The 53,709-nt window shown below is 73.1% G+C and carries 61 protein-coding genes and 1 pseudogene (1 of these 62 only partly in view); 35 read left to right on the forward strand and 27 right to left on the reverse strand.

The window, feature by feature from the left end:
• A partial coding sequence (locus AB0I15_RS45555; protein WP_358111128.1) for an ABC transporter substrate-binding protein occupies positions 1–910 on the forward strand: 910 nt, incomplete at its 5' end.
• An 88-nt stretch (positions 911–998) separates the two neighbouring features.
• Here the strand turns inward: AB0I15_RS45555 and AB0I15_RS45560 are convergent.
• The 7 genes from AB0I15_RS45560 to AB0I15_RS45590 are packed head-to-tail and all read right to left on the reverse strand — an operon-like array spanning position 999 to position 5,037.
• Positions 999–1,481 carry a metallophosphoesterase family protein gene (locus AB0I15_RS45560; RefSeq protein WP_358111131.1) on the reverse strand — a complete coding sequence of 161 codons (483 nt, stop codon included), beginning with the start codon at positions 1,479–1,481 and terminating at the stop codon, positions 999–1,001.
• 33 nt (positions 1,482–1,514) lie between these two features.
• Positions 1,515–1,757, reverse strand: a complete 243-nt coding sequence (locus AB0I15_RS45565) for a hypothetical protein (RefSeq protein ID WP_358111134.1) — start codon at positions 1,755–1,757, stop codon at positions 1,515–1,517.
• 33 nt (positions 1,758–1,790) lie between these two features.
• On the reverse strand, positions 1,791–2,501 hold the full coding sequence (locus AB0I15_RS45570) for an SRPBCC domain-containing protein (RefSeq protein ID WP_358111137.1): 711 nt from the start codon (positions 2,499–2,501) through the stop codon (positions 1,791–1,793).
• Between the two features lies 1 nt (position 2,502).
• Positions 2,503–3,090, reverse strand: a complete 588-nt coding sequence (locus AB0I15_RS45575; RefSeq protein WP_358111140.1) for a helix-turn-helix domain-containing protein — start codon at positions 3,088–3,090, stop codon at positions 2,503–2,505.
• Positions 3,091–3,121: 31 nt separating this feature from the next.
• Complete coding sequence (locus tag AB0I15_RS45580; RefSeq protein ID WP_358111143.1) at positions 3,122–4,366, reverse strand: DUF6596 domain-containing protein; 1,245 nt, start codon at positions 4,364–4,366, stop codon at positions 3,122–3,124.
• A complete protein-coding gene (locus AB0I15_RS45585) occupies positions 4,363–4,539 on the reverse strand; it encodes a hypothetical protein (RefSeq protein WP_358111146.1) in 177 nt (58 codons plus the stop codon). The genes AB0I15_RS45580 and AB0I15_RS45585 overlap by 4 nt, the downstream gene beginning before the upstream one ends.
• A gap of 9 nt (positions 4,540–4,548) precedes the next feature.
• Entirely contained in the window at positions 4,549–5,037 is a 489-nt protein-coding gene (locus AB0I15_RS45590; protein ID WP_358111148.1) for a helix-turn-helix domain-containing protein, read from the reverse strand.
• A gap of 89 nt (positions 5,038–5,126) precedes the next feature.
• Here AB0I15_RS45590 and AB0I15_RS45595 point away from each other — a divergent pair, with 89 nt between their 5' ends.
• The 3 genes from AB0I15_RS45595 (at position 5,127) to AB0I15_RS45605 (ending at position 7,729) form a co-directional block, all read left to right on the forward strand.
• A complete protein-coding gene (locus AB0I15_RS45595) occupies positions 5,127–5,903 on the forward strand; it encodes a DUF899 domain-containing protein (protein WP_358111151.1) in 777 nt (258 codons plus the stop codon).
• Positions 5,904–5,945: 42 nt separating this feature from the next.
• Positions 5,946–6,824 (forward strand): nucleotidyltransferase domain-containing protein, encoded by an 879-nt coding sequence (locus AB0I15_RS45600; RefSeq protein ID WP_358111153.1) that lies wholly within the window; start codon positions 5,946–5,948, stop codon positions 6,822–6,824.
• Positions 6,825–6,898: 74 nt separating this feature from the next.
• Positions 6,899–7,729 (forward strand): ATP-binding cassette domain-containing protein, encoded by an 831-nt coding sequence (locus AB0I15_RS45605; RefSeq protein WP_358111156.1) that lies wholly within the window; start codon positions 6,899–6,901, stop codon positions 7,727–7,729.
• 149 nt (positions 7,730–7,878) lie between these two features.
• Here AB0I15_RS45605 and AB0I15_RS45610 read toward each other — a convergent pair whose 3' ends face one another.
• The 4 genes from AB0I15_RS45610 to AB0I15_RS45625 are packed head-to-tail and all read right to left on the reverse strand — an operon-like array spanning position 7,879 to position 11,859.
• Positions 7,879–8,796 (reverse strand): hypothetical protein, encoded by a 918-nt coding sequence (locus AB0I15_RS45610; RefSeq protein ID WP_358111159.1) that lies wholly within the window; start codon positions 8,794–8,796, stop codon positions 7,879–7,881.
• Positions 8,793–9,869 (reverse strand): hypothetical protein, encoded by a 1,077-nt coding sequence (locus tag AB0I15_RS45615; protein ID WP_358111161.1) that lies wholly within the window; start codon positions 9,867–9,869, stop codon positions 8,793–8,795. Before AB0I15_RS45615 ends, AB0I15_RS45610 begins: the two co-directional genes overlap by 4 nt.
• The gene (locus AB0I15_RS45620; RefSeq protein WP_358111164.1) at positions 9,866–10,324 is read right to left on the reverse strand and encodes a DUF4188 domain-containing protein; all 459 of its coding nucleotides are present in this window, start codon (positions 10,322–10,324) and stop codon (positions 9,866–9,868) included. The genes AB0I15_RS45615 and AB0I15_RS45620 overlap by 4 nt, the downstream gene beginning before the upstream one ends.
• Complete coding sequence (locus AB0I15_RS45625) at positions 10,321–11,859, reverse strand: phenylacetate--CoA ligase family protein (protein WP_358111166.1); 1,539 nt, start codon at positions 11,857–11,859, stop codon at positions 10,321–10,323. Before AB0I15_RS45625 ends, AB0I15_RS45620 begins: the two co-directional genes overlap by 4 nt.
• Before the next feature lie 122 nt (positions 11,860–11,981).
• Here AB0I15_RS45625 and AB0I15_RS45630 point away from each other — a divergent pair, with 122 nt between their 5' ends.
• The 4 genes from AB0I15_RS45630 to AB0I15_RS45645 are packed head-to-tail and all read left to right on the forward strand — an operon-like array spanning position 11,982 to position 14,354.
• Positions 11,982–13,106, forward strand: a complete 1,125-nt coding sequence (locus tag AB0I15_RS45630) for a winged helix DNA-binding domain-containing protein (RefSeq protein ID WP_358111168.1) — start codon at positions 11,982–11,984, stop codon at positions 13,104–13,106.
• Between the two features lie 51 nt (positions 13,107–13,157).
• Positions 13,158–13,559 carry a helix-turn-helix domain-containing protein gene (locus AB0I15_RS45635; RefSeq protein ID WP_358111171.1) on the forward strand — a complete coding sequence of 134 codons (402 nt, stop codon included), beginning with the start codon at positions 13,158–13,160 and terminating at the stop codon, positions 13,557–13,559.
• A complete protein-coding gene (locus AB0I15_RS45640; protein WP_358111174.1) occupies positions 13,556–14,008 on the forward strand; it encodes a hypothetical protein in 453 nt (150 codons plus the stop codon). The genes AB0I15_RS45635 and AB0I15_RS45640 overlap by 4 nt, the downstream gene beginning before the upstream one ends.
• Complete coding sequence (locus AB0I15_RS45645) at positions 14,001–14,354, forward strand: DUF4180 domain-containing protein (RefSeq protein WP_358111177.1); 354 nt, start codon at positions 14,001–14,003, stop codon at positions 14,352–14,354. Before AB0I15_RS45640 ends, AB0I15_RS45645 begins: the two co-directional genes overlap by 8 nt.
• 20 nt (positions 14,355–14,374) lie before the next feature.
• On the opposite strand, the gene AB0I15_RS45650 is transcribed toward AB0I15_RS45645, so the two are convergent.
• From AB0I15_RS45650 to AB0I15_RS45670, 5 genes are all read right to left on the reverse strand, one after another.
• On the reverse strand, positions 14,375–15,154 hold the full coding sequence (locus AB0I15_RS45650; protein ID WP_358111180.1) for a TetR/AcrR family transcriptional regulator: 780 nt from the start codon (positions 15,152–15,154) through the stop codon (positions 14,375–14,377).
• A gap of 55 nt (positions 15,155–15,209) precedes the next feature.
• On the reverse strand, positions 15,210–16,052 hold the full coding sequence (locus AB0I15_RS45655; protein ID WP_358111183.1) for a TIGR03619 family F420-dependent LLM class oxidoreductase: 843 nt from the start codon (positions 16,050–16,052) through the stop codon (positions 15,210–15,212).
• A 122-nt stretch (positions 16,053–16,174) separates the two neighbouring features.
• Positions 16,175–16,510 (reverse strand): hypothetical protein, encoded by a 336-nt coding sequence (locus tag AB0I15_RS45660; RefSeq protein ID WP_358111186.1) that lies wholly within the window; start codon positions 16,508–16,510, stop codon positions 16,175–16,177.
• 177 nt (positions 16,511–16,687) lie between these two features.
• On the reverse strand, positions 16,688–17,317 hold the full coding sequence (locus tag AB0I15_RS45665; protein WP_358111189.1) for a GNAT family N-acetyltransferase: 630 nt from the start codon (positions 17,315–17,317) through the stop codon (positions 16,688–16,690).
• Between the two features lie 21 nt (positions 17,318–17,338).
• On the reverse strand, positions 17,339–17,701 hold the full coding sequence (locus AB0I15_RS45670; protein WP_358111194.1) for a MerR family transcriptional regulator: 363 nt from the start codon (positions 17,699–17,701) through the stop codon (positions 17,339–17,341).
• A 56-nt stretch (positions 17,702–17,757) separates the two neighbouring features.
• On the opposite strand from AB0I15_RS45670, the gene AB0I15_RS45675 reads away from it, so the two are divergent.
• On the forward strand, positions 17,758–18,990 hold the full coding sequence (locus AB0I15_RS45675) for an MFS transporter (RefSeq protein WP_358111197.1): 1,233 nt from the start codon (positions 17,758–17,760) through the stop codon (positions 18,988–18,990).
• Here the strand turns inward: AB0I15_RS45675 and AB0I15_RS45680 are convergent.
• Positions 18,914–20,215, reverse strand: a complete 1,302-nt coding sequence (locus tag AB0I15_RS45680) for an LLM class flavin-dependent oxidoreductase (protein ID WP_358111201.1) — start codon at positions 20,213–20,215, stop codon at positions 18,914–18,916. The two genes, AB0I15_RS45675 and AB0I15_RS45680, sit on opposite strands and share 77 nt — an antisense overlap.
• 318 nt (positions 20,216–20,533) lie before the next feature.
• Between AB0I15_RS45680 and AB0I15_RS45685 the strand changes: the two genes are divergently transcribed.
• Positions 20,534–20,980 (forward strand): MarR family transcriptional regulator, encoded by a 447-nt coding sequence (locus tag AB0I15_RS45685; RefSeq protein ID WP_358111204.1) that lies wholly within the window; start codon positions 20,534–20,536, stop codon positions 20,978–20,980.
• A gap of 72 nt (positions 20,981–21,052) precedes the next feature.
• Positions 21,053–21,121 (forward strand): annotated as a pseudogene (locus AB0I15_RS45690) (hypothetical protein); the annotation flags it as partial.
• 26 nt (positions 21,122–21,147) lie between these two features.
• On the opposite strand, the gene AB0I15_RS45695 reads toward AB0I15_RS45690, so the two are convergent.
• Positions 21,148–21,771, reverse strand: a complete 624-nt coding sequence (locus AB0I15_RS45695) for an alpha/beta fold hydrolase (protein WP_358111207.1) — start codon at positions 21,769–21,771, stop codon at positions 21,148–21,150.
• 129 nt (positions 21,772–21,900) lie between these two features.
• Between AB0I15_RS45695 and AB0I15_RS45700 the strand changes: the two genes are divergently transcribed.
• Positions 21,901–22,335 (forward strand): hypothetical protein, encoded by a 435-nt coding sequence (locus AB0I15_RS45700; protein WP_358111210.1) that lies wholly within the window; start codon positions 21,901–21,903, stop codon positions 22,333–22,335.
• A 40-nt stretch (positions 22,336–22,375) separates the two neighbouring features.
• On the opposite strand, the gene AB0I15_RS45705 is transcribed toward AB0I15_RS45700, so the two are convergent.
• Positions 22,376–23,401: a DsbA family protein gene (locus AB0I15_RS45705; RefSeq protein WP_358111213.1), complete on the reverse strand. Its 1,026-nt coding sequence runs from the start codon at positions 23,399–23,401 to the stop codon at positions 22,376–22,378.
• A 74-nt stretch (positions 23,402–23,475) separates the two neighbouring features.
• On the opposite strand from AB0I15_RS45705, the gene AB0I15_RS45710 reads away from it, so the two are divergent.
• From AB0I15_RS45710 to AB0I15_RS45740, 7 genes are all read left to right on the forward strand, one after another.
• A complete protein-coding gene (locus AB0I15_RS45710) occupies positions 23,476–24,057 on the forward strand; it encodes a TetR/AcrR family transcriptional regulator (protein WP_358111216.1) in 582 nt (193 codons plus the stop codon).
• A 480-nt stretch (positions 24,058–24,537) separates the two neighbouring features.
• On the forward strand, positions 24,538–25,515 hold the full coding sequence (locus tag AB0I15_RS45715; protein WP_358111219.1) for a small ribosomal subunit Rsm22 family protein: 978 nt from the start codon (positions 24,538–24,540) through the stop codon (positions 25,513–25,515).
• Between the two features lie 60 nt (positions 25,516–25,575).
• Complete coding sequence (locus AB0I15_RS45720) at positions 25,576–26,187, forward strand: LysE family translocator (protein WP_358111222.1); 612 nt, start codon at positions 25,576–25,578, stop codon at positions 26,185–26,187.
• 58 nt (positions 26,188–26,245) lie between these two features.
• The gene (uppS, locus tag AB0I15_RS45725) at positions 26,246–27,022 is read left to right on the forward strand and encodes a polyprenyl diphosphate synthase (protein WP_358111225.1); all 777 of its coding nucleotides are present in this window, start codon (positions 26,246–26,248) and stop codon (positions 27,020–27,022) included.
• 52 nt (positions 27,023–27,074) lie between these two features.
• Positions 27,075–27,869, forward strand: a complete 795-nt coding sequence (locus tag AB0I15_RS45730; RefSeq protein WP_358111227.1) for a GNAT family N-acetyltransferase — start codon at positions 27,075–27,077, stop codon at positions 27,867–27,869.
• A 6-nt stretch (positions 27,870–27,875) separates the two neighbouring features.
• The gene (locus AB0I15_RS45735; protein ID WP_358111230.1) at positions 27,876–28,793 is read left to right on the forward strand and encodes a pentapeptide repeat-containing protein; all 918 of its coding nucleotides are present in this window, start codon (positions 27,876–27,878) and stop codon (positions 28,791–28,793) included.
• A gap of 143 nt (positions 28,794–28,936) precedes the next feature.
• Positions 28,937–30,169, forward strand: a complete 1,233-nt coding sequence (locus tag AB0I15_RS45740; RefSeq protein ID WP_358111233.1) for a cytochrome P450 — start codon at positions 28,937–28,939, stop codon at positions 30,167–30,169.
• Here the strand turns inward: AB0I15_RS45740 and AB0I15_RS45745 are convergent.
• Positions 30,166–30,666 carry a MarR family transcriptional regulator gene (locus AB0I15_RS45745; protein WP_358111236.1) on the reverse strand — a complete coding sequence of 167 codons (501 nt, stop codon included), beginning with the start codon at positions 30,664–30,666 and terminating at the stop codon, positions 30,166–30,168. The two genes, AB0I15_RS45740 and AB0I15_RS45745, sit on opposite strands and share 4 nt — an antisense overlap.
• Positions 30,667–30,742: 76 nt before the next feature.
• Between AB0I15_RS45745 and AB0I15_RS45750 the strand changes: the two genes are divergently transcribed.
• The 6 genes from AB0I15_RS45750 to AB0I15_RS45775 all read left to right on the forward strand — a co-directional run bounded on the left by AB0I15_RS45750 (position 30,743) and on the right by AB0I15_RS45775 (position 35,706).
• Positions 30,743–31,648 carry an EamA family transporter gene (locus AB0I15_RS45750; RefSeq protein ID WP_358111239.1) on the forward strand — a complete coding sequence of 302 codons (906 nt, stop codon included), beginning with the start codon at positions 30,743–30,745 and terminating at the stop codon, positions 31,646–31,648.
• Between the two features lie 5 nt (positions 31,649–31,653).
• Complete coding sequence (locus AB0I15_RS45755; protein ID WP_358111241.1) at positions 31,654–32,319, forward strand: NAD(P)H-binding protein; 666 nt, start codon at positions 31,654–31,656, stop codon at positions 32,317–32,319.
• A 33-nt stretch (positions 32,320–32,352) separates the two neighbouring features.
• On the forward strand, positions 32,353–33,216 hold the full coding sequence (locus tag AB0I15_RS45760; protein ID WP_358111244.1) for an SMP-30/gluconolactonase/LRE family protein: 864 nt from the start codon (positions 32,353–32,355) through the stop codon (positions 33,214–33,216).
• 399 nt (positions 33,217–33,615) lie between these two features.
• Entirely contained in the window at positions 33,616–34,203 is a 588-nt protein-coding gene (locus AB0I15_RS45765) for a WHG domain-containing protein (RefSeq protein ID WP_358111248.1), read from the forward strand.
• Positions 34,200–34,718 carry an FBP domain-containing protein gene (locus AB0I15_RS45770; RefSeq protein WP_358111251.1) on the forward strand — a complete coding sequence of 173 codons (519 nt, stop codon included), beginning with the start codon at positions 34,200–34,202 and terminating at the stop codon, positions 34,716–34,718. The genes AB0I15_RS45765 and AB0I15_RS45770 overlap by 4 nt, the downstream gene beginning before the upstream one ends.
• Positions 34,719–35,196: 478 nt before the next feature.
• Positions 35,197–35,706, forward strand: coding sequence for an OmpA family protein (locus tag AB0I15_RS45775; RefSeq protein WP_358111459.1), 510 nt, complete (start codon positions 35,197–35,199; stop codon positions 35,704–35,706).
• A 36-nt stretch (positions 35,707–35,742) separates the two neighbouring features.
• On the opposite strand, the gene AB0I15_RS45780 is transcribed toward AB0I15_RS45775, so the two are convergent.
• Positions 35,743–36,807 carry a TetR/AcrR family transcriptional regulator gene (locus AB0I15_RS45780; protein ID WP_358111254.1) on the reverse strand — a complete coding sequence of 355 codons (1,065 nt, stop codon included), beginning with the start codon at positions 36,805–36,807 and terminating at the stop codon, positions 35,743–35,745.
• An 87-nt stretch (positions 36,808–36,894) separates the two neighbouring features.
• Between AB0I15_RS45780 and AB0I15_RS45785 the strand changes: the two genes are divergently transcribed.
• The gene (locus tag AB0I15_RS45785; RefSeq protein ID WP_358111257.1) at positions 36,895–38,085 is read left to right on the forward strand and encodes a cytochrome P450; all 1,191 of its coding nucleotides are present in this window, start codon (positions 36,895–36,897) and stop codon (positions 38,083–38,085) included.
• A gap of 5 nt (positions 38,086–38,090) precedes the next feature.
• Complete coding sequence (gene clpX, locus AB0I15_RS45790; RefSeq protein WP_358111260.1) at positions 38,091–39,350, forward strand: ATP-dependent Clp protease ATP-binding subunit ClpX; 1,260 nt, start codon at positions 38,091–38,093, stop codon at positions 39,348–39,350.
• Here clpX and AB0I15_RS45795 read toward each other — a convergent pair.
• The 3 genes from AB0I15_RS45795 to AB0I15_RS45805 form a co-directional block, all read right to left on the reverse strand.
• Positions 39,342–40,106, reverse strand: coding sequence for an NAD(P)-dependent oxidoreductase (locus AB0I15_RS45795; protein WP_358111263.1), 765 nt, complete (start codon positions 40,104–40,106; stop codon positions 39,342–39,344). The two genes, clpX and AB0I15_RS45795, sit on opposite strands and share 9 nt — an antisense overlap.
• A 199-nt stretch (positions 40,107–40,305) precedes the next feature.
• Entirely contained in the window at positions 40,306–40,926 is a 621-nt protein-coding gene (locus AB0I15_RS45800) for a hypothetical protein (RefSeq protein ID WP_358111266.1), read from the reverse strand.
• 4 nt (positions 40,927–40,930) lie between these two features.
• Positions 40,931–41,185: a hypothetical protein gene (locus tag AB0I15_RS45805; RefSeq protein WP_358111269.1), complete on the reverse strand. Its 255-nt coding sequence runs from the start codon at positions 41,183–41,185 to the stop codon at positions 40,931–40,933.
• A 200-nt stretch (positions 41,186–41,385) separates the two neighbouring features.
• Between AB0I15_RS45805 and AB0I15_RS45810 the strand changes: the two genes are divergently transcribed.
• From AB0I15_RS45810 to AB0I15_RS45825, 4 genes are all read left to right on the forward strand, one after another.
• Positions 41,386–42,072 (forward strand): response regulator transcription factor, encoded by a 687-nt coding sequence (locus AB0I15_RS45810; RefSeq protein ID WP_358111272.1) that lies wholly within the window; start codon positions 41,386–41,388, stop codon positions 42,070–42,072.
• 50 nt (positions 42,073–42,122) lie between these two features.
• Positions 42,123–42,506 carry a response regulator transcription factor gene (locus AB0I15_RS45815; RefSeq protein WP_358111274.1) on the forward strand — a complete coding sequence of 128 codons (384 nt, stop codon included), beginning with the start codon at positions 42,123–42,125 and terminating at the stop codon, positions 42,504–42,506.
• Positions 42,476–44,995 carry a histidine kinase gene (locus AB0I15_RS45820; RefSeq protein ID WP_358111277.1) on the forward strand — a complete coding sequence of 840 codons (2,520 nt, stop codon included), beginning with the start codon at positions 42,476–42,478 and terminating at the stop codon, positions 44,993–44,995. The genes AB0I15_RS45815 and AB0I15_RS45820 overlap by 31 nt, the downstream gene beginning before the upstream one ends.
• Positions 44,996–45,152: 157 nt before the next feature.
• Complete coding sequence (locus tag AB0I15_RS45825; RefSeq protein ID WP_358111280.1) at positions 45,153–45,950, forward strand: putative protein N(5)-glutamine methyltransferase; 798 nt, start codon at positions 45,153–45,155, stop codon at positions 45,948–45,950.
• 231 nt (positions 45,951–46,181) lie between these two features.
• Here the strand turns inward: AB0I15_RS45825 and AB0I15_RS45830 are convergent, their stop codons facing one another.
• Positions 46,182–47,198, reverse strand: coding sequence for a helix-turn-helix domain-containing protein (locus AB0I15_RS45830; protein WP_358111283.1), 1,017 nt, complete (start codon positions 47,196–47,198; stop codon positions 46,182–46,184).
• A 92-nt stretch (positions 47,199–47,290) separates the two neighbouring features.
• Between AB0I15_RS45830 and AB0I15_RS45835 the strand changes: the two genes are divergently transcribed.
• The gene (locus AB0I15_RS45835; RefSeq protein WP_358111286.1) at positions 47,291–47,917 is read left to right on the forward strand and encodes a TetR/AcrR family transcriptional regulator C-terminal domain-containing protein; all 627 of its coding nucleotides are present in this window, start codon (positions 47,291–47,293) and stop codon (positions 47,915–47,917) included.
• Between the two features lie 45 nt (positions 47,918–47,962).
• A complete protein-coding gene (locus AB0I15_RS45840; protein ID WP_358111289.1) occupies positions 47,963–49,699 on the forward strand; it encodes a DUF6528 family protein in 1,737 nt (578 codons plus the stop codon).
• Between the two features lie 115 nt (positions 49,700–49,814).
• Here AB0I15_RS45840 and AB0I15_RS45845 read toward each other — a convergent pair whose 3' ends face one another.
• Positions 49,815–50,264, reverse strand: coding sequence for a MarR family transcriptional regulator (locus AB0I15_RS45845; RefSeq protein ID WP_358111292.1), 450 nt, complete (start codon positions 50,262–50,264; stop codon positions 49,815–49,817).
• Positions 50,265–50,414: 150 nt separating this feature from the next.
• Here AB0I15_RS45845 and AB0I15_RS45850 point away from each other — a divergent pair, with 150 nt between their 5' ends.
• Complete coding sequence (locus AB0I15_RS45850; RefSeq protein ID WP_358111295.1) at positions 50,415–51,797, forward strand: MFS transporter; 1,383 nt, start codon at positions 50,415–50,417, stop codon at positions 51,795–51,797.
• Between the two features lie 122 nt (positions 51,798–51,919).
• Positions 51,920–53,044: an esterase-like activity of phytase family protein gene (locus AB0I15_RS45855; protein WP_358111298.1), complete on the forward strand. Its 1,125-nt coding sequence runs from the start codon at positions 51,920–51,922 to the stop codon at positions 53,042–53,044.
• Positions 53,045–53,216: 172 nt separating this feature from the next.
• On the opposite strand, the gene AB0I15_RS45860 is transcribed toward AB0I15_RS45855, so the two are convergent.
• Positions 53,217–53,709 carry the 3' portion of a pyridoxamine 5'-phosphate oxidase family protein gene (locus tag AB0I15_RS45860; protein WP_358111301.1) on the reverse strand. 164 nt of this gene lie beyond the right edge of the window, so only the last 493 of its 657 coding nucleotides appear in the window; its start codon lies beyond the right edge, outside the window; it ends in the stop codon at positions 53,217–53,219.

Genomic DNA, 53,709 nt, shown 5'->3' on the forward strand with positions numbered 1-53,709 from the left:
GGTCGTCGTCGAAGTCGTCGTCGTCGCGCCCCGACTCGTAACCGCGGTCGAGCGGCAGGTAGGGGTTGCCGTCGTCGTCCTGCCGGGCTCCTCTCCCGCGCAGGCCGCCTGGACCTGGACCGACGACCGCGGCAGGAACATCTCCGCGCCGCACCGGCCGCGGCGCGTGGTCGCGCAGTCGGGAGCGGCGGCGGCACTGTGGGACTTCGGCGTCCGGCCCCTCGGCGTGTTCGGCCCGCACAAGCTCAAGGACGGCGGTCGTGACCCGGAGGTGGGCGAGGTCGACATCGCCAAGGTGGAGTCGATCGGGAACGTGTGGGGCGAGTTCAACGTCGAGAAGTACGCCTCGCTCCAGCCTGACCTGCTGGTGGCGGGGATGTACCAGAAGGACACGCTCTGGTACGTCCCCGAGCAGTCGATGGAGGCCGTCGAGGCCATCGCGCCGTCGGTCGGCGTACAGCTCAGCGGCAGGCCCCTGGTGGAGATCATCCAGAAGTACGGCGAACTCGCCGCGGCGCTCGGCGCCGACCCGAAGGCCGCGCCCGTGGTCGAGGCCAGGAGCCGCTTCGATGCCGCCGGCGCCGCCCTCAAGACCCTCGCCGCCGCCCGGCCCGACCTCAAGGTCATGATCGTCACCGGCACGCCCGAATCCCTGTACGTCGCCTACCTGCCGGACCACCCCGACATCAGGTACTGGGGCGAGCTCGGCCTGAACATCGTCTCCCCGGAGCGGCCGACGGAGAGCGAGGGCGGCTTCTGGGAGGTGCTGAGCTGGGAGAACGCCGACAAGTACCAGGCGGACGTGATCCTGGTGGACGCCCGCAGCCAGTCCATGAAGATCGACGAGATGGCCGGGAAGCCCACGTGGGCCAAGCTCCCCGCCGTCAAGGCCGGCCAGCTCTACCCGTGACACGCGGCCGAACGCTACAGCTATCTCGGCTACGCCCGGGTCATGGAGGAGCTGAAGGCCGACCTGGAGAGGTCACGCGACGACGTCGTCAGGTGACGGGCACGATCTCGGCCCGCGCCAGGACGCCGTGCTCGATGGTGAGCAGGCCGAGGGTGCCGTGCGGCTGACGGCGGCGGTCGGTGGGGGAGCCCGGGTTGAAGATCCTCAGCCCGCCGGCCGACTCGTCGAGCGGGACGTGTGAGTGACCGAAGACGACCAGGTCCGCTCGCGGGAACCGCCGCCGCATCCGGGCCAGCCGCCCCTTGGCCGGGCCACTGTCGTGGATCATGCCGATCCGCAGGCCGCCGAGGGTGAGTTCGAGGATCTCGGGCGCCTGCAGGTCGGGGCCGTCGTTGTTGCCCCTGACGACGTGGACGGGGGCGTACGCGGCCAGCTCGTCGATCACCGAGGGCACGCAGACGTCGCCGGCGTGCAGGATGAGGTCCGCGTCGCGAAGATGCTCGGCCACGCGGGGCGGGCAGGCCCGCCAGCGGCGGGGCGCGTGCGTATCGGACAGGGCGACGATTCTCACCCCGACACTGATGCCCCGCCTCCGGCCCGGGAATCACCAGCCGGCGCAGCGGGCGATCAGACCGGCCAGCCGCCGACGGCGTGCGGACCTCTCCTCGATCAGTGCCGGCCATTCCCGCGGCTCGGTCGCCACCCGGACGAGGAGGAGGGCCGCGTGCCCGGCGAAATACTCCGGCGACCGCGCATCGTCCAACACCTCGAACCGCTCCCGGTGGTCGATCGCCGGGGTGAGGTCGGGGCCGGAGGCGGCACCGCCCTCGTAGCCCACCGGCCTCATGCCGTCCTCATGCCGGCCTCCCGGGAACGGGGTTCAGGCGTACAGCTCCGCCAGCCACGCCCGCCAGAGCGGCCCCTGGTCGTCCCCGGCGTCGAACAGCAGATGCGAGGCGATCATGGAGCCGCCGAACCCCTGGAGGAAGCGGTAGATCCCGTCGCCGGTCCGGAGGCCGACCGTCTGCGCGTTGACGAAGTAGACGACCCCTTCGACCGGGCCCACCCGTACGCGGTCGCCGGGGGAGGGGCGGCCGCCGAGGGCCGCGTACAGGAGCTCCCAGGCGTGCGGCCAGTCGGTGATCGGCGGGCCGAACTCCGTGAGCGGCGTGGCCACGCGGCCGGCGAAGTGGGTGAGATATTCCGCCAGCGTCGCGAAGTACATCGCCAGGCCCTTGGACATGGCCTCGAACTCGTCCTGCCAGTCGTCGCCCGGCAGGAAGCCGCTGGTCACCATGCGGATCAGCGTGCTGCCGCGCTCCCGGCCCTCGATCATGAACTCGTAGGCCACGAAGCGCCCGTCGTCGCCCTTGTCGCTGGCGTGGGCGAAGTGTTCGAGCGGCTCGGCGGCCGTCACCGTGGACGGCGGCAGCTCGAACCGGCCGAACGCGGTGCGGACGACGCCGTCGGCCACCTCGCTCCGGCCCATGAACCACGAGTCGATGCCGGGCCCCGTCGAGATGGCCTCCCAGACCTCCTCCGGCGTGGCCGGGACCACGGCCTCCTGGGGAAGCTCGAACCCGTGCCCCACGTCAGCTCTCCTTCTTCACGGCGGGGTGGACGGCCACGATCAGCCGATGGTCGCGCCCGCCCTCGGCGGCTTCGTCATGATATTTGCTGACCAGTGAGGTCACGCAGTTCGCCAGCTCCTCCGCGAACGCCGCCCGGTCCGCCGCCGAGGCGAACCGGATCTCGCCGTCGATGGCGAACGTCGCCACCCGCTTCTGCGCCTTCGCCGCGCCCGTGAGCAGCGTGCCGACATCGCGTACGAGCTGCGCCGCGACCGCCAGCAGCCAGCGCGCCGACAGCCGGTCGGGCGACCTGGCGGGGTCGGGCTGCACGGAGGCCAGCGCGGTCGGGGAGATGACGAAGGAGGCGGCCGTGGCCTGCATCACGCGCTCGGTGACATTGCCCTTCCTGCGCTCCTCGACCAGCTCCACCAGGCCGTGCTTCTCCAGCGTGCGCAGATGGTAGTTGACCTTCTGCCTGGCCAGGCCGACCTTGGCCGCCAATGACGTGGCGGAGCCCGGCTCCACCAGCTCGGCCAGCAGTTTCGACCGCATGGGGTCGAGCGACGCCTCGGCCGCCGCCGGGTCCTCGATCACCGCCACTTCGTACATGGTCGAACGATGCCACCGAAAAAAATCATTGTCAAGACAGTCTCGCCGCTCGGTCCTCGAGGTAGCGCCGCTCGGGCAGGCTCGTCGTCAGCCGGGCCGCCTCCCGGTACGCCGCCAGCGCCGCGACCGGCTCGCCCGCCATCTCCAGCAGGTGCGCGCGCACGGCGGCCAGCCGGTGGTGGCCCGCCATGCGGTCGTCGGCCGCCAGGCGGTCGAGCAGGTCGAGCCCGGCGCGGGGCCCGCGCACCATGGCGACGGCCACCGCCTGGTTGAGGCGGACCACGGGGTTGTCGTCGATGCCGGCCAGCACCCCGTAGAGGGCCAGGACCTGCGGCCAGTCCGTCTCCTCCGCCGTCGGCGCCTCGTCGTGCACGGCCGCGATGGCCGCCTGCACCTGGTACGGCCCGATGGCCGTCGTGGACAGCGCCTTGGTGACCAGCTCGACGCCCTCCTCGATGAGCCGGCCGTCCCAGAGGGCGCGGTCCTGCTCGGCCAGCGGGATCAGCCGCCCGTCCGGCCCGGTGCGCGCCGGCCGCCGCGCCTCGGTGAGCAGCATGAGCGCCAGCAGGCCCGCGACCTCCCCGTCCTCCGGCAGCAGGCGGCGTACGGCCCTGGTGAGCCTGATCGCCTCGCTCGTCAGCTCGGCCCGGTGCAACTCGGGCCCCGACGTCGCCGTGTAACCCTCGTTGAAGATCAGGTAGAGCACGTGCAGCACCACCCGCAGCCGCTCGGCGCGCTCGCCCTCCGGCGGCATCCCGAACGGCGCCCCCGTCGTCTTGATGCGCTGCTTGGCGCGGCTGATGCGCTGCGCCATCGTCGCCTCCGGCACCAGGAACGCGCTGGCGATCTGCGCCGTCGTCAGGCCGCCCACGGCCCGCAGCGTGAGGGCGAGCTGCGAGGCCTGCGACAGCGCCGGATGGCAGCACAGGAACAGCAGCGTCAGCGTGTCGTCCTGGTCGCCGGAGCGCTCCTCGCCGGGCGCCGGGGCCACGAACGCGTCCGCCGGCTCACTGACCGCGACGCTCTCCTCCCTGCGCCGGCGCGCGTGCTCGCTGCGCATGTGGTCGATGACCCGCCGCGCGCCGACGGTGATCAGCCACGCCCGCGGGTTGTCGGGCAGCCCCTGCTCGGGCCACTGCACGGCGGCGTCGAGCAGCGCCTCCTGAACGGCGTCCTCGCAGGTGTCGAACTGCTCGTAACGCCGGACGAGCGCGCCCAGCACCTGCGGCGCCAGCTCGCGCAGCAGGTCGTCCACCTGGCCCGGCCGGTCGTTCACGCCGGCACCCCGCCGATGATCGGCCGCACCTTCACCGCGCACGGCCGCGCGTCCGGCCGGCGCGTGGCGCGCTCGCCCGGCTCCTTCATCAGCGCGTCGACCCCGGCCATCGGCTCGTCGGTCACGGCCTTCTGGGAGGCGGCGGTGGCGTAGCTCATCGGCATGTGCTTCACCCGGCCATCCTAGGGAGGACCGTCGAGCCGCAGCAGCGCCGCGACCGCGGGGCCGTCCGGGGTCGGGCGCCGGCGGGCTCCCGGGCCGAGGTGGGTTTCGCGTAGCTCGTCCATGAAGGTCTCCCAGAGCCGCGGTCCGCCGGCGGTGAGCACCTCCGCGCGGGCGGCGTACTCGCGCGTCGCGGGGAGGTGCCGGACGCCCCACGCGCTGAGCTGGGCGAGGACGGGGACCAGCTCGATGGCCGGCTCGGTGAGGCTGTAGGTGACCTTCTGCTTGTGCGAGGGGTCGCCGGACCGGGTGAGCAGGCCGTGCTCGACGAGCGTGGCCAGCCGGTCGGCCAGGATGTTCGACGAGATCCGTTCGGGGCCGCCGAGCAGCTCACGGAAGTGCCTGGCGCCGCCGAAGACGATGTCGCGCAGGACGAGCAGGGTCCAGCGGTCGCCGAAGAGCTCCAGCGACAGGTTGATCGGGCATCCCGACCGTAAGTCCTTACGCATCCCGCCTCCCTCGCGACCGGTTGCGTTCCCGCACCAGTATGTCTAGTTTTGAAACCAGTTGCGAAATGAGATCGGTAGGGGGATGTCTCATGGAGAACCTGCCCGAGGTGGTGTCGCGCGAGGAGTGGCTCGCCGCCCGCAAGGCGCTGCTGGTGAAGGAGAAGGCGCTCACCTGGGCGCGCGACCAGGTCAACGCCGAGCGCCGCCGGTTGCCGATGGTCCGCGTCGACCGGCCGTACGCGTTCGAGGGGCCGGACGGGCGGGCCGGGCTGCTCGACCTGTTCGAGGGGCGGCGGCAGCTCGTGATGCACCACTTCATGTGGACGTACGACGAGGCCGGGCGTCCCCGCGACACCGCCTGCTCCACCTGCTCCGCGATCGCCGACGGCATCGCCCGGCCGGCCCAGCTCCACCTCCGCGACACCACGCTCGTCGGGGTGTCCCGCGTGCCGTACGACAAGATCGCGGCGTTCCGCGAGCGGATGGGGTGGACGTTCCCCTGGTACTCCTCGGCCGGCGACTTCGCCTACGACTTCCACGCCACCGTGGACGACCGGGTCGCGCCGGTGATGCTCGGCTACCGCACCGAGGCCGAGCTGGCCGAGGCGGGGAAGCCCTGGTCGGCGGACCTGCGTGGCGACTGGCCGGGCCTCAGCGCGTTCCTGCGCGACGGCGACGCCGTCTACCACACCTACTCCACCTTCGGCCGGGGCCTCGAACCGTTCCTGGGGGCGAGCCCGTACCTCGACCTGACCGCGCTCGGCCGCCAGGAGGAGTGGGAGGAGCCCGCCGGCCGCGCCGTCCCCCTCGGCCTGCAGGCCGGCGGCCCCTCGCTCCGCCTCCCGGACGAGTACGGCACCCCCTGAGCGGATCCGCGCCCGCCGGGCACCCCGTCTAGGCTCGACCCCATGCAGAACCCGGATCTTGACGACCTCGCCGCGAAGCTGGCCGGGGTGCCCGGGGTGGTGGCGGTGGTCCTGGGCGGCAGCCGGGCCCGGGGCACCCACCGGCCGGACTCCGACATCGACCTCGGCCTCTACTATCGCGGCCCCCTCGCCGTCGAGGAGCTGCGCGCGCTCGCGCGGGAGGCGACGGGCGAGGACACCGACGTGACCGAGCCGGGCGGCTGGGGGCCGTGGGTGGACGGGGGCGGCTGGCTCACCGTGGACGGGTGGCGGGTGGACTGGATCTACCGCGACCTCGACCGCGTACGCCGGGTGTGGCGCGACTGCCAGGAGGGCCGCTACGAGATCGGCTTCCAGGTCGGGCACCCGCTGGGCTTCTACTCCCACGCCTACGCGGGCGAGGTCGCGTGGTGCCGGATCCTCGCCGACCCCACGGGCGAGCTGGCGGTGCTGCACGAGGAGACCGCCCACTACCCGCCGGCCCTGCGCGAGGCCATGATCGGCCGGCTGTGGGAGTGCGACTTCGCCCTCTCCACGGCCCGCTACGGCGCCGCCGGTCACGATCCCGCCTACGCGGCGGGGGCGCTGTTCCGCGCGATCGGCGTGGCCTGCCACGCGCTGCACGCGGCCGACGGCGTGTGGCTGATCAACGAGAAGGGCATGGTCGCCTCCGCCGGACGGCTGCCGTCGGCCCCGGCGGGGTTCGGCGAGCGGGCCCAGGGGCTGCTCGCGGCGGTCGGGCGCACGCCGGAGGAGATCGGCCACACCATCGACGCCGCGGCCGGCCTCGTCGCCGACGTCCGGGAGGCCTGCGCCCGGCCCCGAGGCGCAGGCCTCGCCCCGGATCCGCCGACCGGAAAAGATCAGACATCTGATGACTGATATCTTGGCGGGCACTGCGCGACAGGGAAGGAGAGCACGGTGCCCGGAACGACGATCAAGAGGGTGGTGGCCGGATGACGATCGTCTCGCGTCCCGCCGACACCGGCCCCGTGCTGCGGGCCGAGGGTGTGGAGATCGTCCGTGACGGCCGCCACCTCCTGCGGGAGATCTCGCTGACCGTCCATCCCGGCGAGCACTGGGCGCTGCTCGGCGCGAATGGCGCGGGCAAGAGCACCCTGCTCGGCATGCTGGGCGCCGTCACCCACCCCAGCCGCGGCACCGTCGAGGTGCTCGGGCGCAGGCTCGGCCGGGTCGACATGCGGGAGCTGCGCTCCTACCTGGGGCACGTCAACCCCCGCCACGCCCCCGACGGGCCGCTGCGGGTGCGGGACGTCGTGCTCACCGGGCTGACCAACACCGCCGCGCTCGTGCCCCGCTGGACGCCCGCCCCCGAGGAGGAGGAGCGGGCCGGCCAGTTGATCGCCATGCTCGGGATGGGCGCCAGGGCGGAGGCCAGGTGGCCCACGCTGTCCCAGGGCGAACGCGGCCGGGCGCTGATCGCCCGCGCCCTCATGCCCCGGCCCCGCCTCCTCCTGCTCGACGAGCCGGCCACCGGGCTCGACCTGGCCGCCCGCGAGCAGTTGCTGGCCAGCATCGACGCGCTGCGCGCCCGCCACCCGGCGCTGGCCACCGTCCTGGTCACCCACCACCTGGAAGAACTGCCGGCCACCACCACGCACGCGATGCTCCTGCGCGAAGGGCTCTGCCTGGCCCGGGGTCCGGTCGCGGACGTCCTGACCAGCGACCTGGTCAGCGCGTGCTTCGACCACCCGGTACGCCTCATCCGCAGCGACGACGGCCGCTGGGCCGCCCGCGCGCAACCGGTGCTGTCGCCAGCGGTCTGACCCGCGGCGGCCCGTGCTCGCCCACGGGATGAGCCGGCGGCCCGGGACGGTCGTCGCGGGCGCGCGCCGGAGCCGGACCCGGTGATGCGCGGGTCGGCCCTTCAGCCGGTCGGCCCCTCAGCCCTTTAGCCCGTCGGCCCGTCGGCCCGTCAGCCCGTCAGCCGGGCCGACGGCGCGGCCGGGGCCTTCGGGCGGCCGACCCGGGCCACGTGGAGCAGGGTGTGCGGGTCCTCGACCCCCAGGCGCTCCGCCAGCGCGCGCCGGGTCGGCTCGCAGTCGATGATCTGACTCAGGGGGTGCGTGGTGTACCCGAGGCCCGACAGCGTCAGCCAGTGCCGCAGCAGCGTCCGGCCCAGCTCCACCTCCTCCGACACCGGCCCGACGAGCACCAGCACGTCGCCGTCGTAGTCCAGCAGCCCGCGGGACGCGCCGGCCAGCACGCGGGGCAGGCCCAGCCGCCGCAGCGCCGGGTAGAGGGCCAGCGAGGCCCGCAGCCCGATCGCCTCGGCCCTGGTCAGCGCCAGCGCCCGGTCGCTGAGGCCGTCGAGCAGGTAGCGGCGGTGCCGCCGGGTCAGCCGCAACCAGGCGCGCAGCTCCCGCGTCACCTCACCGTCCCCGAACTGGTGCAGGTCCGCCGCGTGCAGCAGGTCCGCCAGGTCCCGGCAGGCCACCCGCCGCATGCCGGTCAGCCCGGCGGCCAGCTCCTCGGGCAGCCGGCCCGGGTGGTACTCGCCGCGGTTGGCGCCGCGCGCCCGTACGTCCGCCGTCGTGAACGGCGTCCGGTACGGCCGCGCGACCGGATGCAGGAACCCCACCCGGTGCGGCCCCGGGTCGGGCCGGAAGCCCACGGCGAACCCCGCGTCCGCGCACACGATGAGGCAGCACTCCACGAACGCCCCCAGGCTGAGCCGCAGGTCGCGCCCCGTGGGGTCGCTGATGGGCAGCGCCCGGCCCGGGTCCCAGCCGACGGTCACCTCGTCGCCGGTGTACGCGAGCGTCCACGGCTGGGTGTTGTGCGCGCTGGGCGCACGCCAGAAGTCGGGCTCCAGCGCCCGCAGCTCTCTCACGCGACGTCCTTGGCGTAGAAGGTGTAGCCGTGCAGGGGGCGGCCGCCCATCGCGACGTACTGGGCGGCCGAGCCCGGGTTGGTGCGCTCCACGTACGTGCTGCGCAGCGTGTGGTAGCCGCCCCGCCGCAGTCCCTCGTGCAACTCCCGCGACAGCAGCCGCATGTAGCCGTGGCCCTGCTCGTCCGGGACCGTGCCCTTGATGATGAGCACGGCCTCGCGGCGGTAGCGGGAGCGGGTGACCAGCAGGCGGAGCTGGTGCAGCAGGTGCAGGTCGCCGCGGATCCGGGCGACGAAACGCGAGATGTCGGGCAGGCACAACACGAACGCGATCGGCCGCCCCGCCTTCGTCAGGTACAGCAGCAGCGCCTCGTCCAGCAGGTACGCCAGCCCGTCCGTCTGCGCCGCGAGCTGCCCGGCCGAGATCTCCGTGTAGTAGCCGAGCCCGGCGAAGCTGGCGTTGAGCATCTCCCGCAGGATCGGCAACTGCTCCCCGATCCGCCGTCGGTCGCCCCGGTGCACCGTCAGCCCCTCGGCCTCGATCCGCGCGTCGTCGAAGGCGAACACCGGCCCGTCCGGCACCGGGCAGATCCAGGTGTCGGACTCGAAGCGGCGGGTGAAGCCGTGCGACTCGTAGGCGGCCGGGTAGTAGGCGTGGTTCCAGGCGCTGTCGATGAAGCCGCGCTCGGCGAAGCCGGAGGTGATGACGCCGCCGGCCTGGTTGGGCAGCAGCGAGACCGGCCCGAACACCGCCTTCCTGCCGCCGTCCAGCGCGGCCGCGCCGATCCCGTCGAACAGCTCCTCCGCCGCCTCCTCGGCGAACTCCGTCAGCCCGAAGAGCTGCGTGTCCCGGCCCAGCTTGGCGTCGAGGGCGGCGTCGGTGTGCAGGGTCGTCCTGGCGACCACCCGGCCGCGCCGCCGCAGCACGAACAGGGGCACGCCGTCGCGGTGCCAGGCGCGTACCGTGGCGTGCAGCGGCGGGACGAACCGCTCCTCGCCCGCGTAGAGGCGGTCGGTCAGCCCGAGGAAGTCGCGCAGGTCGCGGCGGCTCTCCACGCGCCGCAGGCCGCTCACTTCCGCCTCACCCGCGGGCCCTCGTCGTCCCCCGCCGACCGTTCCGTGGACAGTGGGGTGAACGTCTCGATGTGCGCCATCGGGCCGCCCTCCGCGCGCCAGTCGCCGTTGCTGTAGCCCTCGGGCTCGGCGTTGTAGAGCCGGATGTAGCCGGCGGTGGCGTTCCTGGTGCCGTCGGTCACCCACTGCATGAGCTTGCGATGGTGGCGGGACCTGGCGAAGCGCAGCAGGGCGTCCCTGTCCTCGAAGAAGGCCAGCGTGCCCAGCGTGAACGGGAACTCCCAGTAGATCGTGTGCCAGCGGTAGCCGCGCATCCGCTTCATGTCGCGGACCATCCGGAACCACGTCAGCGTGAGCGTGAGAATCGACAGCGGCCCCCGGTAACGGGTCGCGCCGACGAACATGGCCGTCGCCTGCCCCTGCGGCGGCGCCTTGCTGAAATCCGTGGTCCTCATGCGTCCTTCACCAGGTAGACGTTCTTCATCTTGGTCAGCCCCGCGAACGGCCCCTCGCCCTCGCCGAAGGTCTTGATCCGCAGGTCGGCGGCCGTCGGGTCCTCCTTGAGCGACTCGGCGAAGTCGCGCGAGACCGCGGTCAGGTGGGCCACGACGCCCTTGCGGCAGATGGCCGCCAGCTCCTCGCGGTCCACGTCGCCGCGTACCTCGAGGTTGATCACCGGGCGGTACTCCAGACCCGGCAGCTCCTCGAGCGACAGGCAGAACCTGCTGATCGCGGCGGCGTACGGGTTGCCCTGGTAGAGGCCGTACTCGACGTCCTGCGGGTAGAGGTTGGCCCCCATGTAGGAGATCGTCGAGTCCTTGCGCCCGAACAGGAACAGCAGCGGCAGGCTCATCCGCTCGTCGGTCCACATCCGCTCGTAGTCGTCGTCGCCGAGTGCCCGCCGGACCTCCGCCAGGGTGTGCAGCCGGGCCTCGTCGCCGACGTTGTAGCGCAGCTTCGGCTGCAGGCAGCTCTTGGTGTTGATCGTGCAGAGCAGCTCGCCGTCCGCGTTCACCTCCAGGAACGTCTCCAGCGGGTTGTAGTGGAAGATCATCGGCAGCCGCTGCTCGCCCGGCCCGAGCAGCGCGTCGCGCAGCCGCTGGTCGGTGGCCAGGCGCTTGCGCAGGCGCACGCTGAACCCGGTCTCCGCGCCCATCCCGATCGTCAGGTCGCTGGCGCCGTAGCCGGAGCGCACCTCCTCGAACCGCTCCTCCAGGTAGTCGCGCAGCGCCTCCGTCATGCCCTCGCCGCCGACCATGCCCCGGATGCGGTAGTCGCGCCACGGGAAGCCCGCCTCGTCGAGGCGGTCGCGCAGATGCTTGAGAAACGGCGGGTACGCGGCCACCACGTAGTCGTAGCCCGGCCCGAAGTGCTCCAGCGTGTCGGCGATCTTCTCCAGGTCGGGTCCGGTGTTCTTGACCATCGCGATGCGGGCCATGGCCGTGCCCGTGGTCGTCCCGGTGGCCCACGCGCCCATCGAGTAGGCGTTGATCACGAACAGCCGCTCGCCGGGGAAGACCAGCTCGATGTAGCCGGCGGCGTTGCGGTAGATGCCCTTGAGCTCGCGCGGGCCGCGCACCCAGTTGTACGGCTTGCCGCTCGACCCCGACGACTCGTCCACGATGACACCCGGCCGGTGCAGCCTGCCCTCCTGGCAGCGGCTCTCCTCGTCGTACGCGCCGGCGTAGCCGGACTTGGTGGTCTCGGGGAAGTCGGCCAGCCTCCGGGCGTGCTCGGCGCCGCGCCCGCGCAGGAAATGACGGTACGCGGGCACGTCGACGGCGGCGAACTGGCAGGCCACCCTGGCGTGCCGGGCGGCCACCCAGTCGAGCGCCGGGTGATAGCCGCGGGCGACCATCCGCCAGATGGCGGGATGCAGGCTGCCCAGGCGGTACAGGCCGGTCAGGGACCAGGAGTAGGCCTGAAGGCGGGCCCTTCGCCAGCGCTGACGGGGGGTGAGCGGCCCGAGGACGGGACTGAGGCGGGTCATGACCGGTGAGATTAGTGGGATTGGATGAAAGATCACTTGTGAGCCACTTTCATCCTGGTAATGCGGAACCATCCTTTCCTCATCAAGCCCTACCGTGGACGCGACGGACCGAGGAGGACATCGTGATCGAACTGTCGTGGCCGCAGGTCAGCGCGCGGCGGCTGGCGCGGGCCGGGCTGCTGGAGCGCGGGCCGGGGACGCCCGCGGACATCGTGGCGGCCATGTGCGGGGCGCACGCCCAGGTGATGTCGGCCGCCGAGGCCTCGATCGGGCTGCGGCTCGACGGCGTCACCCGGGTCCAGGTCCGCGAGGCGCTGTGGGGCGAGCGCAGCCTGGTCAAGACGCACGGGCCGCGCGGCACCGTCCACGTGCTGCCCTCCCGCGACCTGCCGATGTGGGTGAGCGCGATGTCGTCGCTGCCGCCCGCGCACCAGGGCTTTCCCGACCCCGTCCGGATGACCGCCGAGCAGACCGACCAGGTGGTGGCCGCCATCCGTGCGGTGCTCTCCGGCGCCGCGCTGACGATCGACGAGCTGAGCGAGGCGGTCGTCGCCGCGACGGGTCCGTGGGCCGGCGACCTGGTCATGCCCGCGTTCCAGACCATGTGGCCGCGCTGGCGCCAGGTCATGGCGGTGGCGGCGCACCGGGGCGCGTTCGTCTTCGGCCCGGTACGCGGCCGCAAGGTCACCTACACCGCGGCCCCGCCCGCCCCGCCGGTGACGGACGGGCTCGCGAGGCTCGTCAGCGGCTACCTGACCGCCTACGGCCCCGCCACCCCGCAGCAGTTCGCGCAGTGGGCCGGGGGCCCGGTGCGGTGGGCGACCGGGGCGTTCGCCCTGGTGGAGCTGGAGGAGGTGCTGCTGGAGGGGCAGCGGGCCTGGGTGCTCGCGGGCGACACGGAGATGCCGCCGGACCCGCCCCGAGGGGTGCGGCTGCTGCCGTACTTCGACGCGTACGTGGTGGCGGGGCGGCCCCGCGAGCTGCTGTACCCGGGAGAGGCGGCGGGGCGGGCGCTGGCGGGCGGGCAGGCGGGCAACTTCCCGGTGGTGCTCGTGGACGGGGAGGTGGCCGGGGTGTGGCACCAGCGCCGCTCCGGGAACTGCATCGACGTGACGGTGGAGCTGCTGCGCGACCTCACCGCCGGTGGGCTGCGGGAGCTGGACGAGCAGGTCGAGCGGCTGGGCGAGGTCCTGGAGGCCAGGCCCCGCCGTACCCTCGGCCCGATCACCGTGGGAGCGCACGCCTGACACCGGCTGACTCCTTATCGCTCCCTATGATGTGGCATAGTGGGGAGTGATATGGAGCGATACACCGTGGAACAGGCCGCCAATCTGCTCGGGCTGCACGTCAAGACCGTGCGCAACTACGTCCGCGACGGGCGGCTGCCCGCCGTGCGGATCGGCAAGCAGTACCGGATCGCCAAGGACGACCTGGCCGCCTTCGCCGGGCTGCCCGCCGAGGAGCCCGTCGTGCCGCGCCGGGCCGAGGTGTCCAGCATCGTGCAGGTCGACGGCCTGTCCCGGCGGGAGATGGACCGGGTCAGCACGATGGTCATGGGAGCGCTGGCGGGTGGGCCGCACGGGCTGCGGGTGGAGTTCGTCTACGACGAGGGGCGGGCCCACCTGAAGATCATCGTGCTGGGCGGGCTGGAGGAGAGCGCCCAGGTGCTGCGGATCGTCGACGCGCTGGTGAGGGAATGATGATCTACGCTTCGCCTTCGGGCGCGCGGGCGATCGAGCGGCGCTATCGCGAGCTGCTCGAGCTCTGGCCGGTGCCGCACGAGCAGGTGCGGGTGCCGACCGCGCACGGGGAGACGTTCGTGGTGGCCTGCGGCGCCGCCGGCGCGCCGCCGCTGGTGCTGCCGCACGGGTCCGGGGCCAACAGCGCCATGTGGCTCGGTGACGTCGCCGTCTGGGCGCGGGGCTTCGGGCCCCGGCGCGGCCGGCTGCCGGTCTTCTCCGACGAGGAGCTGGGCCGGCTGGGCATGCCGGTGCTGGTGATCGCCGGAGAGCGCGACGGCCTGCTCGACTCCCACGGCACCCGGCGCCGGCTCCCGCGCGCCGACGTACGCGTCCTGCCGGGCGTCGGCCACCTGCTCCCTCCGCGAACCCAACCGATCATGGACTTCCTGGAGACCTCTCATGACTGACGACGGCGTTCTCGTGTGCGACCCGGACGGCGAGCCGCTGCGCGCGACCCGCGACGTGCTCGACCTCATCGCCGAGGCGTGGGGGAGCGGGGCCACCTGGGTGGCCGTGCCCGCCGGGCGGCTGCCCGCCGACTTCTTCTCGCTGCGTACGGGCGTGGCCGGCGAGGTCGCGCAGAAGTTCGCGCAGTACCGCCTCGGCCTGGCGATCGTGGGAGACGTCTCCCGTCACACCGCCGCCAGCAACGCCCTGGCCGCCTGGGTGACCGAGGCCAACCGCAGCGACCACCTCTGGTTCGTCAAGGACCTGGCGGAACTGACCGCCCGGCGGTCGGAGCGCGGGCGTTGAACCTCAAGCCGACACGGTGATCAGCCCGTCTTGACGGCCGCCTCGATGCCGTCGAGGAGCACCATCAGGCCCACCGCGAACGTCTCGCCGACCCGGTGCTCGAAGTAGGGCTCGTCCTCGCCGCGGTCGTCGTCCTCCGATTCCACCCACGTCACCATGGGGAACCGGCCGGCGAACCCCGGCGCCACCTCCTCCAGCAGCGACGAGCGGGCCAGCCACCACTCCTCGTCCGACACCCCGGTCGCCGACGGGGCCAGCCGCGAGTCCGCGATGGTCTGCGCGGCCCCCCGTACGAAGTCGAACAGCAGCGCCACCACCCCCCGCAACCGGCGCGGCCTCAGCCCGGTGCCGTGCAGGATCGCGACCATGCCCTCCAGCATGGCGAACTCGTTGGGCCCCAGCACCGGCCGCGCCTGCGACACCTGCAGCACCCACGGATGCCGCAGGAAGAAGGCCAGCATGTGCTCCGCCCACGAGGTCACGGCGGGGCGCCAGCCCGCGCTCGCGTCGTATTCGGCGGGCAGCTCGGCCAGGGCCCGGTCGTACATGAGGTCGACCAGCTCGCCCTTGCTCGGCACGTACGTGTAGAGCGCCATGCCCGTGCGGCCCAGCCGCTCGCCGACCTTGCGCATGGACAGGGCCGCCATGCCCTCTTCGTCGGCCACCGTGATCGCGGCGTCCACGATCACGTCGACGCTCAGCCCCGGTTTGGGCCCCGGCCGCACCTCGCCCGGCTCCCCGCTGCGCCACAGCAGCGCCATCGACCGCCGTGCGTCACCCTGACCGGCGAAGACGACCAATGCGGAACTCCCTGGGCGGGACAACTCTTTACGGCATAAGGATATCAGCGAGTGGTCACTTCGACGTCCGCAGCGCGGCCACGGCCGCCAGCGCCTCCCAGGCCGCCTCGGGGCGCAGCGTCTCGTCCGGGTCGCCGCGGAAGGTGTCGAGGACGACGGTGTCGGCGCCGAGCGCCTCAAGCTCCGCGAGGTCGTCGGCGATCTGCTCGATCGTGCCCTCGCCCGCGCGCCGCCCGGGGCCCGTCAGGGGCTCCTTCGTGACGTGCAGCGTGATGCGCGGGGCCAGCGCGGGCTCCGGTCGTCCCTGCTCGGCGGCGAGGGCCCGCAGGCGCGGGAGCGTCTCGCGCAGCCAGGTGAGGGTGCTCCTGAGCGGGTGCCACGCCTCGCCGAACCGCACTGCCCGGCGAAGGGCCGCCTCGCTGTCGCCGCCCACCCAGATCGGTACGCCGCCGCCGCGGTAGTCGTGCTCGTCGGCCCAGGCGTCCTGGATCGCGGCCAGGTAGTCGTCGGTCACCCGGCCGCGCCGCTCGTGCGCCGCCCCCAGCGCGTCGAACTCCTGCCGCGCCCAGCCGACCCCGACCCCGAGCACCAGCCGGCCGCCGCTGAGATCGTTGAGGTTGGCCGCCATGCGGGCCACCAGCAGGGGATGCCGGTAGGGGACGATGATCACCGTGGTGCCCAGCCGGATCCGGCCGGTGACGCCGGCCAGCCAGGACAGCGTGGTGAACGGCTCGTAGAACGGCGGGGGATATTTCTCGGCGACGTCGGGGGTGATCACCACGTGGTCCGACACCATCAGCAGGTCGAACCCGAGCCCTTCCACCGTCTGGGCCCAGCGCCGCAGGACGCCGGGGTCGGTGCCGGGGCCGAAGTTGGGGACGTTCACGCCTAGTCGCACCCGGCCAGGCTATCCGTTCATGATCCGGAGGGGGAAGCCGGGGGCGCTCCGGTGGAGGGCCTCGGACGCCGCCTGTCCCGGCGCCCCCGTCGAGGGCACCGGGACAGAGGAGAGGCAGGAGGTCAGCCCCCGAAGCCGAAGCCGTTCCCGTGGCCGGTCCAGTTGCCGTTGCCGCTGGTGGGCCAGTTGCGGTGCAGCCAGTGGTTGTCATCGTGATGACGCCCGCCCCAGCCCCAGCCGCTCTTGCAGCCGTCGGCGTCGCGCGTGCCGGCGAAGACGCCGTGGTGCGTCACGTGGTGGTAGGTCGTGTCCTCGTTGAGCCCGGCGGCGCAGTGCCTCGGGTACGTGTGGGTGTTGTTCCAGTCGGTCCAAGGGTCGGCGGCCGCGGGGCCTGCGGTACCGAAGAGCGCGGCCGCGGTGAGCAGCGCACCGCCGGTGGCGATGAGGATACTTCTCATGATCTCCCCCTGTAATCACGAAGTGACATCGGCCATCACTCTATGTAGCGATCTTGTGGTGATGGTGCAGCGCCACGTCGTGTTTCGCCCAACGGCGGGGCGTCGGCCGGCAAACTCGGGGTCACCGGCGCAGCCCGTCCGGTAGGAGAACCGGCCGGTCTCGACGTCGTGAAACGCTCAGGGCGCCGGGAAGAGCGCCTCGGCCCCCACGGGGACGTACCCGGCCGCGAGAAAGGCCCGTACGCTGGCCGCGTTGCCGGGCGCCACCTGCGCCCAGACCGGCTCCGGCACCAGCCGCCTGGCGGCGCCGGCGAGCAGCCGCCCCAGCCCGCGGCCCCGATGCGCCGGCTCGACCTCGACCGCCACCTCCCACCGCCCGGCCACGCCGCGGCCCACGGCCAGCAGGGCGCCGCCGTCCTCGGTGGTCCACACACGGACGGCGTCGCGGTGGCGGCGGGCCCGCGCCACCCGCGGATGGTCACTGCCGGTCACCTCCTCCACCGGGACCGGGGACGGGCCGGGGAGCGGCATGGCGAGGCTCAGCAGGTCGGTGCCGGCCGCCCGCCGCCCCGTACGCTCGGACAGGGCCCGCAGGAACGGCGGGCAGAGCGGCGCCGACAGGTCGCCGGGCGGCAGCCGGTCGCGGATCCAGCCCGGCGGGACGTCGGCGAACACCACGGTGTGGGCCGTGAACGCGATGACGCCCAGGTCGCGCGCCGACGGCTGGGGCACGATCGTCAGGCCGCCGTCCGCCTCGGGAAAGCGGCCGCGTTCCACGCTCTGGAGCAGGTCTGCCAGCGTCTTCATATGATCTACATTGTAAAGGGCCTAGCGTCGCACGGCGACGAGATAGGCGTGAATGGCGTCGCGGTTGCGGGACAGGCAGTCGATGCGCTGGGTGATGCGGTCCGCCTCCGCCTCGAGCAGGCCGGCGAGCTCCGGGGTGAGGCACTGCGGATGCAGGTGGATCTCGTCGGGCCGGTCGAGGAATGGCAGGATCCGCCGGATGATCTCCGTGGTGAGGCCCGAGTCGAGCAGCCCCCTGATCTGCTGGACGCGGTAGACCGCCGACTCCGGATAGTGGCGGTAGCCGTTCTCGGCGCGTTCGGGGTGCAGGAGGTCCTGCTCCTCGTAGTAGCGCAGCATGCGGGTGGGGACGCCGGTGCGCTGGGAAAGCTGCCCGATCCTCATGGGGCTCCTCGCGACGAGTTGCCTTCACATTGATGAGAAGGTTTGAGCATGGTCGCATGACTGACACGGCGATCGCCAGGGCGTCTGGCGTGCGGAGAATGCCCTGGCCGGGGCTGCTGGCGTTGTTCGCGGCGGCGTTCACGGCGGTGATGACGGAGTTGCTGCCCGCCGGGTTGCTGCCGCTGATGGCGGGGGATCTGGGGGTGCCGCAGGGCCGGGTCGGGTTCCTGGTGACGGCGTACGCGGTGGCGTCGTTCCTGTCGGCGATCCCGGTGACGGCGCTGCTGCGGGGCGTCGCGCGGCGGCGGGTGCTGACGGGGGCGCTGGCCGGGTTCGCGCTGCTCAACGGGGTGACGGCGTGGTCGTCGTCGTACGCGGTGACGTTCGGCGCCCGGGTGCTGGCCGGGGTGGTGGGCGGGGTGCTGTGGGCGATGCTGGTGGGGTACGCGGCGCGCCTGGTGCCCGCCGGGCGGCGCGGCCGGGCGATCGCGATCGTGTCGGCCGGCATCACGGTGGCGCTGTGCGCGGGCATCCCGGCGGGGGCGGCGCTGGCCTCGGCGTTCGGGTGGCGGGCGGCCTTCGGCGGGCTGGCCGTCGTGGCGGTGGCGCTGATCGGGTGGGCGCAGTGGACGCTGCCGGACCTTCCGGGTGAGGTGGCGGGGGAGCGGGTGCCGTTGCGGCGGGTGGCGGTCATGCCGGGGGTCCGCGGGACGCTGGGGGTGACGGCGCTGGTGCTGGTGGGGCACCAGGTGATGTACACGTACCTGGCGCCGTTCGTGGAGGGGGCCGGGGCCGGGCGCACGGGGGTGGCGCTGCTGGTGTTCGGGCTGGGGACGGTGGCGGGGATCTGGGTGGTCGGGGCGGTGATCGACCGGCATCTGCGGGTGGCGCTCGTGGTGGTGCTGGGGGTCGTGGCGCTGGCCCTGGCCGTGCTGGGGGTGCTCCAGGGGGCGGGCGCCGGGTCGATCGCGGCGGTGGGAGTGTGGGGGGTGGCGTTCGGGGGCGTGCCGACGCTGCTGCAGACGGCGCTGGTCGACGTCACGGGTCCGGGGAACGCGGACGTGGCCACCTCCCTGCAGACCACCGTGTACAACGCGGGCATCGCGGCGGGGTCGCTGGCCGGCGGGGTGGTGCTGGAGTCCGCCGGGGCGGTGGCGCTGCCGTGGACGGCACTTCCGCTGGTGGCGGCGGGGCTGGCGGTCTTCGCGCGGGCTAGAGGCCGTGACGGGACAGGGGTTCGACGAGCTCGCGTTCCTCGTACGACAGGTGCGAGAGCAGCGCGTCGGTGAGCAGGTCCACGGCGGTGCGCAGGCCGTCGAGGCCGCCGGGCTCGGCGACGAAGGCGACCAGGGCGCGGTCGACCCGGTCGAGGATCTTGTGGATGGCCTGATGCTCCTCCTGGAGGCGGTCGAGCACCGGGGCCAGGGCGGGCTCCCTGCGGCGCAGGCCGGGGAAGAGCATGGCGTCCTCGGCGGAGTGGTGCATGGTGACGAGGCGGCAGTAGGACTCGCAGTAGGCGCCGAGGGTCCAGTTGTTCTGGCGCATGGTCATGGTGCCGATGTGGGAGCGGGCGGCGGCGGCGTCGAGCGTCCCGGCGGCCACCTGGTCGACGAGGTCGCGGAGCTGGGTGAGCTCGGCGCGCAGGTGGTCGTGCACGTCGACGAGGTGCCGGCCGGTGGCCTGCTCCGCCGGGGTGTAGGTCCTGCCGGGGTTGGGGCGTGGCGCGGTGGGACGGGTGCTCTCGTCCCAGACGCCCGGGCTGGTGAGCCGTACGGACTCGTCCGGACCGGTGACCTGCACGGACTCGCCCGGACCGGTGGGCCGTGCGGGCTCGCTCAGGTCTGTGGGCCGCGCGGGCTCGTCGTGGGCGGTCTGCCGGGGTGATCGTCCGGCGGCGACGAGCTCGCGTACCGCCGGGGCGGTCTCGGCGGCGAAGCGCTGGATGGCGGCGGGGTCGTTGGCCATGAGGATGAACACGCTGACGCCGTGCGTGAGGGCGAGCTCGGCGAGTCGCGCGGGTTCGAGCTCCTCGCCCAGGTTGAGCAGGCGGCGGATGTCGCCGGGCGCGCGGCCCGCCTCGGCGGCGGCCTCGTCGATGACGGCGTTGCCCGCGCCGATCTCGCCGGGGTCGCGGAAGCGGGGGAGTGAGGGCAGCCAGCCGTCGGCGAGCCGGCCGGTGAGGCGGAGCATGCGCGGCTTGTACGCCCCCAGCCAGATGCCGATGTCGTGCGCCGGTCGCGGCCCGCGCGGGGCGCCGTCCACCTGGTAGTGCTCGCCGTGGTGCCGGACGCCGCCGGGGGCGCCGGTGTCCCAGAAGGCGCGGATGATCCGGATGCCCTCTTCGAGCGCGTCCACGGCCTGCCCCGGTGTCAGGCGTGGCGCGCCCATGGAGGCGATGGCGTCCCCGTAGCCGCCGGTGCCCAGGCCCAGTTCGAAGCGGCCGTGGCTGAGGAGGTCGAGGCTGGCGGCGGCCTGGGCGAGCATCGCGGGCGGGCGCAGCGGCAGCGGGTGCACGTTGCCGGCCAGCCGGATGCGGTCGGTGGCGGCGGCGACGTAGCCGAGCAGGTCCAGGTGTCGAGCAGGGCCGGCTGGTACGGGTGGTCCTGGAACGTGACGAGGTCGAGCCCGGCCCGCTCGGCGAGCCGGGCGAGGGCTACGACGTCGTCCGCCTGCTGGGCGGAGGGCGCCAGGTTGGCGCTGAAGAGCAGGTCGTGGCCGTAGTCGGGCATGCGGAGGGCTCCTGTGAGGCCAATTTAGTTGGTTCTACGAATAGTTGGTGATACGAAGGAAAGTAGTTCGTATTGCCAACCATTGTCAACTAGACTCGGAGGCGTGATCACGATCCAGTTCACCGACGCGCTCGTACGCCTGGCGCACCTGGTGCAGCAGGTGTTCGGGGAGGTCAGCCGGGAGCACGACCTGACGCCCCAGCAGGCGCAGCTCCTGTGCCTGCTCGTGGACGGGCCGGTCGGGATGAGCGAGCTGACCCGGACCCTGAACCTGGAGAAGTCCAGCCTGACCGGGCTGGTCGACCGCGCGGAGAAACGCGGGCTCGTGGTCCGCACGCGTGACTCCCACGACCGCCGCGCCTGCCGCATCGAGCTGACCTGCGACGGCGCGCGCCTCGGCGTGCTGGCCCACGAGGAGGTGGCGCGGCGGATGGACGCGCTGGCGGGCGAGCTGCCCCCGGAGCAGCGCGACCTGCTGGCCTCGGCCATCGGCGGCATCCTGGCCCGGCACGCCGCGCGAGGGGCGGCCACCCTTTCGGGGCAGGGGTGACGTTACGCTGCCGCCGTGCCCCAAGAGACCCTGACCGTGGCGGTCGCCCAGACCGCCGCCCACCCCGGCGACGTGCGCGCCAACGCCGACGCGGCGGCGCTGTCCGTCCGGGGCGCCGCCGAAGCGGGGGCGAGGCTGCTGCTCTTCCCTGAGCTCTCCCTCATCGGCTACGACCTCGACCTCCTCGGCGACCCGGCGGTCTGGGTGACGGAGGACGACGCGCGGCTCGACCAGACCTCATCGGAGAGCGCCTCGCGACCGCGGCCCGGGCCGGCGACCTGCCACAGGGTGTGCGCCTCGGCCATGGCGCGCACGTCGGCCGGATCCACGTCGGCGGCGGTGCCGGCGCGGTAGCGGGCCAGGCGATCGGCGGGCACCGACGTGTGCACGCGCTCGGCGGCCTGCGCCGGCATCTCCCGCGGCCACTCGTGCCCGCCCAGGCCGGAGCCGACCAGGGCGAGCCCGGCCACCCGGGAGGGGGCGGCGAGCGCGGCCTCGGTGGCGTACGCGCCGCCCATCGAGCAGCCCACCAGGACCGCCCGCCCGACCTCCAGCGCGTCCATCACGGCGAGCAGGTCTTCGTGATGGCACACCTCGCCCGCCACGTCTCCCGACAGGCCGTGGCCGCGCCAGTCGTAGCGGATCACCCGATGACGCCCGGACAGCGCCCTGAACTGGTGCTCCCACATGCGCAGGTCGGCGACGCCCGCGTGGACGAGCACCACGGTCCCCGCCGGCGCCGCGGGGCCGGCCTCCTCGTAGGCGATCTTGACGTCGTCGATCATCGGCATGCCCGGCACGCTAACGCCGGGCGCGGCCGGTGGGAGCGGGTGTTCGCCGACGGCACAGCTCCCCAGAGGGAGGCGCCTCCCCTGTGCGGGGGAGCCGTGCACACGGGTCCGGGCGGCAGGGTCGACGGTGTGAAGAGTGCGGATGCGGGAATCGCGTGGACCGGGCTGTACGTGGCGTCGAAGGTCGTCTTCGCCCTGGAGGGGCGGCTCGGGGTGAGCGGCGGGCCGGAGGTGCCGCCGGACGCCTATCTGGCGTACGGGCCGGGGGAGGTGGCGTCGGCGCAGTGGGCCAACGCCGGGTCCGGGGTGCTGGTCATGGTGATCCTGCTGGTCGGGCGGTTCCGGGTCCGGGGGCGGTGGCCGTACCGGGGGGTGCTGGCGGCGCACTGGCTCGGCACGGCCGTGGCCGCGGCCGGGGCTGTGGGGATGCTCGGCGGGGCGGTGCTCACCGGCCGCGGCGGCGCGGCCTTCGGGGCGTACTGCGCCGTCTGGGCCGCGCTGCTGTTCCTCGCGACCCGCGACCTGCGGCGCCGCCACCGGCCGGCCCCGCGACCGGTCCCGTGACCGGCCCCGCGACCGGCCTGATCCGGCGGCGCCGCCCATGTCAGCCGGTGGCGTAGTCGGGGGTCATGACGGCGGCCAGCGTGAGGTGGGTGGCGGCCTCCTCGTGCCGGCCCTGGCGCTGCAGGGTGCGGCCGAGCAGGTGGCGGGCGTAGGAGTCGTCCGGGGCCTCGGCCACCAGCGACGCGAGCGTCGTACGCGCCCGGTTGAGCTGGGCCGAGGCGAAGTACGCCCGCGCCGCCAGCATGCGGACACCCCGGTCGGCCCCGTGCTCCTCCGTCAGAGGCCGCAGCAGGGTGAGGGCCCCGAGCGGGTCGCGCTGGTCGAGCAGCGACTCGGCATGACGCAGGCGTGTCACCTCGGCGGGCAGCCGGCGCGGCGTGTGCCGGCTCGCGTCCTCGAGGAACTCCCTGATCGTCGCGGGCGACTGGGCGCCCTCCAGGGCGAGGTCACCGACCACGATCGTGGGCGAGGTGCGCACGCCCTTGGCCTTCCCGGTGAGCAGCAACTCCCGCACCAGCTCCGCCCCCGGAAGCGTCTGCCGGACGGCGTCGGCCCGGAAGGTCTCCTGCTCGGGGGCGGGGGTGTAGCCCGCCTCCTGGGCCAGGCCCGTCTCCGTGGCGATCTCGGTCAGGACGGTGAGGTCGCTGATGTCCCGGACCTCGACGAAGTGGGCCCGCAGGATCCTGTCCACCACCTGGTCCTGCAGCCCGGAGCCGCCCTTCTCGTACGCCAGCGCGATCAGCCGGTGCGCCTCCAGCGTCCCGGCCCGCCAGCCGGAGCCCCACTGCGGCCCCAGCCCCTCTTCGGCGGCCACCGCCGCCACCCGGGCGCGGTTCTCCTCCGGGGACAGGCCGGGCGAGCAGGAGCGCAACGCCTCGTCCACCATCGGGTCCCGCAGCAGGCTCTCCATCGGCACGGCCGTCACGGGCGCCGACGGGTCGATCTGGTACGGCCGCCAGACCACCTCGACCGGCTCGCCCTCCCAGGAGGCGAGCGCCTTCTCCAGCCGCCGCTTGCCGATGTGGGCCCAACCGCAGACCACGTCCGCCCAGATCTCGATACGCATGACACCAAGGTATGCGACAAGTGTTGATTAGTCAACATATGTCGCATAAGCGGCGATTGTCGTATAGTGATCGAGTGAACTCGGACGACCCCCGCGCCCAACGCACCCGTGCCCGGCTCAAGGCGGCGGTGCTCGAGCTGGCCGCCCAGCAGGAGCTCGCCACCATCACCATGTCCGCGCTGGCCAAACGCGCCGAGGTGAACCGCGCGACGGTCTACCTGCACTACCCCGACGTCGACGCGCTGGTCACCGACGCCATGGAGGACGCCGTCGCCGCCGTCGCCCGCGCGGCCGCCCTGTGCCCCCTCGACGCCCCCCGGGGCCGGGCCCCCGAGCCGCTCGCGGAGCTGTTCGAGCACGTGGCCGTCAACGCCACCATGTACGCGCGCATGCTCGGCCCCCACGGCAGCGCCCGCTTCGCCGCCCGCATGCGCGAACGCCTCACCGGCGAACTGGCCCGCCGCTTCACCGCCGGCTCACGCCCGGGAGGATGGGACGACGTGCCCGCCGACGTGCACGCCGCCTACCTGGCGGGCGCCCTCGTCGGCGTGATCGCGCACTGCGCGGCGGGGGAGCGCCCGGCGGGCGGCGCCCAGGAGGCGGCGCTGGCCTTCTGGCGCCTGTTCCGCACCGGCTGCCAGGCCGGGAGCGCGTGAACCACCTGCCGGCCACCCGCAAGGGCATGTCGGGTAGAGGGTGAAAGCGGTGGTCGTACCGCTCGTGCCGCCGCATGGTTGATAATGTCCCAGGTTGACTTCACGCAATCGATGGGGGTTCGCATGCGCCTCGCCAAGGTCTACGCCGCCGCTTCGTGGCGAGGACGCTCGACGTCCTGACCGGCTCGCCGTCGGGCTCGTGCCGGCGGGCGATGCTCCTCGTCTGAAGCGGTCGCTCGCGTGACAAAGACCGTTTCCTTCCTTCCGAGGAGCCCTTTTGCGTGCCTTCATCTCCGCGCGCCTCGGCGCGGACTTCAGTGAGCCCTGGACGACCTTCCCCGTCCTCTGCCTGCCCTCCTTAGGCGAGGGCGAGCCCCTGGCCCGGGCGCGGACCGCATGAGCCGCCGCGACGCCCTCCCGCCCGGCGGGCAGGCGCCCCCGGCACCGATCCATCCATCTTCCTCCCAGGTGACACCATCCATGCTCCCCGATGACCTCAGAAGCGCCCTCGACCAGGCCCTGGCCCGCTTCTCCCCGCAAGAGCTGGCCGACTCCGTGGCCCAGCTCACCGAGCGCTACCGGACCGGCGTCTCCCAAGGCGGCAACCATCTGCGCTCGCGGGCCGACATAGCCGCCTACGCCGCGTACCGGATGCCCGCCACCTACGCGGCCGGCACCACCGCCATGCGGCACGCCGCGGCCCTGACCCCCGGTTTCGAGCCCCGTTCCCACCTCGACGCCGGCGGCGGCACCGGGGCGGCGATCTGGGCGGCGAGCCGGATCTGGCCGTCCATCGAGAAGGTCACCGTCATCGAGCACGACCAGCACATCATCGACCTGGGCAGACGCCTGGCCAGGGGCTCGGCGGCGCTGCGCGGCGCGACCTGGCGCCAGGCCTCCGTCGGCGCCGCCCTCGACCGTCCCCCCGCCGACCTGGTCACCATGTCGTACGCCCTGGGCGAGCTCCCCGAGCCCGAACGCCCGCAGGTCGTCCGCTGGCTGGCCGGGGACGCCGCCATGGTCGTCATCATCGAGCCCGGCACCCCGGCCGGCTACGCCACCATCACCCAGGCCAGGGAGGTCCTGACCCGCACGATGTCCATCGTCGCCCCCTGCCCCCACGACGGCGCGTGCCCGATCCGGCAGGGCCGCGACTGGTGTCACTTCTCCGTACGCCTGCCGAGGACCGCCCTGCACCGCCGCATCAAGGCCGGCACGCTGAGCTTCGAGGACGAGAAGTTCGCCTACGTCGCCGCCACCGCCACCCCCTGGCCGCGCCCCGCCGCCCGCGTCCTGCGCCATCCGCACAAGCGCAAGGGCGTGGTCTCCATGCGCCTGTGCACCGAGACCGACGGGCTCCGCGACGAGATCGTCTCCAAGCGGCAGGGCGACCTCTACCGCCTGGCCAGGGACGTCGAGTGGGGCGACGGCTGGCCGACTATAACCAACGCGTATTGACATAGAATGGGAGGGGTGGTTGGGTCCGAGGGGACGCCACTCCTCCCCGAAAGGCCGGCCGTGAGCATCGAGTTCCTGCTGACCTCGCTCGTCATCGTCATCACCCCGGGCACCGGCGTGCTCTACACGCTGGCGGCCGGGCTGTCGCGCGGGGGCAGGGCGGGGGTGGTGGCCGCGTCCGGCTGCACGCTGGGCATCGTGCCGCACATGGCCGCCGCCGTGACCGGCCTGGCCGCGCTCCTGCACGCCAGCGCCGTCGCCTTCCAGGTCATCAAGTACGCGGGCGTGGCGTACCTGCTCTACATGGCCTGGAGCACGCTGCGCGAGCGCGGCGGCCTCAGCGTCGAGCGGGACGCCGCCCCGCGCCCGGCGGCCCGCGTGATCGCCGACGGCGTGCTGATCAACATCCTCAACCCCAAACTGTCGATCTTCTTCTTCGCGTTCCTGCCCCAGTTCGTCAGCGCCGGCGAACCGGCCGCGCTGGCCCGCATGCTCGAGCTCAGCGCGGTGTTCATGCTGCTGACGTTCGTGGTCTTCGCCGGCTACGGCCTGTTCGCCGCCGCCGTCAGGAACCACGTGATCTCCCGCCCCAAGGTGCTGACCTGGATGCGGCGCGGGTTCGGGGCGGCGTTCGTCGCCATGGGCGCCAAGCTGGCCTTGACGGAGCGGTGAGACGCCGAAAAACGGGAAACAAGGCCGTCCGGCACACCGGTCGCGCCATCCTTGGAGGGTGCGGACAACCGATCTTCTCCATTCCCTGTACGCCCGGCGCCTGCGCCGCCACGTCGTGGCGGGCCCGCTGCCCCGCCACGTCGGCCTGATCATGGACGGCAACCGCCGCTGGGCCCGCCAGCGGGGCCTGCCCAACCCGAGCATCGGCCACAAGTACGGTGCCGAGCACATCGAGGACATGCTGTCGTGGTGCGAGGGCCTGGGCATCCGGCACGTGACCGTGTTCCTGTGCTCGACGGAGAACCTGCGGCGGCGCGGCGACGAGGAGGTCGCCTACCTGCTGGGGGTGATCGAGCGGATGGTCGCCGACCGCTTCGACCGGCCGGACGCCCGCTGGCAGGTCCACGTCGCCGGCCTGCTCGACCTCCTGCCCGACACCACGGCCCGCGCGCTCAAGAGCGCCGTCGAGGCGACCCGCACCTGCGCCACCGGCTTCCACCTGACGCTCGCCATCGGGTACGGCGGCCGCCAGGAGGTCATCGACGCCCTGCGCGAGCTGCTGTACGAGCGGGCCGAATCCGGGCAGTCCATGCTGGAGCTGGCCTCGACCCTGACGGAGGAGGACATCGCCCCCCACCTGTACACCGCCGGCCAGCCGGACCCCGACCTGGTGATCCGCACCAGCGGCGAGCAGCGCCTGTCGAACTTCCTGCTCTGGCAGTCGGCCTACTCCGAGCTGTACTTCTGCGAGGCCTACTGGCCCGCCTTCCGCGAGATCGACTTCCTGCGCGCGCTGCGCAGCTTCGCGGCCCGGCAACGGCGCTTCGGAGGTTAGCGCGGGTCATATCCGGTTGCTCACCGGCCTGGTCGAGTGCTGAGCTGGGCGGATGAATCCTGATGAGGTGCTGGCCACGTTCGACCGGCAGTTGCGGCGCGAGGCCCGCCCCGACGGCCCGGAGGTCAGGGTCGAGCGGGCCGGTGACGTCGTCCGGCAGGTGGGCCCGGCGCACGGGTGGAACGGCGTCCTCTGGTCCGGCCTCGACGACGGCCTCGACGACGACGGCGCCGACGCCGCCGACGGCGGCGCGGACGCGGCGATCGCCGACCAGGTGCGCCACTTCGGGGCACTGGGCCTGGCGTTCGAGTGGAAGCTGTACGGTCACGACCGCCCCGCCGACCTCGGCCACCGTCTCCTGGCCGCCGGCTTCACCGCCGAACCGGCCGAGACGCTCATGGTCGCCGAGGCGGCCGCGATCACGGGCGGGTGCCCCGAGGGCGTCCGGCTGGTGCCGGTGACCGACCGGGAGGGGGTCGAGCTGGTGACGCGGGTTCACGAAAGCGCCTTCGGCGACCCCGGTGACCGGCTCAGGCACCACCTGCTGGGCCGGCTGGCCGCCGGGACCCTCAACGCCGTCGTCGCCATGGCCGGAGACGTGCCGGTGAGCTCGGCCCGCTTGGACGTGCATCCCGGCACGCGGTTCGCGAGCCTGTGGGGCGGCGGGACCGTGCGGGAATGGCGGGGCAGGGGAATCTACCGGGCGCTGGTGGCGTACCGGGCCCGGCAGGCCGTCGCGCTCGGCTACGACTACCTCCAGGTGGACGCCTCCAGCGAGAGCCGGCCGATCCTGGCACGGCTCGGGTTCGCGGCGCTGACCACGACGACGCCGTACGTCCATCCATGAGTACCCTTGACCGACCCCCTTTTCGCCGCCCCTGAGGAGAACAGCGCGTTGCCCGCCACGAACCCACGCGAGCTCGGCCTGCTGGCCGACTGTGAGAGCTGCTTCGGGCTGTGCTGCGTGGCACTGCCCTTCGCGGCCTCGGCCGACTTCGCGATGGACAAGGACGCCGGGCAGCCCTGCGTCAACCTGCGCGCGGACTTCCGCTGCTCCATCCACCCGCACCTGCGCGAGCGCGGCCTGCCCGGTTGCACGGTGTTCGACTGCTTCGGCGCCGGCCAGAAGGTCTCACAGGGCACGTTCGAGGGCCGGAGCTGGCGGGAGGAGCCGGGCACGGCCCGGCAGATGTACGCGGTGTTCCCGGTCATGCGGCAGCTCCACGAACTGCTGTGGTATCTGGCGGAGTCGCTGGCCCTGCCGGCCGCCGCGCCGGTCCACGCCGAGCTGGGCGCGGCCCTGGAGGAGACCGAGCGCCTCACCCGGGAGCCGGCCGACGTCCTGGAGAAGGTCGATGTGGCCGGGCATCGGGCCGTGGTCAACGCGCTGCTGCTGCGTACGAGCGAGCTGGCGCGGGCCGGGCTCAAGGGCAAGGAGCACAGGGGAGCCGACCTGATGGGCGCCCGGCTCAAGGGTGCCGGCCTGCGCGCGGCCAACCTGCGGGGCGCCTACCTCATCGGCGCGGACCTGCGCGGGGCGGACCTGCGGCAGGCCGACCTGATCGGGGCCGATCTCAGGGGCGCCGACCTGTCGGGGGCCGACCTCACCGGCGCCCTCTTCCTCACCCAGGCCCAGGTCAACGCCGCCCGGGGCGACACGGCCACCCGCCTGCCCGCCGCGCTCACCCGGCCACCGCACTGGAGCGCCGCCCAGAACAAGCCGGAAAAACCCACACAGGGCAGGCGCAGCGCACGCCCCCGCCGCCGCTGACCCCTGACGGCCCCGCGCCCCGACGGCCCCGCCCCGACGGCCCCGCCCCGACGGCCCCGCCTTGACGGCCCTGCCTTGACGGCCCTGCCTTGACGGTCCTGCGGGTCGGGCTCTTACTTGGGGAGGGCGACGAGGAGGGCGGCATGGTCGATCTGGCATCCTTCGATCCCTTTGACGCGGCGTTCCTGCAAGATCCCCACCCTTGGTACGCCGCGATGCGCGACCGGGCCCCCGTGTGCCGGGCCGGGAACCTGTGGTTCGTGACGTCCAGGGCACTGGTGGCCGAGGCGCTCGGGCGGCCGGAGGTGTTCTCGTCGCGGTTCGGCAGCGCGCAGACCAAGGCGAGCGGTCCCGTCGTCGAGGAGCTGCGCCGCATCGAGGAGCAGGGCTGGCCGCAGGTCTCGACCATGCTCACCGAGGACCCGCCGGTGCACGACCGCTACCGGCGGCTGGTGTCGCGGGCCTTCACCTACCGCAGGGTGCAGGGCTGGGCGCCGGACGTCCGGGAGATCTGCCGCTCCCTGGTGACGGCCCTGACGGCCAAGGCGGAGATCGAGTACGTCGCCGACTTCGCGGTGGTGCTGCCGTTACGCGTGATCGCCCGCGTGCTCGGCGTACCGGAGGACCTGCTGGACGACTTCAAGCGCTGGTCGGACGACTGGACGGTGACCATCGGCGCCGAGGTCGGCGACGAGCGCCGGCTGGAGGCCGCACGCGGCGTGCTGGAGTTCCAGCGCTATTTCGCCGCCGAGCTGGACGCCCGCCGCGCCGAGCCGCGCGACGACCTGCTGACCGGGCTGACGCGGGCGCATCTTGCGGGCGAGGAGGACGACCCGCTCACGACGGCGGAGTGCCTGAGCATCCTGAGCCAGCTTCTCGTCGCCGGGAACGAGACCACCACCAAACTGCTCACCGGCCTGGCCCACCTGCTGGCCGCCGACCCGGCCCGATGGCGGGACCTGCGCCAGGACCCGGGCCGCGCCACCGCGCTCACCGAGGAGGGGCTGCGCCTCCTCAGCCCGGTCCAGGGCATGTACCGGCTGGTCATGAGCGATACCCGGCTGGGGGAGACGGACCTGCCGGCCGGGGCGACGGTGGTGCTCGCCTACGCCTCCGCCAACCGGGACGAGGCGGTGTACGAGGACGCCGCCCGGTTCTCGTGCGAGCGGCGCAACGTCCGTGACCACCTGGCCTTCGGGTGGGGCGTCCACTACTGCCTGGGCGCGCCCCTGGCCCGGCTGGAGACGACGACGGCGCTGCGGGAGATGGCGCGCGGCTGGGCGTCGATGGCCCTGACCGAGGCCAACGACCTCGCCTACGAGCCCAGCTTCCTGCTGCGCGGGCTGCGGCGGCTCCACCTCGCGGTCACGCCCTAGTCGCGCAGGGTGTCGCCGAGCGATTCCAGCAGGTCGCGCAGGGTGCCTGCCAGGGCCTCCCGCTGTCGCGCGGGCAGCGCGGCCAGCACCCGGTTCTCGGTGGCCAGGTGGTCGGGCAGCACCCGTTCGATCAGGGCGAACCCCTCGCCGGTGAGCGTCACGTGGACGCCGCGCCCGTCCGACTCGCTCGGGGTGCGGGTCACCAGGCCGCGTGACTCCAGCCGGTCGAGCCGCTGGGTGATCGCCCCCGAGGTGACCATGGACGCGCGCATCAGCTCGGCGGGCGTCAGCCGGTGCGGGGGATCGCTGCGGCGCAGCGTGGCCAGGACGTCGAACGAGGCCGAGTCGAGCCCGTGCGCGGCGAACGTACGGCGCAGCTCCGCGCTCACCAGGTTGTGCAGCCTGGACAGCCGCCCGAGCACCGCCATGGGTGAGACGTCCAGGTCGGGGCGCTGGGCGTGCCACTGCTCGAGTACGAGATCGACATGATCGGCCACCGCCCCAGCCTACCGATGTCTTAGCGGTGAGGGACATCACTGGCCAAGTTGCTTAGTGCTGAGATACTTTGTCTTAGTGCTAAGCAATCGAACGGGCCTCGTGCTCGTGACCGCGCTGACCCCAGCCATCTGGGGCACCACCTACCTCGTCACCACCGAACTCCTGCCGCCTGATCGGCCCCTGCTGGCCGCCGTGATCCGGGCCCTGCCCGCCGGGCTCCTGCTCGTGGCCATCACCCGCCGCCTGCCGACGGGCGTCTGGTGGTGGCGGGCGCTGGTGCTCGGCGCGCTCAACATCGGGGTGTTCTTCGCGTTGCTGTTCGTGGGGGCGTACCGGCTGCCGGGCGGAGTGGCGGCGACCGTCGGCGCCGTCCAGCCGCTGCTGGTCGCGCTGCTGTCGGCCGGGGTGCTCGGTGAGCGGCTGACCCCGCGTACCCTGCTGGCCGCCGTGGCGGGGGTGGCCGGGGTCGGCCTGCTCGTGCTGCGCGCCGACGCGCGCCTGGACACGATCGGCGTGGCCGCCGCGCTCGGCGGCGCCGCCGTCATGGCGGCCGGCGTCGTGCTGAGCAAGCGCTGGCAGTCGCCCGCGCCACTGCTGGCCACCACCGGCTGGCAGCTCGTCGCCGGCGGTCTGCTGCTGCTCCCCGTGGCCCTCGTCGTCGAAGGCGCGCCCCCGTCCGGCCTGACCACCGCCAACCTCGCCGGGTACGCCTACCTCTCCCTCATCGGCGCCGCCCTCGCCTACGCCCTGTGGTTCAGGGGGCTGCGGGCGCTGTCGGCCACCAAGGTCACCTTCCTCGGCCTGCTCAGCCCCGTCGTCGCCACCGCGCTCGGCTGGGTCGTGCTCGGCCAGGACCTCACCGCCGCCCAGGGGCTCGGCGCGCTCATCGTGCTGGCCGCCCTCGTCACCGCCCAGCTCCAGCCCACCCGCACCCGTCGCATGCCCGCGCCGCCGCGCGTGCTCGCCGGAAAGGAGTCCTGATCGTCATGCGCATCACCGTGTTCGGAGCCACCGGAGCGGTCGGCGGCCGGGTCGTGGCCGAGGCCGTGTCACGCGGCCACGAGGTCACCGCCGTCGTACGCGACCCGGCCCGCCTCCCGCTCCCCGCAGTCGGGCGCGGCTCCGCCCGTCTCCCGCTTCCGCACGCTGTGGTCGGCGATGCCTCCGACGTCGCGGACGTGGTCCGGCTGAGCCGGGGCCAGGACCTGGTGGTCAGCGCCACCCGCCCCGCGCCCGGCCGCGAGGCCGACCTGGTCACCACCGCCAAGGCACTGCTGGCCGGGGTGGCCGAGACCGGCGTGCGGCTGCTGCTGGTCGGCGGCGCGGCCGGGCTGACGGTCCCGGGCGGCGGCGGGCGTACCGTGGTCGAGAGCCCCGGCTTCCCGCCGTCGTGGCGGCCCATCGCGCTGGCCTGCAACGCCCAGTTCGAGGTCTGCCGGGCCGAGGAGCGCGCCGACTGGACCTACCTGAGCCCGCCCGCGCTGATCGAGCCGGGGGAGCGTACCGGCCGCTACCGGCTCGGCCGGGACGAGCTGGTGGTGGACGCCGCGGGCCGGTCGGCGATCTCCATGGAGGACTTCGCGGTAGCCCTGCTCGACGAGGCCGAGACGCCCGCCCACCGGAGGATGAGATTCACGGTCGCGTACCAATAGGGTCGGATACCTGCGATCACGGAGGAGAGCGGCATGACCATCGCCCCCTACACCGTCACCGACCCCGTCGCCGAGCACGGCGAAGGACCCGTGTGGTCCAGCCGGTGGGGCGGGCTGCGCTGGGTGGACATGCTGGCCGGCGACGTGCTGGCGCTCGACGCCGAAGGCGCCGTGCGCCGCCGCCACGTCGGCGTGGTGGCCGCCGTCGTCCGGCCGCGCGCCTCCGGCGGCTACCTCGTCGCGGCCGAGCGTGAGCTGCTGCTGTCCGACTCCGACGATCTGGACGCCCCGCTGCGCTCCCTGGGCGAGGCATGGAGCGACCCCTCGATCCGCATGAACGAGGGCGGCTGCGACCCCGACGGCCGCTTCTACATCGGCAGCATGGCCTACGACGCGGCACCGGGGCGCGGCTCGTTCTACGTGGCCGGGCCCGGCGGCGGGCTGCGCGTGGTGCTGCCCGAGGTGACGATCTCCAACGGCTTCGACTTCAGCCCGGACGGCCGGCTGGCCTACTACGCCGACACGGTGACCGGCCGCGTGGACGTGCTCGACTACGACCCCGGCGCCGGGCTCACCGGGCGGCGGCCCTTCGCCGTCGTCGACCCCGGGCGCGGCGCGCCCGACGGGCTGACGGTCGACGCCGAGGGCGGTGTGTGGGTGGCGCTGTGGCAGGGCGGCGCCGTGCACCGGTATGACGCGGACGGCCGGCTCGACGCCGTCATCACCCTGCCCGTACGCAAGGTCACGGCCGTCACGTTCGGCGGCGAGGACCTCGACCGGCTGTTCATCACCACCTCCGCCCTTGACGTCGACCGGGCCGAGCAGCCCGAGGCGGGCGCGCTCTTCGCCGCCGACCCCGGCGTGCGCGGCCGCCCCGTGCGGCCCACCACCCTGTGACCTGACCGAGGCGCCCGGCCGGCTTTCCGGCGCTCAAGCCGGGAGTGGCTGCCGGTGGCGCCGTCGATGGACTCGCGCAGGCTGTCGAGGTGCCGGGCCCCCTCCAGGTCGAGCGCGCTGATCGCCCGGTCGACGGCGGCCTTGGCCCGGCTGTGGCGGCCGAGGATGCGGGCGGTGCTCTCCCCGGGCGGCGGCTCCATGTCCTGCTCGAACCTGAGCGGCCCGGCCTTCTGCCCGAACGTCACGTGGCACCAGCCGTTCTCGACCACCGCCGGCTGCTTGACCCAGCGTCTGGTCATGCGGCGACCGTGGCGGCCCGGCCCGACAAACGATTTGCGCTTCCTAGGCTCCCTAAGCTAAAACCTACGGGTATTAGGTTATCTGCGTGTGGAGGTGCCCATGGCCCGTGCCGGACTGACGGCGGACCGTGTGACGGAGGCGGCCGCCGACCTGGCCGACGAGGTCGGGTTCGACAACATCACCCTGTCCGCGCTCGCCCGCGGCTTCGGGGTGGCCGACGCGAGCCTCTACTCGCACGTCAGGAACGTGCGGGACCTGCGGGTGCGGGTGGCGGTCCGCGCCGCCCGCGAGCTGGCCGACCGGCTCGCCGCCGCCACGACGGGCCGGGCGGGCAAGGAGTCGCTGGCCGGGTTCGCGAACGCGTGGCGCGACTTCGCCAAGAGCCGTCCGGGCCGCTACCAGGCGACGCAGATGCCCGTCGAGCCGGACGTGATCGCCGGGTCGGGCGGGCACCAGCGGATCATGGCCACCACCTACGCGCACCTGAACGGCTACGGGCTGCCCGAGCCCGCCCTGACCGACGCCATCCGCCTGCTGCGCAGCACCTATCAGGGGTTCTTCGCCCTGGAGGCGAGCGGCGGATTCGGGCACCCGCGCGATGTGGAGGCGTCCTGGGCCGCGATCCTCGACGCGCTCGACAGCGCGCTGACGCACTGGCGGGTCTCCGCCGAGAGGAAGGAACCATGAACCCGATCACCGAGCGCGACATCCGCGCCTGCTTCGTCAACTGCTCCAAGGGTGAGGCCGGCCGGCTCAACCTGCCGCGCGGCCTGCGCGAGACGCCGTGGCCCGATCTCGACTTCCTGGGCTGGCGCGATCCGGGAGCGCCCGAGCGGGCCTACCTGGTGGCCGAGCGTGACGGCGGGCTCGTGGGGGTGGCGCTGCGGGCGGCTCCCGACGTCCGCAGGAGCTTCACGAAGTCCACGCTCTGCTCGGTGTGCGTGACACCGCACGCCGGCACCGGGGTCGCCCTGTTCACGGCGCCCCGGGTGGGGGCGGCGGGGCGGCAGGGGAACACGGTGGGGGCCTACATGTGCGCGGACCTGGCGTGCTCGCTCTACATGCGCGGCAGGAAGCAGACGGAGCGGGGGGAGCGGTTCGAGTCGCTCACCGTCGAGGAGCGCGTGCTGCGGGCGGCCGTCAACCTGGACGCCTTCCTGGGCCGGGTCCTCGACGGCGACCTGGCCGCGGCGCGGGGGTAGGGGCTGGCGGGGGGCGACGTTCAGCACGCGCCCGCGGACGGGAAGGGCCGTCTGCGGCGTCAGCCGGCGGGCGCCGGGTCGCCCGGTGGGCGACCGGAAGGCGGTAGGGCGCCGGCGTGAACGTCGCCCATGACTTGGACAGTTCCGGCCCCCCGCGCGGTTCCATCGGGAAGAAAAACATGTCAAACAGCCTGACTGCCAGGGAAAAGTACCTGGACCGCGCCGGTAATCGTCCGTCGAACTCCGGGCCCGCCCCTTCCTACCGTGGTGGCGGGCCGGAGTTCGGAGGTATGTCATGCGTGTTCGTCGTGGATCGTCGCGGGGGTGATGCTGCCGTTCGCCGTGTCGGCCTGCGCCGTTCCCGGAGCCGGCCGCCCGGCCGGTCACAGCCCGCCCCCATCCGCGCAGGCACAGGCTCCCGCCCCCGGAAGGGCACCCGGCGACGCCACCCGGCGCCCAGAAACGAGCGGTTGACGTGATGGCCTGGCGCGGCATTCCGGCCCTGCCGCTGCCCGTGGCGGCGCTGCTCGTGGGCCCCGCGCCGCACGTGCCCGGCGCGAACCTCCGGGCGGCGGTGCTCGACCTGCGGCTGACCGTCGAGCCCCTGCGGACGGAGACCGGCGAAGGGCTCCGGCGGCGGATCACGATCTCGTCCGACGTGCTGTTCGCGTTCGACGAGGCCACGCTGACCCCCGTCGTCGCCCGCCACCTGGCCGCGATCGCCGGACGGCTGCGTACGGCCACCGGCACCGTCCACGTGGACGGCCACACGGACGCCAAGGGCGGCACCGGCTACAACCTGGGCCTGTCGCGGCGGCGTGCCGAGAGCGTCAAACGGGAGCCGGACCGCGTCCTCGGCGGCACGCCCCGCATCGTCGCCTCGGGCCACGGCGAGGCCGACCCGGTCGCCCCGAACACCCAAGGCGGCAAGGACGACCCGGCGGGGCGCGCCGAGAACCGGCGCGTGGTCATCCACTTCGACGGCTGACGCCGCCGTCGCCCAGGCCGACGGGGTGCGCCACCCTCAGCGGGCGGCGGCGGTGTGGCAGGCGCCCAGGCCCTCGGTGCGCAGGACGATCCGGCCGGACTCGACGCGGATCGCGGTCTCCGTGCGGTCGCCCGGCTGCGTCACCCCGGCCGCCGCCGCCAGGGCGCCCGACTCGTCGTAGACCAGGCGCAGCCGCGGCCACGCCGGGCGGGGGAAGGTCTCCCGCAGGCACGTGCCGAGCTCGGCCACCACCAGCCGCGCCAGGGGGAGCAGCTCGCCCGGCGAGGCCGTCACGGCGATGGCGGTGACCTCGGCGTCCGGGGGCGCCGCGCGCAGGGCGTCCTCGACGGCCGAGAGCCGGTGCAGCCCGAGCATGGTCACCACCCCGTCGCGTGCCAGGCGGGCGGGGTCGCCCGTGATCGCGTCCACCGCCGGCGGCGGCGACCACGGCTCGTCCACCTCGTGGACCCTGGGGGACATGGGCGCCACCGACCACCGGTCGCCCAGGTCGAGGTCGGCCAGTTGCTCGCACACCCTGATCACGTCGAACGGCTCCACGAAGCCGGGCGCCGCGGCCGAGAGCTGACCCGCCCCCTGCAGGACCGTGAGGGCGGCCTCGGCCAGGCGCACCAGGCGGCCGTCCGGCTCCCTGGGCGGGCGCAGGCGCTCGAGCGCCAGGCCGAGCAGGACCGCGTTGAGCTTCATGAGCTGCGCGTACGGCCGGCGCGTCACCTCGTCGGCGAGGATCTCGGGGACCAGGTCCATGCCCAGCCTGCTGGGCGCCCGCTCGTCGTCGGTGACCAGCGGCAGGCGGGTGACCCAGCCGCGGGCCAGCGCCCCCAGCGCCTCGCGTACGGTGAGCGCCGGCTCCGCGGCGGCCGTCACCGGGGCGCGTTCGGCCAGGTCGGCCAGGACGGCGAAGTAGAGGGCCCGCTTGCCGGGGAAGTTCGAGTAGACGGCGCCGCGGGTGAGCTCGGCGCGGTCGGCGATCTCGTCGATCTTCGCGTCCCTGAATCCGCGCTCGGCGAACTCCTCCCTGGCCGCCGCCAGCACTTTCGCCCGGTTGCGCTCCTGCGTCTCCGCTCTGGTGAGCCGGACCATCGTCCTCCTCGTTGCCGTGCGCTCGCGAACCAAGATACCGTGGACATTCAGATGATGGGATCATTTGAAACGAGGAGTGCGCCGGCCATGACCGAGGTGCCTGAGATCGACCTGACCGATCCCGCCGTGGTGCGGGACCCCTTCACCACCTACGGGGCCGTCAGGGAGCGTTCGCCGGTGGCGAGGCTGACCGGGGCCGGGTTCGGGCCGTACTGGGTCGTGACGCGGCACGAAGAGGCCCGGGCGATGCTGAACGACCCGCGGCTGGAGATCAACGGCGGCAGCTTCATGCGCCCCGACGTGCCGGAGCACTGCCTGCCCTACCTGCGCACCATGGCCGAGATGAACGGGCCTGAGCACGCCCGCCTGCGCCGGCTGGTCGCGCCCGCGTTCACGCCGCGCAAGGCCGCCGCGTTCGGGCCGCGCATGGAGGCGATCGTCGAAGGGCTGCTCGACGACCTGCCGTGGGAGGACGGCTCGGTCGATCTGCTGGCGTACTTCGCCCGGCCGCTGCCGGTCGACGTGATCTGCGAGCTCGTCGGCATCCCCGCCGCCGACCGCCGCCGCTGGCGCGCGTACGGCGCGGCCGTCGCGAAGGGCCACGGCGAGGAGTTCGGGCGGGCCATCCCCGAGATCCTCGACGGCGCCAAGACCGCGATCGCCCAGGCCACGACGGAGCCCGGCGACGACCTGATCTCCGACCTCGCCCGCGTCATGGAGGAGGACGGCGACCGGCTCTCCGACGCCGAGCTGGTCGGCATGGTGTGGATGCTCGTCCTGGCCGGTCAGACCCCGGCCAACCTCATCGCCAACGCCATGGCGACCCTGTTCGCCCACCCGGGGCAGCTCGCCGCCCTGCGCGACGACCCCGGCCTCATGCCGCGCGCCGTCGAGGAGGTCATCCGCTGGTGCGGCCCCGCGATGCTGACCGTGCCCCGCTTCGCCGGCGAGGACCTCGAGATCGCGGGCGTGCGGATCGGCAAGGGGGAGCCGGTCTCCGCCTCCGTCGTGGCCGTCAACCGGGACCCGCGCGTGTTCGGCGTCGACGCCGGCAGGTTCGACATCACGCGGGAGCCGTACACGGGGCATCTCGGCTTCTCGCACGGGCCGCATTTCTGCGTCGGCGCGTCGCTGGCCCGCGTGCAGACCGGTCTCGCCCTCGGGGCGCTGCTGCGCCGCTTCCCGGGGCTGGAGCTCGTGGGGGAGGCGCCGTTCCTGCCGGATCCCGGCACGCTGCGGCTGGCGTCCCTGCCCGTCCGTTCGCGCGCGGCGGGCTGAGCCCGATGGCGCGTACGGGAGGCAAGGGCGGCGACGCGGTGCGCTGCTCGTTCTGCGCCAAGGCCCAGGGCGAGGTGCGCAAGCTCATCGCGGGCCCGCCGTCGGTCTACATCTGCGACGAGTGCGTGGAGCTGTGCAACGAGCTCATCGACGAGGAGGGCCCGATGGAGAGCTCGGCGGAGAGCTCGGCGGAGACCGGACGGCCGCAGGCGCGGCCGCGCGAGATCCACGACTTCCTCGACCAGTACGTCATCGGCCAGGACCAGGCCAAACGGGCCCTGTCGGTGGCGGTCTACAACCACTACAAGCGCGTCCGCGCCCAGAAGGACGTCGAGCTCGGCAAGTCCAACATCCTGCTGGTCGGCCCCACCGGCAGCGGCAAGACGCACCTGGTGCAGACGCTCGCCCGGATGCTCGGCGTGCCCTTCGCCGTCGCCGACGCCACCACGCTCACCGAGGCCGGCTACGTCGGCGACGACATCGAGACGATCCTGCTCAAGCTCATCCAGGCGGCCGGCTGGGACGTCGCCAAGGCCCAGACCGGCATCGTCTACATCGACGAGATCGACAAGATCGCCCGCAGGAGCGAGAACCCGTCGATCACCCGCGACGTCTCCGGCGAGGGCGTCCAGCAGGGGCTGCTGAAGATCCTGGAGGGCACGGTCGCCTCCGTCCCGCCCCAGGGTGGCAGGAAGCACCCGCACCAGGACCTCCTCCAGATCGACACCACGGACGTGCTGTTCATCGCGGGCGGCGCGTTCGACGGCCTGGAGGACATCATCGAGCGGCGGCTCGCCCGCCGGGGCGCCGGGTTCGCGGCCGCGCCGCCCGCCGCCGACCCGGACCCGCTGTCCCACGTGATGCCGCAGGACCTGGTCGGGTACGGGCTCATCCCCGAGTTCACCGGCCGCGTGCCTGTGGTGGCCACGCTGCGCCCGCTCGACGTGACGGCGCTGACCCGGATGCTCACCGAGCCGCGCAACGCGCTGGTCAAGCAGTACCAGCGGCTGTTCGAGCTCGACGGGGTGGAGCTGGAGTTCGACGGGGACGCCCTGGCCGCCGTGGCCGAGCAGGCGCTGCTGCGCCGCACCGGCGCCAGGGCCGCCCGCGCGATCCTCGAGGAGGTGCTGCTCAACGTCATGTACGAGGTCCCGAGCCGCGACGACGTGGCCCGCGTCGTGATCACCCGCGAGACGGTGCTCGACAACGTCAACCCGACCCTGGTGCCCCGCGACCGGCGCGACGGCAGGCGCAAGTCAGCCTGAGGGGGTGTCGCGGCCCGTGAACATGCGGCAGACGGGCACGGTGGGCGGCCCGGCCGTGGCCGCGTACGGCTCGCTGTCGTCGCGCGGGGCGTAGCCGAGCTTCCTGGCCGAGGTGATGTCCCAGTGCCGCCTGGTGTTGGCCGACGTGCCGAAGTGCACGCTCCACCCCGGGCCGGCCGTCAGCGCGGCCAGCACCAGGGCGCCGGCGTCCCGGTCCGACAGCCACATGCCCAGGTAGCGGGCCTCGTCGAGGTCGTAGCCGGTGGCGCCGAGCCGCAGGCCGACCACCGAGGCGCCGGTCAGCTCGGCGTGCAGGCGGCCGAGGGCCTCGACGACGACCTTGCTGAGGCCGTACGCGCAGCAGGGGCGCGGCTCCCACGCGGGATCCACCGGGCGGTGCTCGGGCCGGTTGTACTCGCCCATCGCGTGCACCGAACTGGCCAGCACCACCCGCGGCACGCCGCACGCGGCGGCGGCGTCGAGGACGCGGCGGGTCAGCGCCACGTTGGCGTGGTAGACCTCCTCCCAGCCGGCCGTCGTGCGGGGGTCGGCCGCCAGGTGCACGAGCCCGGACGCCCCGGCCAGTGCTTCCTCGGCCACCCCCGGCCGGTGCAGGTCGCCGGCCAGGACCTCCTCGCCGGGCCGCGCCGGCCCGCCGGCCCGGTCCACGATCCGCAGCGGGTGCGCCTCCAGCAGCGCCGGGCGTACCAGCCTGCCCACCCGTCCGAACCCGCCAGTGATCACAACAGGCCCCATGCCATGATCCCCCGTTCTTCCCTCCTCACCTTATGCCGCCCCGCCGCGCCCGATAAGCGGTGACATCTCCCACCGCACGACACGCCGGCCGCCCGGACGGATGCTCCCGTCCGGGCGGCCGGGCCGGCCTGCCATCTCTGGCCTGCCATGCCCGACCTGCCATGCGACCTGCCATGCGACCTGCCATGCCCGGCCGGGGCTATCCGGCGAGTTTCTCCACCGGAAGCCCCGCGCCGGGCACGGCGTCGCCCCACGTCCCCGCCCCCAGCACCACGCCCCGCCGCATGATCTCCACCGTGACGAACTGCGCCCGGCGCGGGTCGCGCTCGACACGGACGGAAGTCGCGCAGCAGGCCGCCGCTATTTCCCCGGCGAACGCCTCGAAGTCCTCGGCGCAAATCCCGGCCCGGAGCAGAATGAAAGCCCTTTCCCCCACGTCCGTCGGCGATATCCAGAGGATCAGCGGAATTCGGCCCTTTCGGGTGTGCATGGAGGTCTCCCGGCACACCCGCTGCAGCCGGTGCCGGGAGAACAGGCACCAGAAGTGGTGCCCTATCCATTTCCGGCCGGCCGGTAATGTCGCCGGCACGGAAACGCTGCCGGCGAGCGCGAACGGCGCCCACCACAGTCCGTGGCCGGCCGCCGCCGTCATCACCGTGACCGCCGCGGCGGCCAGGAGGAGCAGCGTGATCTCCGTGCGCCACCGCCACAACCGTACGAGCGGTCCCGTCCCCAGGACCGGATACAGGCCCTCGACCGGCGCGTACGGGTTGCGGCGCATGTTGCGGGCGCTGGTGTCGGCGAGCGTGTCGATCGGCATGTGATCAGCCCCTGGCGCCGAGACGTACCGGCGTCCCCTCGGCCCGGACCGCGTCGGCGAGCCGGGCGGCCCTGAGTGCGTCGAATCGCGGGTCGCGGTACCGCCGGGCACCGAAACCCGTCTTGGTGACCGTCCATCCGTACTGGCGGGCCCGCTCGTCCTGGTCCTCACAGAGCGCTTCGTCCGCGCGGGTCAGCAATGCGCTGATCCTGGACCTGATTCGCGATACCCGCTCGGTGACGTGAAGCATTTCGGCCACCACTCCCCCTCGTCGTCGTCCTAGCTGAAACCCCTCATATCGCTCTCGCAGGTTCACTGCCGTTACGCCAAGTTTCCGCCGTGGCCGCTTATTCAGCGATAATGCTGGCTTCCGCATTCGTGGTTCGGTTTTCCTCACTCGCGGGTGCGAGGCCAATGGCGCGTATTGAGTGTTCAGGAGGGCCGGACTACGGTTTGCAGGTGACGCAGTTGCGGATAGTGATCGCCGAGGACAACCTGCTGGTGCGGGCCGGTATCCAGGCTCTGGTCGCCACCGAGGCCGACGTCGAGGTCAGCGGGGTCTGCTCGGGCTACGAAGCCCTCATGACCTCGGTGGACGAGGAGCGCCCCGACGTCGTCGTCACCGACATCCGCATGCCGCCGACCCTGACCGACGAGGGGATCAGAGCCGCCACGACGCTGCGCGTCACGCATCCCGAGGTGGCCGTGCTCGTGCTGTCACAGTTCCTCGACCCCGCCTACCTCCTGGACCTCATCGCGCAGGGGAGCAGCAGGCGCGGATATCTGCTCAAGGAGCGCATCGCGGCGCCCGGCGAACTCGTCAGCGCCGTGCGCACGGTCGCCTCCGGGGGCTCGTTCATCGACCCCGTGGTGGTCGACTCGCTGGTGTCGGCCAAGGCGCGCAACGAGGCGGGCGCGCTGCGGGAGCTCACGCCACGGGAGCGGCAGACGCTCGCGGAGGTCGCCGCGGGCCGGTCGAACCTCGCGATCGCGGCCGGGTTCGGCGTCTCGGAGCGGGCGGTGGAGAAGTACATCAACTCGATCTTCCTCAAGCTCGGCCTGCGCGGAGACCGGGACACCAACAGGAGGGTCAAGGCGGTCCTGATGTTCCTCGACTCCGGCGCGTCCGCGAACACCGGGCGATAGTGATGGTGGCACCACCGACAAGGCGCCGATCGGGTGCGACGATCAGCATTGTGGAGCAACACCTCGTACGCGTTCTGGTGGTGGACGACCTGCCGTCGTTCCGCCGGGCCGTGGCCGGCGTGATCGCCGTGGTGGAGGGGTTCGAGCTGGCCGGTGAGGCCACCAGCGGCGAGGAGGCCCTGGGCTTCCTTGAGGATCACCGGGTCGCGATGGTGCTGATGGACGTCAACATGCCAGGCATGGGCGGCCTCGAGGCGGCCCGGCAGATCAGGTGCTGGCATCCGGAGGTCCTGGTGGTCCTGCTGTCGGTCAACAACACAGAGGATCTGCCTCGTGACGCGATGGTGATGGGGGCTCATTATCGGCACAAGGACCGCTTCGGCCCCGACGAACTGGAGGCGTTGTGGCACGACGGGGGCCATACAAGGTTTTAGCCGGCCTGCGCGGGCCTCAGATCCTCGAGATCGGCGCACCCGAGTGGGAGCGGCTGCGCACCTACATCCAGCTCGACCTGGCCGGGCTGCTGATCGCGGTGGTCTGGCTGATCGTGCTGAGAGCGACGGTCCTGGACGACGACTGGTTCGTGGCGATCATTGTGCTGCTCCTGGTCATGGCCGTGTTCCTGGTCCGCGCGATCCAGTTGATCCACCAGTACCGGCGGTTCGCGGCGGTCGTCGTCTTCGCGCTGTCGAACTGGATCGTGGCGGTCGCCGTGACCGCGACGACACCGTTCGCGCTGTCCACGCTGACGCTGGCCGTGCTGCTGCCGGTGCTGGTGGCCCTGCAGCACATGAACCGCGCCCGGCTGCTGGCGATGCTCGGCGCGACCATGCTGGTCGGCACGGCGCTGGTGGTCGTCGGCAGGGTGAGCGGCGGGGTGGGTCTCGAGGGCAAGGTCGATCCGGCGGTCATGCACGGGCTGGCGATCGCGTTCATCCCGTTCCTGACCGTGCTGGTGTCGCTGGCGGCCTGGCAGAACCACGTGGTGCTGGTGGCCAGGACGGAGGCGTTGCAGGAGTCGCGGGCCCGGCTGGTGGCGACGGCCGACCGCGAGCGCTGCCGGATCGAGCGCAACCTGCACGACGGCGCCCAGCGCCGTCTGGCCGCGGCGGCGGAGCAGTCGCGGGAGGCGCGGCGGCTGCTGGCCGGTGATCCCGGCCGGGCGGGCCCGCTGCTCAGCCGCCTGTCCGACGACCTGCAGGAGGCCAGTACGGAGCTGCGCAATCTGGCCCACGGCATCTACCCGCCACAGCTCGGCCAGTACGGGCTGGAGACCGCCCTGCGCGCGGTCGCCCAGCACGCGCCGATCCCGACGACCGTGCGGGCCGTCGGCGTCGGCCGCTACCCGCCCGAGATCGAGATCAACATCTATTTCTGCCTGCTGGAGGCCCTGCGGAACACGATCAGGCACGGCGGTGAGGAGGCGACCGTCGCCATCACCCTGCAGGACCGCAACGGGCTGTCCTTCGACTTCCGCGACACCGGCAAGGGCTGCGACCCCGCCGTCATCCGGACGGGCCACGGCATGATCACCATGAACGACCGGCTCGGCGCCATCGGCGGCACCCTGACCGTCGCCACCGCGCCGGGTGACGGGGTGCGGCTGCACGGCCACCTGGCCGGGTCCGTGCTGAAGAGCGCGGGCGTGGAGCGTTCCGGCTGGGAGCTCAGCGGCGTGGTCCGCTCCGTGCTGGGGGGACTCTGGGCGGTCGTCGCCAGGACGTACATCGCGGCCCAGCGCAGCGTGGAGCCGCATCCGCACCGGTTCATCGCCGCCGGCCTGTGGGGGGTCCTCGGCGTGGTGCTGGGCGCCGGCGCGATCGCGCTGGTGGTCTTCGCCCGTACGCGGAACCCCTGGCTCCTGGCCCTGGCCGGCCTGTGCTGCGTCATGGCCGCGATGGCCGTCGTCACCCTGCGGGTCGTCAGGCGCGGCCGGGTCAAGCGCGCCATCGGCCTGTCGGCCGCGATCACCTGGTGCTACGCCTTCGCCCTGACCTCGATGATCCCGTCCGCGCAGCCCTACGCCGCGCTGGTCATGGTCTCCCCGGTGCTGCTGTCCGTGGCCTACCTGCCGCGCCGGCGGTTCAAGATCATCATGGTCTGCACGATCGCCACGGCCTTCGCGATCGCCCTGCCCGAGCGCTTCCTGCCCGGTATCGGGTTCGAGGGGGTCGCCCCGGGCTGGGTGGTCGACGCGACCGTGATCGGCCTGGTCGTCATGGGCCTGACGCGGGCCTCGTACCTGGCCTGGCAGAACCACATGATGCTGGTCGCACGGGCCGAGGCGCTGCAGGAGTCGCGCGGCCGGCTGGTGGCGGCGGCCGACCGGGAACGCCGGCAGATCGAGCGCAACCTGCACGACGGCGCCCAGCAGCGGCTGGTGGCGGCGGCCGTGCAGTCGCGGGTGGCGCAGCGGCTGGTGGCCACCCAGCCGGGACAGGTGGGCCCGCTGCTGGAGCAGCTCGACGACGACCTGCGCGACGCCGCGGCCGACCTGCGCGACCTCGCGCACGGCATCTACCCGCCGCAACTCGCCGAGTCGGGGCTGGAGGCGGCGCTGCGCGCGGCGGCGCGGCACTCCCCGCTCCCCACCGAGGTGAACGCCGCCGGGATCGGCCGCTACCCGCCCGAGATCGAGATCAACATCTACTTCTGCCTGCTGGAGGCGCTGCAGAACGCTGGCAAGCACGCGGGCGAGCACGCCACGGTCACGATCGACCTGCGGGGCGGGAACGGGCTGTCCTTCGACTTCCACGACACCGGCAACGGCAGCCACCCCGACCTGATCCGCACCGGCCACGGCATCACCAACATGTACGACCGGCTCGGCGCCATCGGCGGCACCCTGACCATCGACACCAGCCCCGGCGCCGGGCTGCACCTGCACGGGGACATCCCGGCCCGGCCCGTCGCGGGGATGTGAAAAACCCTCTGGTAGCGTGACGTCGCGAAAGAGACCCATCCCAGGGAGGTGAGACCCATTACCGCTGTGTCAGGCTGGGTGCTCCCTTCCCTCAGCCGAGCGGCCCACCAGGAATAGGTGACCGCGGGAGCGCCCATCGGCATCCCGAAAGGCTCCCATGTCGGTTTTCTCATCACCTGTTCCTCTGCCGGTCATCGTCACCAGGTTGCGCGCCGCCGGTTGCGTGTTCGCCGAGGACGAGGCCGAGCTGCTCGTCTCCGCCGCCCCGACCTCCGCCGACCTGGCCGCCATGGTCGAGCGGCGCGTGGCGGGCGAACCCCTCGAACACGTGCTGGGCTGGGCGGAGTTCTGCGGCCTGCGGGTGGCGGTGGAGCCGGGGGTGTTCGTGCCCCGGCCGCGTACCGGATTCCTGATCGACCAGGCCGCCGCCCTGGCCGGGCGGGTGGCCGGGACGCCGGTCGTGCTCGACCTGTGCTGCGGCACCGGCGCGATGGGCGCGGCGCTGGCGGCCCGCCTGGAGCGGGCCGAGCTGCACGCCGCCGACCTCCACCCGGCCGCCGTGCGCTGCGCCCGGCGCAACCTGCCCGGCGCCCACGTCTACGAGGGCGACCTGTACGAGCCGCTCCCCGCCACGCTGCGGGGCCGGGTGGACCTGCTGATCACCAGCCCCCCGTACGTGCCGTCCGGCTCGGTCGGCCTGCTGCCCCCCGAGGCCCGGCTGCACGAGCCGCTCATGGCGCTCGACGGCGGCGACGACGGGCTCGACGTCGTCCGCCGCGTCATCGCCGGCGCGCCGGACTGGCTCGCGCCGGGTGGGCACCTGCTGGTGGAGACCAGCGAACGGCAGGCGGCCCCGACCGCCGACGCCGTGGCCGGCGCCGGGCTGACGGTCCGCGTGGCGGTCTCCGGCGAACTGGACGCCACGGCGATCATCGGCGCACGCCGACGTTCTTGATGCCTGGTCGAAGGCGGGGCTCCACGGCGGCTACGGGCCGCCCTGGAGCGAGAGCGTGCGCGGGGCGGCGCCCACCATGAGGTTGGTGATCAGCGCCACCGGGTGCGAGAGCATTCGCTTGGAACTCCAGCCGTTGGTCGAGGGCGGGCGACGGGTCGTCCTTGCGGGCTTTCCTCACTCGAGGATGCGGGCCGTCGCCGGGCTTGTCCTTACGGCCGCGTGCACAGTTCTTCAGTCTGCGCGCACTGTCGTGCTCTGGTGGCGGAACTGGCGCGGCGAGAGGCCGTACGCGCCGCGGAAGGCCTGGCTGAAGTGCGCGTGCCCGGTGAACCCCCACCGGGCCGCTATCGCGTGGATCGGGTGGGCGGCCAGCCGGGGGTCGGCGAGGTCGCGCCGGCACTGTTCGAGGCGGCGTTCGCGGATGTGGCCGGCCACGGTGCGCCCTTCCTGCTGGAACAGCTTGTGCAGGTAGCGCAGGGAGATGTGGTGGGCGGCGGCGATCGCGTGCGGGTTCAGGTGAGGGTCGCCCAGGTGGTCCCGGATGAAGGCGTGGATCTGGGCCATCAGCGCTCGCTGCCTGGTGTGGGGCGGCACCCCGCCCTCGGCGTCGAGCGCGTGGGCGAGCACCACGGTCAGCACGTCGAGGGTGAGGGTGGACAGCCGGGACGTGTCCGGCGGACTGAGCTCGGGCATGTGCCGGGCGAGTTGCAGCAGGAACTGCGCGGACAATGCGCCGATGGCCTGGGTGCCCGGGATGCGCACGGCGCTCAGGCGCCGCAGCTCCCGCGAGGGCAACGGCAGCAGCGAGCGCGGGAAGTGCAGGAGCATCACCTGGTTCACCGGAACGTGCGGCGCGTGCTCGACCTGGTAGGGGCGCGAGGTGTCGACCAGCACCAGATCCCCCGGGCCCAGGTCCGTGTGCCGGCCGCCCTGTGTCACCGCGCCGCCGCCGCGCACGGTGCAGCCCAGCTCGAACAGCTCCGGGTCGGCCTGCCGGATGAGCTTGGGCGTGCGGTGGGCCGAGTGCGGCACCACGGTCGCCAGCGTCGCCCGCACGGGACCGAACGCGCTGAAACCGGCGCGCGCCCGGAATCCGCTCTCCAGCCGCGGGTCACAGCGTAAGTCGTAGGGCACGTCGAGCTTCGCGTTCATCTCACGCCAGAAGGCGAACCGCTCTTCCGCCGGGACCTTGTCGGTGCTGACCATGTCCATGGCCCCCATGGTGTCGCGATGGGGACGGATGGGCATCTCCTTAACACGCCCACACCGCCGTACGCGTCCGGCCCAGGTTCGTCCCGGCACTCACGGGCAGCTCCTTAGCGCTGTTAAGGTGTCGCGGGATGACGCAGAAGGGACTGGGCCGCGACACCGTCGTGCGCGCGGCGCTGGAGCTGCTCGACGAGACCGGCCTCGACGGCCTGACCATGCGCCGCCTCGCCGACCGCCTGGGCGTGCGGAACCCGGCGCTCTACTGGCATTTCCGCAACAAGCAGGAACTGCTCGACGAGATGACGCGCGAGCTGCTCGCCCCCGCCATGGGCGGCCCCGGCGAGGACGAGTCGTGGCGCGAGTGGCTGACCCGCCGCGCGCACCGCTACCGGTGGACGCTGCTCAGCCACCGCGACGGCGCGCGCCTGGTCAGCGGCGGCGACCCGGGGACGGTCGTCGCCCGCGACTTCGAGGAGGAGCTGCGGACCCTGACGAGGCTGGGGTTCACGCCCGCCCAGGGGCTGCACGCGATCGCCGCCATCAGCCACTACACGCTCGGGTTCGTCCTGAACGAGCAGGCCCGCCGCGAGCGCGCGGCCCGCGGCGAGGGCGCCGACCTGGCCCGGTACGTCGCGGAGTTCCCGCTCACGGTCGCGGGCGTCAGAGAGGGCGGCGCCCCCACGAGCGACGAGGCGTACGCCCACGGCCTGCGGCTCATCCTCGACGGCGTGGCCGCCTCTGGCCAGGGGACGGCCTGACCGGCGATCATGGTCATGGCCGAGTCGTCGTCCGGGGGAGGGAACATGCGGAAGCCGGCGATGGTCGCCGTTCTGCTGGTGGGCCTGGGATCACCGTCGGCGGAGGCCGCCGCGGCGCCGGGGGACCACTGGGTGGTGGGCGGTGACCAGGCGGGCAGGCGGCTGATCGCGTTCGACCCCGCGGTCACCGACTGGAACGACTCCGCCGCCGTGAAATGGACCTGGCAGCCGAGCGTCTCACCCGGCCGGTTCAGCGCTGACGAGGTCTCGGCGTTCGGGCTCATCGCCGACTTCAAGCTGCGCGAGCGGCCGTCGGGCGGGCAGAGCGTGGTCGTCGCGGCCGGGGGCGGCCGCGGTGTCGCGGCGATCGTGTCGTACCCGGCCGGTGTGCGGCAGTGGGCGCGGATCCTGCCGGGGAACCTGCACGCCGCCGAGCTGCTGCCCGACGGCAACATCGCGGTGGCCGCCTCCGACGGGGGCTGGGTCCGGGTGTACGCCTCCTCCCAGGGGCCGGACGCGGGCACGTACGCCGAGTTCGGGCTCACCGACGCGCACGCCGCCCTGTGGGACCCGGCCGTCAGGCGGCTGTGGGTGATCGGCCGGGACACCGAGTCCGGGCGGCACATCCTGACCGCGCTGGCCGTCGAGGGCACCCCGGCCCGGCCGTCGCTGCGCGAGGACACCGCGCGCCGGGCCGTCCTGCCGACGGGCGGTGGCCACGACGTGTACGGCCACGCCGGCGACCCCGGCCGGCTCTGGCTCACCACGGGCTCGGCCGCCTACCTGTACGACAAGGCCGCCAGGACCTTCACCGGCGTGCCCGGCGGAGGGAACCGGGGCGGCGTCAAGTCCATCGGCGGCCAGCCGTCCGGCCAGGTCGTCCAGACGCGGGCCGACTCGGCCAAGACGCCGCCGGGAGCGTGCACGGTCAGCACGTGGTGCACGGACACCGTCGACTTCTTCTCGCCGGCCATGACGCGCAGGCGCACCGGGGCGGCCTTCTACAAGGCGCGGGTGTGGAGCCCGTACTACGGGGTCGTGGACCGGCCGCTGCGCGGCACCGTGTGGGGCCGCGCGCGTGACTCGTCGGGGACGTGGGCGGCGGACCCGGCCCGGATCGACGGCAACGGCGCCATCTCCGCCGTGGCGGTGGCGGCGCTGCCGGACGGCGGGCTGCGGGTGCTGACCGTGGTGCCGGGGAGCGGGGTGTGGGACCGGGGCCGCAGCGCCTCGGGGGTGTGGGACGAGAGCGCCGTCAAGATCGACGACAACGGGTCCGTCACCGGCGTCTCGGCCGCGGCCCTGCCGGACGGCACCCTCCACGTGCAGACCGTGGTTCCGGGGGCGGGGGTGTGGAGCCGGGTGCGGAGTGCGGCGGGGGTGTGGGGTGCGGGTTCGGTGAAGATCGATGACAACGGGTCGGTGAGCGCGATCTCGGCGGCCGGTCTGCCGGACGGCACCCTCCACGTGCAGACCGTGGTCCCGGGGGCGGGGGTGTGGAACCGCGCCCGGAGCGCCGGTGGGGTGTGGGACGCCGGGTCGGTGCGGATCGACGCCAACGGGTCGGTGAGCGCGGTGTCGGCGGCCGGTCTGCCGGACGGGAGCCTGCGCGTGCAGAGCGTGGTGCCGGGGAGCGGGGTCTGGGACCGGGGCCGCGGCGCCACCGGTGCCTGGGACGCCGCCGCCGCGAAGATCGACGCCAACGGCAGCGTCCTGGCCGTCGCGGCGACGGCGCCCCGCGACGACGGCGTCCACCTCGTCACCCTGCCGGACATTTCGTGAGCGGCCGGGCATGTCGCGAACGGCACGACATGTCGTGAACGGGCGGCGGGCCTGTCACGCGCTGACGGCCGGGCTTGTCGCAAGCTGACGGCACCGCCCGGCCGCGCGTGAGCCGTCAGCGCCGCCGGGAGAGGGCGGCGAGCGCGCCGACCAGTGGTGCCAGCTCCGGCAGTTTCTCCGCCTGCCGCAGCGCGTCGGCCAGCGCGGCGTCGTGGACCGGCCGCGCCCGTTCGAGCACGGCCCGGCCCTCGACGGTGACCTCCGTGTAGATGCCCCGGCGGTCGTCGGGCGAGATGCACCGCTCCAGCAGCCCGCGCGCCTCCAGCCGGGTCACCAGCCGGGTGGTGGCCGAGCGGCTCAGCGCCAGGGCCCGGGACAGCTCGTTCATCCGCAGGCAGAAATCGTCCTGCCGGGAGAGCACGTCGAGCACGCTGTATTCGCTCACCGACAGGTCGTGCTCGCGCTGCAGCGCCCGTTCGAGGGCGTCCTCGATCTGTGCGTGCAGCGCCGCCAGCGTACGCCAGCCCTGCGCGCGGGCCTCGGCGTCCTCGTCGCCGATCTCCACGGCGGCACCCCCTCCTTGCGGACGACTGCTTGCGTAGGGCACTATGACGCCTACGCAACATGGCGCGTTTGCAACTATCGCGGACGCCCCTGATTGTGGACGCTCCTGATTGCGTGCGCTCCATATCAGACTATCGGAGGAGGACCTGACGTGGCTCTGCGTGAAGAACGGCGAGACGTGGTGCGCTGGCCCGCGCGGTCATGGATCGCGCTGCTCGTCTTCAGCGGCGTGATCCTGCTCGACGGGCTCGAGAACGCGATGATCGCTGTGGCGATCCCCGAGATCCAGCACGAGTACGGCATGACCGCCGCCACCGCCCAGTGGCTGGTCAGCGCCTATTTCCTGGGTTTCGGCGGTTTCCTGCTGCTGGGCGGCCGATGCGCGGACCTGTTCGGCCGGCGACGGGTGCTGGTGGCGGCCATGGTCGCGTTCGCGGGGCTGTCGCTGCTCGGGGTGCTCGCCCAGGATCCGGCCCTGCTGATCTGCTCGCGTTTCGTCAAGGGCATGGCGGCGGCCTTCACCGCGCCGGCCGCCATGTCGCTGCTGACGACGACCTTCCCCGAAGGCCCGCAGCGCAACAAGGCGTTCGGGATCTTCAACGTCTTCGAGGCGTCCGGATACTCCTCGGGACTGCTGGTGGGCGGCCTGCTCGCGGCGATGGACTGGCGGGCCACGTTCGTCTTCCCGATCCCGATCGCCGTCCTGGTGGTGGTGGGAGCGCTGCGCGTCCTGCCGCCGGACCCGCCGCGCACCGGGCGCCTGCGGCTCGACCTCGGCGGCGCCGTCACCCTGGTCACCGGGACGCTGGCGCTGGTCTTCACCGTCGTCTCCGCGGAGGAGGCGGGCTGGACGTCGCCACGCACGATCGGCGGATTCGTCGTGTCCGCGCTGCTGCTGGCCGCCTTCTACGTCATCGAGCGCTCGGTGTCCGAGCCGCTGATCCGCATGGGCATCTTCCGCAGCCGGAGCCTGGTGGCCGCCAACCTCAGCACCACGCTCCTGTACGCGGCCGCCATGGGCTTCCAGTTCCTGCTCGCCCTGTACCTGCAGACGATGAACGGCTGGCAGCCGTGGCAGATGGCGCTCGTCCTGCTGCCCGCGGGGCTGATGGTCGTCGTCCTGGGCCCCAGGCTCGGCGCGCTGATCGACCGGTTCGGCGTGAACAAGGTGGTCCTGGCCGGGCTCGTGGCCTTCCTGCCGGGTTACCTGCTGATGCTGCGCCTCGGCCCCGAGCCGGACGTGTGGACGGTCCTGGTGCCCGTGTCGCTGCTGTGGGGGCTCGGCTTCGCGCTCAGCATCTCCGCGCTCATGGTCGCCGGCACCGGCGGCGTCGCCGACCACGAGCAGGGCGTGGCCGCCGGCCTGCTCACCAGCTCGCTGCAGATCGGCGGCGCCCTCGGCATCGCGGTCGTCACGGCGGCGATCGCCCCCGGCACGCGCCTGGACCACCTCTCGCCGGGGATGATGGCCGTCCTCGTGTTCGCGGTCCTGGCGCTCCTGGCCCAGGTGGTGCGCAGAAAGAGTTTTTTCTGAAATGGTTTGCCCCTTTTGCAGTGCGGCGTGCGTTTATTTGTTCGTGGACTTCCCCGGCCGTTCGCGCTTTCATTTCCTCCGGCGTTTGACAGACGGAGGATCGAATGGCTCGTTCGCGCAGAATGATGGAAATCACCATCGCTTTCACCATGGTGGTGAGCCTGGCCCCGCCGGCCATGGCGGAGCCGCGGGGGGCGGTGCGGATCACGCGGTTCCTGGGGGAGCAGCGGGTGCCGTACATGGAGAGGTTCGAGGGCACCGCCGTCGGCGGCCTGTCCGGGATCGACCGCGACCCGCGCACCGGGACCTGGTACTTCATCTCCGACGACCGCTGGCGCTACAACCCCGCCCGCTTCTACACCGGCCGCCTGGACATCGACCGGCGAACGGGCACCTTCGGCGGGGTGCGGCTGACCGGGGTCACGACGCTGACCAGGCCGGACGGGACCCCGTACCCGGGGTACGGCAAGCCGGGGGCGGTCGATCCGGAGTCGATCAGGTTCGACCGGTGGAGCGGGCGGCTGCTGTGGGGAGACGAAGGGGACAGGCCCAGCGAATCCGCCCCGGACATTCCCGTTTCGCAGTCCATGGTGCGTGGAATGGACCTGCGTGGGCGGCAGGTGGGCGCATATCCGGTGCCGTCGAATTTGCGGCTCACCGACGGGGAGAGCGGGCCGCGGCGTAATTTCGGTTTCGAGGGGCTGGCGGTCTCCCAGCGTACGATCACCGCCGTGACCGAGGGGCCGCGCTACGAGGACGGGCCGTTGCCCACGGCGGCGCGCGGATCGGTGGCGCGGCTGACGGTGTGGAGCCGCGAGGGACGCACGGTCGGGCAGTACGCCTACCCGCTCGACGCGCTGCCCACCGCGCCGAAGCCGCCGACCGGCGCGTCCGACAGCGGGGTGTCGGAGATCCTGCCCATCGACGAGGGCCGCTACCTGGCACTCGAGCGGGCCTGGATCGAGGGCGTGAACTACCGGGTCAAGCTGTACGAGATCGACCTGCGCGGCGCCTCGAACATCCTGCGCCGCGACGCGCTCAGCCACGGCGGCCCCTACCGGCCGGTCACCAAGCGCCTGGTCTACGACCTCGGCACCTTCCGCCCGCCGGTGCAGAACCTGGAGAGCCTGGCCTGGGGGCCGCGCCTGGCCAGTGGTGAGTGCACGCTGGTGATCGGCTCCGACGACAACTTCGACGAGCGTGAGTCGACGCAGTTCATGGCCTTCGCCGCCACGGGCTGCCGCTGACGGACCCGCGGGCCGGGAGAAGGTGGCGCCTCCTGCCCTGGGCGAGCGTGGGTCACGGTCGCTCGGCCTGGGGCAGGCGGACCTGCCGCCCGGGCCCGCCCGGCGGCGGGTGCCGCGCCATCGCGCCCGGCATCATCCGGTTCGCGCCGGCGGCGCCGTCCACCGGTGCGGATCACATGCCGTGGATGCGGCGGCCGCTGATCTGCTGCGGCACGATGAGGATGTAGAGGTGCCGCTCGCCGCCCGCCCACGGGGTGACGCCGGCACCCGACACCCCCTCCACCTCCTCCGGCGGCACGTGGTGCGCCGGGCCCTGCACCAGCACGCTCCAGCCTTCCCGGTTGGCCTCGTCGATGCGGTCGATCTGGAAGGCGATCTTGATGTCGACGCCCTCCAGGCCCGAACGCAGATCCTGGTCCATGGCCCCGCCCGCGGTGGTGCGGAAGACGATGGCGCCGTTGTGCATGCGGTAGTTGACGGGCAGCACCGTCGGCCCGTACGGGCCGTTGAACGCCACCCGCCCGATCCCGCCCGGCTCGATCAGCCGCAGGCACTCGGCCTCGTCCAGCCTTTCGAGGGTGGGATTGGCCATGGCCGGGCCGTGCCCGGGCGGCCGGTCCCGGCCACCGCCCAGCAGGTCGTCCATCGTGGTGTCCAGGGCGTCG

It is taken from the genome of Nonomuraea sp. NPDC050643 (assembly GCF_040654715.1).
In the GTDB taxonomy this organism is placed as follows: domain Bacteria; phylum Actinomycetota; class Actinomycetes; order Streptosporangiales; family Streptosporangiaceae; genus Nonomuraea.

Excerpts from the sequence above, each read along its gene's own strand:
- AB0I15_RS45670 (WP_358111194.1), bottom strand. The coding sequence starts at position 17,701 with ATGAGGATCGGGCAGCTTTCCCAGCGCACCGGCGTCCCCACCCGCATG.
- AB0I15_RS45770 (WP_358111251.1), top strand. The coding sequence starts at position 34,200 with ATGAACCCGATCACCGAGCGCGACATCCGCGCCTGCTTCGTCAACTGC.
- AB0I15_RS45715 (WP_358111219.1), top strand. The coding sequence starts at position 24,538 with ATGCTCCCCGATGACCTCAGAAGCGCCCTCGACCAGGCCCTGGCCCGC.
- AB0I15_RS45855 (WP_358111298.1), top strand. The coding sequence starts at position 51,920 with ATGATGGAAATCACCATCGCTTTCACCATGGTGGTGAGCCTGGCCCCG.
- AB0I15_RS45795 (WP_358111263.1), bottom strand. The coding sequence starts at position 40,106 with ATGGGGCCTGTTGTGATCACTGGCGGGTTCGGACGGGTGGGCAGGCTG.
- AB0I15_RS45625 (WP_358111166.1), bottom strand. The coding sequence starts at position 11,859 with ATGACCCGCCTCAGTCCCGTCCTCGGGCCGCTCACCCCCCGTCAGCGC.
- AB0I15_RS45780 (WP_358111254.1), bottom strand. The coding sequence starts at position 36,807 with ATGGTCCGGCTCACCAGAGCGGAGACGCAGGAGCGCAACCGGGCGAAA.
- AB0I15_RS45695 (WP_358111207.1), bottom strand. The coding sequence starts at position 21,771 with ATGCCGATGATCGACGACGTCAAGATCGCCTACGAGGAGGCCGGCCCC.
- AB0I15_RS45840 (WP_358111289.1), top strand. The coding sequence starts at position 47,963 with ATGCGGAAGCCGGCGATGGTCGCCGTTCTGCTGGTGGGCCTGGGATCA.
- AB0I15_RS45665 (WP_358111189.1), bottom strand. The coding sequence starts at position 17,317 with ATGAAGACGCTGGCAGACCTGCTCCAGAGCGTGGAACGCGGCCGCTTT.
- AB0I15_RS45760 (WP_358111244.1), top strand. The coding sequence starts at position 32,353 with ATGACCATCGCCCCCTACACCGTCACCGACCCCGTCGCCGAGCACGGC.
- AB0I15_RS45605 (WP_358111156.1), top strand. The coding sequence starts at position 6,899 with ATGACGATCGTCTCGCGTCCCGCCGACACCGGCCCCGTGCTGCGGGCC.
- AB0I15_RS45800 (WP_358111266.1), bottom strand. The coding sequence starts at position 40,926 with ATGCCGATCGACACGCTCGCCGACACCAGCGCCCGCAACATGCGCCGC.
- AB0I15_RS45660 (WP_358111186.1), bottom strand. The coding sequence starts at position 16,510 with ATGAGAAGTATCCTCATCGCCACCGGCGGTGCGCTGCTCACCGCGGCC.
- AB0I15_RS45640 (WP_358111174.1), top strand. The coding sequence starts at position 13,556 with ATGATGATCTACGCTTCGCCTTCGGGCGCGCGGGCGATCGAGCGGCGC.
- AB0I15_RS45575 (WP_358111140.1), bottom strand. The coding sequence starts at position 3,090 with ATGTACGAAGTGGCGGTGATCGAGGACCCGGCGGCGGCCGAGGCGTCG.
- AB0I15_RS45600 (WP_358111153.1), top strand. The coding sequence starts at position 5,946 with ATGCAGAACCCGGATCTTGACGACCTCGCCGCGAAGCTGGCCGGGGTG.
- AB0I15_RS45675 (WP_358111197.1), top strand. The coding sequence starts at position 17,758 with ATGACTGACACGGCGATCGCCAGGGCGTCTGGCGTGCGGAGAATGCCC.
- AB0I15_RS45740 (WP_358111233.1), top strand. The coding sequence starts at position 28,937 with ATGGTCGATCTGGCATCCTTCGATCCCTTTGACGCGGCGTTCCTGCAA.
- AB0I15_RS45705 (WP_358111213.1), bottom strand. The coding sequence starts at position 23,401 with ATGCGTATCGAGATCTGGGCGGACGTGGTCTGCGGTTGGGCCCACATC.
- AB0I15_RS45775 (WP_358111459.1), top strand. The coding sequence starts at position 35,197 with ATGGCCTGGCGCGGCATTCCGGCCCTGCCGCTGCCCGTGGCGGCGCTG.
- AB0I15_RS45620 (WP_358111164.1), bottom strand. The coding sequence starts at position 10,324 with ATGAGGACCACGGATTTCAGCAAGGCGCCGCCGCAGGGGCAGGCGACG.
- AB0I15_RS45825 (WP_358111280.1), top strand. The coding sequence starts at position 45,153 with ATGTCGGTTTTCTCATCACCTGTTCCTCTGCCGGTCATCGTCACCAGG.
- AB0I15_RS45835 (WP_358111286.1), top strand. The coding sequence starts at position 47,291 with ATGACGCAGAAGGGACTGGGCCGCGACACCGTCGTGCGCGCGGCGCTG.
- AB0I15_RS45785 (WP_358111257.1), top strand. The coding sequence starts at position 36,895 with ATGACCGAGGTGCCTGAGATCGACCTGACCGATCCCGCCGTGGTGCGG.
- AB0I15_RS45645 (WP_358111177.1), top strand. The coding sequence starts at position 14,001 with ATGACTGACGACGGCGTTCTCGTGTGCGACCCGGACGGCGAGCCGCTG.
- AB0I15_RS45765 (WP_358111248.1), top strand. The coding sequence starts at position 33,616 with ATGGCCCGTGCCGGACTGACGGCGGACCGTGTGACGGAGGCGGCCGCC.
- AB0I15_RS45565 (WP_358111134.1), bottom strand. The coding sequence starts at position 1,757 with ATGAGGCCGGTGGGCTACGAGGGCGGTGCCGCCTCCGGCCCCGACCTC.
- AB0I15_RS45595 (WP_358111151.1), top strand. The coding sequence starts at position 5,127 with ATGGAGAACCTGCCCGAGGTGGTGTCGCGCGAGGAGTGGCTCGCCGCC.
- AB0I15_RS45830 (WP_358111283.1), bottom strand. The coding sequence starts at position 47,198 with ATGCCCATCCGTCCCCATCGCGACACCATGGGGGCCATGGACATGGTC.
- AB0I15_RS45755 (WP_358111241.1), top strand. The coding sequence starts at position 31,654 with ATGCGCATCACCGTGTTCGGAGCCACCGGAGCGGTCGGCGGCCGGGTC.
- AB0I15_RS45730 (WP_358111227.1), top strand. The coding sequence starts at position 27,075 with ATGAATCCTGATGAGGTGCTGGCCACGTTCGACCGGCAGTTGCGGCGC.
- AB0I15_RS45590 (WP_358111148.1), bottom strand. The coding sequence starts at position 5,037 with ATGCGTAAGGACTTACGGTCGGGATGCCCGATCAACCTGTCGCTGGAG.
- clpX (WP_358111260.1), top strand. The coding sequence starts at position 38,091 with ATGGCGCGTACGGGAGGCAAGGGCGGCGACGCGGTGCGCTGCTCGTTC.
- AB0I15_RS45635 (WP_358111171.1), top strand. The coding sequence starts at position 13,158 with ATGGAGCGATACACCGTGGAACAGGCCGCCAATCTGCTCGGGCTGCAC.